The sequence below is a fragment of the Streptococcus sp. SI1 genome (genome assembly GCF_030439945.1).
Taxonomy (GTDB): Bacteria; Bacillota; Bacilli; order Lactobacillales; family Streptococcaceae; genus Streptococcus; species Streptococcus intermedius.
Map to the genome: position 1 here is coordinate 114,699 of NZ_JAQFJE010000004.1, position 57,671 is coordinate 172,369.

Annotated in this window: 56 protein-coding genes and 3 tRNA genes (2 of these 59 cut by a window edge); 18 read left to right on the forward strand and 41 right to left on the reverse strand. The window is 35.1% G+C overall.

Annotation, left to right across the window (positions count from 1 at the left end; genetic code table 11):
- Positions 1–415, forward strand: the 3' portion of a protein-coding gene (locus tag PCY10_RS06490; RefSeq protein ID WP_003075389.1) for a DeoR/GlpR family DNA-binding transcription regulator. The gene continues 332 nt to the left of window position 1, outside the view; only the last 415 of its 747 coding nucleotides appear in the window; the start codon falls outside the window, past its left edge; its stop codon occupies positions 413–415.
- A gap of 18 nt (positions 416–433) precedes the next feature.
- Positions 434–1,261 (forward strand): Cof-type HAD-IIB family hydrolase, encoded by an 828-nt coding sequence (locus PCY10_RS06495; RefSeq protein WP_003077361.1) that lies wholly within the window; start codon positions 434–436, stop codon positions 1,259–1,261.
- A 240-nt stretch (positions 1,262–1,501) separates the two neighbouring features.
- Here the strand turns inward: PCY10_RS06495 and PCY10_RS06500 are convergent, their stop codons facing one another.
- From PCY10_RS06500 to PCY10_RS06525, 6 genes are read right to left on the reverse strand one after another with little or no spacing between them, the layout of a single operon-like run.
- Positions 1,502–1,993: a GNAT family N-acetyltransferase gene (locus PCY10_RS06500; RefSeq protein ID WP_003075393.1), complete on the reverse strand. Its 492-nt coding sequence runs from the start codon at positions 1,991–1,993 to the stop codon at positions 1,502–1,504.
- 52 nt (positions 1,994–2,045) lie between these two features.
- Entirely contained in the window at positions 2,046–3,314 is a 1,269-nt protein-coding gene (gene dltD / locus PCY10_RS06505; RefSeq protein ID WP_021003343.1) for a D-alanyl-lipoteichoic acid biosynthesis protein DltD, read from the reverse strand.
- Entirely contained in the window at positions 3,307–3,546 is a 240-nt protein-coding gene (gene dltC, locus PCY10_RS06510) for a D-alanine--poly(phosphoribitol) ligase subunit DltC (protein ID WP_003075397.1), read from the reverse strand. Before dltC ends, dltD begins: the two co-directional genes overlap by 8 nt.
- A gap of 14 nt (positions 3,547–3,560) precedes the next feature.
- A complete protein-coding gene (dltB, locus tag PCY10_RS06515) occupies positions 3,561–4,805 on the reverse strand; it encodes a D-alanyl-lipoteichoic acid biosynthesis protein DltB (protein ID WP_021003344.1) in 1,245 nt (414 codons plus the stop codon).
- Positions 4,802–6,352, reverse strand: a complete 1,551-nt coding sequence (gene dltA / locus PCY10_RS06520) for a D-alanine--poly(phosphoribitol) ligase subunit DltA (protein ID WP_021003345.1) — start codon at positions 6,350–6,352, stop codon at positions 4,802–4,804. The genes dltB and dltA overlap by 4 nt, the downstream gene beginning before the upstream one ends.
- Positions 6,353–6,361: 9 nt before the next feature.
- Positions 6,362–6,493, reverse strand: coding sequence for a teichoic acid D-Ala incorporation-associated protein DltX (locus PCY10_RS06525; RefSeq protein ID WP_003026731.1), 132 nt, complete (start codon positions 6,491–6,493; stop codon positions 6,362–6,364).
- Between the two features lie 303 nt (positions 6,494–6,796).
- Here PCY10_RS06525 and PCY10_RS06530 point away from each other — a divergent pair, with 303 nt between their 5' ends.
- The 3 genes from PCY10_RS06530 to PCY10_RS06540 are packed head-to-tail and all read left to right on the forward strand — an operon-like array spanning position 6,797 to position 8,741.
- Positions 6,797–7,123 carry a PadR family transcriptional regulator gene (locus PCY10_RS06530; RefSeq protein ID WP_003075404.1) on the forward strand — a complete coding sequence of 109 codons (327 nt, stop codon included), beginning with the start codon at positions 6,797–6,799 and terminating at the stop codon, positions 7,121–7,123.
- On the forward strand, positions 7,110–8,111 hold the full coding sequence (locus tag PCY10_RS06535) for a DUF4097 family beta strand repeat-containing protein (RefSeq protein ID WP_021003346.1): 1,002 nt from the start codon (positions 7,110–7,112) through the stop codon (positions 8,109–8,111). Before PCY10_RS06530 ends, PCY10_RS06535 begins: the two co-directional genes overlap by 14 nt.
- A gap of 9 nt (positions 8,112–8,120) precedes the next feature.
- Positions 8,121–8,741 (forward strand): HAD family hydrolase, encoded by a 621-nt coding sequence (locus tag PCY10_RS06540; RefSeq protein ID WP_009569692.1) that lies wholly within the window; start codon positions 8,121–8,123, stop codon positions 8,739–8,741.
- Between the two features lie 227 nt (positions 8,742–8,968).
- Here the strand turns inward: PCY10_RS06540 and PCY10_RS06545 are convergent, their stop codons facing one another.
- From PCY10_RS06545 to PCY10_RS06565, 5 genes are all read right to left on the reverse strand, one after another.
- Positions 8,969–10,423: a carbohydrate-binding domain-containing protein gene (locus PCY10_RS06545; RefSeq protein ID WP_021003347.1), complete on the reverse strand. Its 1,455-nt coding sequence runs from the start codon at positions 10,421–10,423 to the stop codon at positions 8,969–8,971.
- A gap of 13 nt (positions 10,424–10,436) precedes the next feature.
- A complete protein-coding gene (locus PCY10_RS06550) occupies positions 10,437–11,117 on the reverse strand; it encodes a DUF4956 domain-containing protein (RefSeq protein WP_021003348.1) in 681 nt (226 codons plus the stop codon).
- Positions 11,098–11,832: a polyphosphate polymerase domain-containing protein gene (locus tag PCY10_RS06555; protein ID WP_021003349.1), complete on the reverse strand. Its 735-nt coding sequence runs from the start codon at positions 11,830–11,832 to the stop codon at positions 11,098–11,100. Before PCY10_RS06555 ends, PCY10_RS06550 begins: the two co-directional genes overlap by 20 nt.
- Positions 11,833–12,750: 918 nt before the next feature.
- Positions 12,751–13,269: a co-chaperone YbbN gene (locus PCY10_RS06560; protein WP_021003350.1), complete on the reverse strand. Its 519-nt coding sequence runs from the start codon at positions 13,267–13,269 to the stop codon at positions 12,751–12,753.
- A gap of 241 nt (positions 13,270–13,510) precedes the next feature.
- On the reverse strand, positions 13,511–13,846 hold the full coding sequence (locus tag PCY10_RS06565; protein ID WP_003077206.1) for a hypothetical protein: 336 nt from the start codon (positions 13,844–13,846) through the stop codon (positions 13,511–13,513).
- 300 nt (positions 13,847–14,146) lie between these two features.
- On the opposite strand from PCY10_RS06565, the gene PCY10_RS06570 reads away from it, so the two are divergent.
- Positions 14,147–15,049: a helix-turn-helix domain-containing protein gene (locus PCY10_RS06570; protein ID WP_021003351.1), complete on the forward strand. Its 903-nt coding sequence runs from the start codon at positions 14,147–14,149 to the stop codon at positions 15,047–15,049.
- Entirely contained in the window at positions 15,050–15,823 is a 774-nt protein-coding gene (locus PCY10_RS06575) for a Cof-type HAD-IIB family hydrolase (protein WP_301558946.1), read from the forward strand.
- A 39-nt stretch (positions 15,824–15,862) separates the two neighbouring features.
- Here PCY10_RS06575 and PCY10_RS06580 read toward each other — a convergent pair whose 3' ends face one another.
- On the reverse strand, positions 15,863–18,535 hold the full coding sequence (locus tag PCY10_RS06580; RefSeq protein ID WP_021003353.1) for a YhgE/Pip domain-containing protein: 2,673 nt from the start codon (positions 18,533–18,535) through the stop codon (positions 15,863–15,865).
- 174 nt (positions 18,536–18,709) lie between these two features.
- Here PCY10_RS06580 and PCY10_RS06585 point away from each other — a divergent pair, with 174 nt between their 5' ends.
- Entirely contained in the window at positions 18,710–19,243 is a 534-nt protein-coding gene (locus PCY10_RS06585; protein ID WP_021003354.1) for a TetR/AcrR family transcriptional regulator C-terminal domain-containing protein, read from the forward strand.
- A gap of 188 nt (positions 19,244–19,431) precedes the next feature.
- Here the strand turns inward: PCY10_RS06585 and rpsD are convergent, their stop codons facing one another.
- From rpsD to PCY10_RS06630, 9 genes are all read right to left on the reverse strand, one after another.
- Entirely contained in the window at positions 19,432–20,043 is a 612-nt protein-coding gene (rpsD, locus tag PCY10_RS06590; RefSeq protein WP_003071599.1) for a 30S ribosomal protein S4, read from the reverse strand.
- A 203-nt stretch (positions 20,044–20,246) separates the two neighbouring features.
- Positions 20,247–20,879: an HAD family phosphatase gene (locus tag PCY10_RS06595; RefSeq protein WP_021003355.1), complete on the reverse strand. Its 633-nt coding sequence runs from the start codon at positions 20,877–20,879 to the stop codon at positions 20,247–20,249.
- 38 nt (positions 20,880–20,917) lie between these two features.
- Positions 20,918–21,190 (reverse strand): Veg family protein, encoded by a 273-nt coding sequence (locus PCY10_RS06600; RefSeq protein ID WP_003071603.1) that lies wholly within the window; start codon positions 21,188–21,190, stop codon positions 20,918–20,920.
- A gap of 3 nt (positions 21,191–21,193) precedes the next feature.
- On the reverse strand, positions 21,194–22,546 hold the full coding sequence (gene dnaB, locus PCY10_RS06605; protein WP_003075435.1) for a replicative DNA helicase: 1,353 nt from the start codon (positions 22,544–22,546) through the stop codon (positions 21,194–21,196).
- Positions 22,547–22,578: 32 nt separating this feature from the next.
- Complete coding sequence (gene rplI, locus PCY10_RS06610; protein WP_009569707.1) at positions 22,579–23,031, reverse strand: 50S ribosomal protein L9; 453 nt, start codon at positions 23,029–23,031, stop codon at positions 22,579–22,581.
- Positions 23,028–25,004 (reverse strand): DHH family phosphoesterase, encoded by a 1,977-nt coding sequence (locus PCY10_RS06615; RefSeq protein ID WP_021003356.1) that lies wholly within the window; start codon positions 25,002–25,004, stop codon positions 23,028–23,030. The genes rplI and PCY10_RS06615 overlap by 4 nt, the downstream gene beginning before the upstream one ends.
- Before the next feature lie 248 nt (positions 25,005–25,252).
- A complete protein-coding gene (mnmG, locus tag PCY10_RS06620) occupies positions 25,253–27,169 on the reverse strand; it encodes a tRNA uridine-5-carboxymethylaminomethyl(34) synthesis enzyme MnmG (protein WP_021003357.1) in 1,917 nt (638 codons plus the stop codon).
- 132 nt (positions 27,170–27,301) lie between these two features.
- Positions 27,302–28,447 (reverse strand): tRNA 2-thiouridine(34) synthase MnmA, encoded by a 1,146-nt coding sequence (mnmA, locus tag PCY10_RS06625; protein WP_327083049.1) that lies wholly within the window; start codon positions 28,445–28,447, stop codon positions 27,302–27,304.
- Positions 28,448–28,782: 335 nt separating this feature from the next.
- On the reverse strand, positions 28,783–29,289 hold the full coding sequence (locus PCY10_RS06630; RefSeq protein WP_021003359.1) for a LysM peptidoglycan-binding domain-containing protein: 507 nt from the start codon (positions 29,287–29,289) through the stop codon (positions 28,783–28,785).
- 257 nt (positions 29,290–29,546) lie between these two features.
- Between PCY10_RS06630 and sdaAB the strand changes: the two genes are divergently transcribed.
- The 3 genes from sdaAB (at position 29,547) to PCY10_RS06645 (ending at position 31,971) form a co-directional block, all read left to right on the forward strand.
- Positions 29,547–30,218 carry an L-serine ammonia-lyase, iron-sulfur-dependent subunit beta gene (gene sdaAB, locus PCY10_RS06635; protein ID WP_021003360.1) on the forward strand — a complete coding sequence of 224 codons (672 nt, stop codon included), beginning with the start codon at positions 29,547–29,549 and terminating at the stop codon, positions 30,216–30,218.
- A gap of 8 nt (positions 30,219–30,226) precedes the next feature.
- Positions 30,227–31,099 carry an L-serine ammonia-lyase, iron-sulfur-dependent, subunit alpha gene (gene sdaAA, locus PCY10_RS06640; RefSeq protein WP_003075451.1) on the forward strand — a complete coding sequence of 291 codons (873 nt, stop codon included), beginning with the start codon at positions 30,227–30,229 and terminating at the stop codon, positions 31,097–31,099.
- Between the two features lie 227 nt (positions 31,100–31,326).
- A complete protein-coding gene (locus tag PCY10_RS06645; protein ID WP_009569712.1) occupies positions 31,327–31,971 on the forward strand; it encodes an HAD hydrolase-like protein in 645 nt (214 codons plus the stop codon).
- 167 nt (positions 31,972–32,138) lie between these two features.
- Here PCY10_RS06645 and PCY10_RS06650 read toward each other — a convergent pair whose 3' ends face one another.
- The 8 genes from PCY10_RS06650 to PCY10_RS06685 all read right to left on the reverse strand — a co-directional run bounded on the left by PCY10_RS06650 (position 32,139) and on the right by PCY10_RS06685 (position 39,294).
- Positions 32,139–32,735: a LysM peptidoglycan-binding domain-containing protein gene (locus PCY10_RS06650; RefSeq protein WP_021003361.1), complete on the reverse strand. Its 597-nt coding sequence runs from the start codon at positions 32,733–32,735 to the stop codon at positions 32,139–32,141.
- A 155-nt stretch (positions 32,736–32,890) separates the two neighbouring features.
- Entirely contained in the window at positions 32,891–33,685 is a 795-nt protein-coding gene (locus tag PCY10_RS06655; protein WP_021003362.1) for an energy-coupling factor transporter transmembrane protein EcfT, read from the reverse strand.
- Positions 33,678–34,517: an energy-coupling factor ABC transporter ATP-binding protein gene (locus PCY10_RS06660; RefSeq protein WP_021003363.1), complete on the reverse strand. Its 840-nt coding sequence runs from the start codon at positions 34,515–34,517 to the stop codon at positions 33,678–33,680. Before PCY10_RS06660 ends, PCY10_RS06655 begins: the two co-directional genes overlap by 8 nt.
- Positions 34,502–35,329, reverse strand: coding sequence for an energy-coupling factor ABC transporter ATP-binding protein (locus PCY10_RS06665; RefSeq protein WP_009569716.1), 828 nt, complete (start codon positions 35,327–35,329; stop codon positions 34,502–34,504). The genes PCY10_RS06660 and PCY10_RS06665 overlap by 16 nt, the downstream gene beginning before the upstream one ends.
- 1 nt (position 35,330) lies before the next feature.
- Positions 35,331–35,870 (reverse strand): CDP-diacylglycerol--glycerol-3-phosphate 3-phosphatidyltransferase, encoded by a 540-nt coding sequence (pgsA, locus tag PCY10_RS06670; protein WP_003077406.1) that lies wholly within the window; start codon positions 35,868–35,870, stop codon positions 35,331–35,333.
- A gap of 10 nt (positions 35,871–35,880) precedes the next feature.
- Positions 35,881–36,693 carry a cytoskeleton protein RodZ gene (rodZ, locus tag PCY10_RS06675; RefSeq protein WP_021003365.1) on the reverse strand — a complete coding sequence of 271 codons (813 nt, stop codon included), beginning with the start codon at positions 36,691–36,693 and terminating at the stop codon, positions 35,881–35,883.
- A 58-nt stretch (positions 36,694–36,751) separates the two neighbouring features.
- Entirely contained in the window at positions 36,752–38,047 is a 1,296-nt protein-coding gene (locus PCY10_RS06680; protein ID WP_021003366.1) for a pitrilysin family protein, read from the reverse strand.
- Entirely contained in the window at positions 38,047–39,294 is a 1,248-nt protein-coding gene (locus PCY10_RS06685) for a pitrilysin family protein (protein WP_021003367.1), read from the reverse strand. Before PCY10_RS06685 ends, PCY10_RS06680 begins: the two co-directional genes overlap by 1 nt.
- Before the next feature lie 175 nt (positions 39,295–39,469).
- Between PCY10_RS06685 and yaaA the strand changes: the two genes are divergently transcribed.
- On the forward strand, positions 39,470–39,850 hold the full coding sequence (gene yaaA, locus PCY10_RS06690; protein WP_021003368.1) for a S4 domain-containing protein YaaA: 381 nt from the start codon (positions 39,470–39,472) through the stop codon (positions 39,848–39,850).
- Position 39,851: 1 nt separating this feature from the next.
- The gene (gene recF / locus PCY10_RS06695; protein ID WP_021003369.1) at positions 39,852–40,949 is read left to right on the forward strand and encodes a DNA replication/repair protein RecF; all 1,098 of its coding nucleotides are present in this window, start codon (positions 39,852–39,854) and stop codon (positions 40,947–40,949) included.
- Between the two features lie 841 nt (positions 40,950–41,790).
- Here recF and guaB read toward each other — a convergent pair.
- The 5 genes from guaB to PCY10_RS06720 form a co-directional block, all read right to left on the reverse strand.
- Positions 41,791–43,272 carry an IMP dehydrogenase gene (guaB, locus tag PCY10_RS06700; protein ID WP_021003370.1) on the reverse strand — a complete coding sequence of 494 codons (1,482 nt, stop codon included), beginning with the start codon at positions 43,270–43,272 and terminating at the stop codon, positions 41,791–41,793.
- Between the two features lie 137 nt (positions 43,273–43,409).
- Positions 43,410–44,435 (reverse strand): tryptophan--tRNA ligase, encoded by a 1,026-nt coding sequence (gene trpS / locus PCY10_RS06705; protein WP_021003371.1) that lies wholly within the window; start codon positions 44,433–44,435, stop codon positions 43,410–43,412.
- An 81-nt stretch (positions 44,436–44,516) separates the two neighbouring features.
- Entirely contained in the window at positions 44,517–45,512 is a 996-nt protein-coding gene (galE, locus tag PCY10_RS06710; RefSeq protein WP_021003372.1) for a UDP-glucose 4-epimerase GalE, read from the reverse strand.
- Positions 45,513–45,529: 17 nt separating this feature from the next.
- Positions 45,530–46,219, reverse strand: coding sequence for a triose-phosphate isomerase (locus tag PCY10_RS06715; RefSeq protein ID WP_021003373.1), 690 nt, complete (start codon positions 46,217–46,219; stop codon positions 45,530–45,532).
- A 12-nt stretch (positions 46,220–46,231) separates the two neighbouring features.
- Complete coding sequence (locus tag PCY10_RS06720) at positions 46,232–46,771, reverse strand: NAD(P)H-dependent oxidoreductase (RefSeq protein ID WP_003077208.1); 540 nt, start codon at positions 46,769–46,771, stop codon at positions 46,232–46,234.
- A 154-nt stretch (positions 46,772–46,925) separates the two neighbouring features.
- Between PCY10_RS06720 and PCY10_RS06725 the strand changes: the two genes are divergently transcribed.
- Both PCY10_RS06725 and PCY10_RS06730 read left to right on the forward strand, forming a co-directional pair.
- The gene (locus PCY10_RS06725; protein ID WP_021003374.1) at positions 46,926–48,548 is read left to right on the forward strand and encodes an ATP-binding cassette domain-containing protein; all 1,623 of its coding nucleotides are present in this window, start codon (positions 46,926–46,928) and stop codon (positions 48,546–48,548) included.
- 73 nt (positions 48,549–48,621) lie between these two features.
- Positions 48,622–51,198, forward strand: coding sequence for a YfhO family protein (locus PCY10_RS06730; protein WP_021003375.1), 2,577 nt, complete (start codon positions 48,622–48,624; stop codon positions 51,196–51,198).
- Between the two features lie 87 nt (positions 51,199–51,285).
- Here PCY10_RS06730 and PCY10_RS06735 read toward each other — a convergent pair.
- From PCY10_RS06735 to rlmH, 7 genes are all read right to left on the reverse strand, one after another.
- Positions 51,286–51,359 (reverse strand) — tRNA-Asn (locus PCY10_RS06735).
- Positions 51,360–51,364: 5 nt separating this feature from the next.
- A tRNA-Glu gene (locus PCY10_RS06740) sits at positions 51,365–51,436 on the reverse strand.
- 85 nt (positions 51,437–51,521) lie between these two features.
- On the reverse strand, positions 51,522–52,271 hold the full coding sequence (comE, locus tag PCY10_RS06745) for a competence system response regulator transcription factor ComE (protein WP_003075488.1): 750 nt from the start codon (positions 52,269–52,271) through the stop codon (positions 51,522–51,524).
- Positions 52,271–53,596: a GHKL domain-containing protein gene (locus PCY10_RS06750; protein WP_003075490.1), complete on the reverse strand. Its 1,326-nt coding sequence runs from the start codon at positions 53,594–53,596 to the stop codon at positions 52,271–52,273. The genes comE and PCY10_RS06750 overlap by 1 nt, the downstream gene beginning before the upstream one ends.
- Before the next feature lie 16 nt (positions 53,597–53,612).
- Positions 53,613–53,759, reverse strand: a complete 147-nt coding sequence (locus tag PCY10_RS06755) for a bacteriocin (RefSeq protein ID WP_003075491.1) — start codon at positions 53,757–53,759, stop codon at positions 53,613–53,615.
- 160 nt (positions 53,760–53,919) lie between these two features.
- A tRNA-Arg gene (locus PCY10_RS06760) sits at positions 53,920–53,993 on the reverse strand.
- 42 nt (positions 53,994–54,035) lie between these two features.
- Positions 54,036–54,515, reverse strand: a complete 480-nt coding sequence (gene rlmH, locus PCY10_RS06765) for a 23S rRNA (pseudouridine(1915)-N(3))-methyltransferase RlmH (RefSeq protein WP_003075603.1) — start codon at positions 54,513–54,515, stop codon at positions 54,036–54,038.
- Between the two features lie 203 nt (positions 54,516–54,718).
- Between rlmH and PCY10_RS06770 the strand changes: the two genes are divergently transcribed.
- The 3 genes from PCY10_RS06770 to dnaA all read left to right on the forward strand — a co-directional run.
- Entirely contained in the window at positions 54,719–55,909 is a 1,191-nt protein-coding gene (locus PCY10_RS06770; RefSeq protein WP_020999302.1) for a trypsin-like peptidase domain-containing protein, read from the forward strand.
- Positions 55,910–55,963: 54 nt separating this feature from the next.
- Positions 55,964–56,731, forward strand: a complete 768-nt coding sequence (locus PCY10_RS06775; protein WP_021003376.1) for a ParB/RepB/Spo0J family partition protein — start codon at positions 55,964–55,966, stop codon at positions 56,729–56,731.
- A gap of 225 nt (positions 56,732–56,956) precedes the next feature.
- On the forward strand, positions 56,957–57,671 hold the 5' portion of the coding sequence (gene dnaA, locus PCY10_RS06780) for a chromosomal replication initiator protein DnaA (RefSeq protein WP_021002255.1). The gene runs 629 nt beyond the window's last position; 715 of the gene's 1,344 nt are visible here — the first part of the coding sequence; its start codon is at positions 56,957–56,959; its stop codon lies beyond the right edge, outside the window.

A 57,671-nucleotide genomic window follows, 5' to 3' on the forward strand; every position in this document is an offset into this window, starting at 1 on the left:
GAATCAAAAAAACACTATTTATTCACATTCTTTGGACAATGCTATCATGATCAGCGGGCATGAACAAGTTGATTTTCATCTGTTGGGGGGTAAATTCTATCCCAAAAACCGCTTCTATTATTCCTTAAATGAAGCTGAATTATTAGAACATCTTCAATTCGACATTGCTTTCTTTGGAGCAGCAAGTTTGAAAAATGGACAAGTTAGCTATGAGGATGCTGAAGATGCCTATATTAAAAAACTAGTCATGCAACATAGCCAAACGAAAGTATTGCTAGCCGAGCAGGAGAAATGGCAAAAAAATTCCAATTATATTTTAAGCGATATCAGTTCATTCGACTATTGGATTACAGACCAAAAGCCAACTACAGAAATCAAGGCACTCCTATCTGACACTTTAAAAATTCTCTACTAAATTTACAGAGGTACAACTATGAAGAAACAAAAGATTCATTTGATTGTCAGTGATATTGATGGAACTATTTTAAACGATCAACATCAGGTTGACCAAAATCTGAAAGATCAAATCCCACTTTTAAAGAAGAAAAATATCCCCTTTGTCTTGGCATCTGCTCGCTCTCCGCTTGGCATGGAGCCAATTGCACACGAATTAGGGCTTGGTGGTAATCCTTTAGCTTGCTACAATGGCGCTCTCGTTATTAAAGGTAATCCGCAACATTATGAAACTATCATTGAACACCCTTTGGATAAAAAAGAAATTCGGACTTTCATTGAATTAATTAAGCAAGAATTTCCAACAGTTTCTATCAATCTCTACTCTGGAAAGAACTGGCTAGCCGACCGTTTTGATAAGTGGATCCAGATTGAAGCTGGCATCACTGGAGAAGTCCCCACAATTCAAAATCTACTCATTCCTGTCTTAGATGTACTTGTCCCAATTCACAAACTTCTCTTAATTGATGAACCTACAATGATTCAACAACTTTACAGGTATCTCCAAACCCTTGATTTTCCTAATACAGCTTTCTATCTTTCAAAAGATAATTACTTAGAGGTCACTGCTAAGAATGTCTCCAAAGAAAATGCCCTTCAAGAAATCGCTCAACACTATCAGGTTCCGCTTCCTCAAGTCATGGCAATCGGAGACAATTTCAATGATCTTCCGATGATAAAGTTAGCTGGTTTTGGAGTCGCTATGGGAAACGCCCCTGAACCTGTGAAAGTTCAAGCCACCGCTATTACTCAAACCAATAATCAGCACGGTGTTGCCAAAGCCATTGAAGATTTTATCTTTATTTAATGTAACTAAAGTTGTTAAAAAACTGAAGCAAACATCCCAGACTTTCAAATTTTCATGACTGGCTCAAAGTATGGTTTAAGGTAAGCAATAAAGGCTCTGTAAGAATAACAAACTAATTACTAAGCTTTTATTACCCCTGCAGCTTATCACTGTTGCGAGAACCGAACAGCATAATTAGACTCTACAAGTTCCCAGTTTTAAATCTATTATCTTTACACCTTTTTATAGCTAAATTTCAGTCTATCCTACAACATGATAATAATCAAAAGCAAGGCGTGAACTCCCATCTGCTACATAAATCACACCACACTCTTGAAATCCAAATTTTCGAATAGCCGCCTGCATAGGTCGATTATCCTTATGAGTATCAATTCGCAAATAAGAGACTTTTCGGCTGCAAAACTCAAAACATTGCTTGGCCAAACCCTTTGCTTGACCATTTGAAGCAAGACGGTGAATTGTCCCATAAGGTTGATTCAAGTGCCAGTCTCCCTTTTCAATAAATTGATACGTCTCATCCTCTCCGATTATTAAAGTAAAGACACCAACAATTTGTCCCATTTTTTCAAAGACATAGCATGTTTCATGCTCAATATCCTCTATCACTAATTTTCGGCTAGGATAAGTCGTACCCCACTGAGTTGGATTGCCCTGCTGGGACATAAACTTTCTAGCATAAGAAAAAATTGACAAAATCGCTGGTAAATCTCCTCTTTTTGCAAGTCGTATCATAACACTTCCCCTATTCTAAAAAGCTGAGAGACTCTCAGCTTTGATACAATCATTATTTAAAATCTTTGACATCACCATCATAATTCGCCCATTCTTGGCTAAAGAATCGATTATCAATTTGATAAGTAGGAGCGGGTTTTGGATTTGAAATAAAAGGATTCACAGCCTTATCAAAGGCTAGCCATCCAAGCCATCCCATATGAATCGTATCCTGCATAAAATAAGGTTTTCCACCATCATTTGAAAAGTCTGCAATATTGGTAAAACCTTGGCTTTCTAATTGATAACGAATTTTTTTCACAGCTTGTTGGTATTTTTCCTGACTCAAACCTGTGTAAGCCATCCACTTAGCATTGACAGGGGGGATGACAAAGATTGGATTCGTTTTTGACTTTGCAAACTGATTCAAGACAAGTTGTAAATCATTATACTCAGGAGATTTGATATACGAAAACTTTGCTTGCGTTCCTTTCAATTTTTTTATGTGTTTCCGCAAGCGATGTCTATAAAACTTATTAGCAATCCCTAAGTTATTATTAGTGGTATTTCTCTGAGCATCTTTTGTTGCAAATTTTTCCAAATCTTGATAAGAAAATTTATCTGGTAGTCGCTTGACCTGAGGCTGTACTAATTTTTCATAATTCTCATTATGTTCGGCAAAAAGGGAGCTAAAAAGAGCGTCTTCGCGCTTATTCAAGCGGCTTATAAGGCGAATGTACTGTTTATCGAAATTTGAAGGTTTCTGATTATTAGCTACTTTTTTTACATTATCCTTCATAGCAACTGTCGGATATAGTTGCAAGAGACGCTTCGCCGCATATTGAGCAGCAATGTCTCCTTCTTGTTGGTGCAAGAAACTAGTTAATTGATCACTATTAAAATATTGTTGAAAAGCTGCAGGGCTGTAGCCTTTTTTTGTAAACCATTGAGGAGAAATCACATAAACAGCTGTTTTGTTTTCTATTTGGGGAAGCATTTGTTGCATCCCAAAATATTGTGTGAGAGATGCCGCTCCACGTTGTCCCAAAAAATATGGACGATAATTCCGCTTGTATTTTTCAGACAAAACAGCCGGGTGCATACTATCAAATCGCAACCATTCACTAGAACCGAAATAAGGAACAAAACGATGTTTTTTATCTGTCAGAGCACGTACCTTTTGTGCTCTTCCCTTAAAACTCCCTGCCGTTAGAGTAACTGCTGAGCGCTTTTCAGATTGATAATCATGTTGCTGCTTCGTTGGATAGAAAAACAGTAAAGCCACGACCATCAAAAAGGCACAAAAAACTGGACCTAAAATGAGCCACAATCGTTTAAGCATTGCGAAGCTCCATCACACCTTCGACAATTTTATTAGCGGTATTCCAATCGTCACGACCAAATTCTGAGACTGGAACATGAATATCAAAATGATTTTCCAATTCAACAATCAATTCAACTGTACCCATGCTATCTAGAACTCCTGCATCAAACAAATCTTCATCCATCATGTCAGATACGTCTTCCATAAACAAATCTTCAATAATTTCTAATACTTCTGCTTTTACGTCCATTAGAGAACTCCTTTTTATTTTTTAAACCATAAATCATTCAAAAATCCTGAGAAGATTAAGAATGAAAACATTACAACGTTAAAAGTGATAAAGATTCCCACTGCTTGCGTCCATTTATTATCCGGCAATAGCGGTAAATTCTTCTTTTTCCGTTCTTTATTGACTGTCTTCTTCTTCCGTAGCCAAGCATCATTCACAACGAGACCTAGACCATGGAAAAGTCCATAAGCAATATAATACCAAGTAACACCATGCCAAAAACCCATGACCAGCATATTGATGATGTAAGCAACACTTGAAGTCGTGTTGCGATTTTTAAAAACTTTATTTCGTATGAGCACTGTAACCAAACGCATGAAAACAAAATCACGGAACCAGAATGATAAACTCATATGCCAACGATTCCAAAATTCTTTCAAATCACGCGAAACAAATGGTTTGTTAAAGTTAATCGGACTTTTGATTCCCATTAAGTTAGAAACTGCAAGTGCAAACATGGAATAGCCTGCAAAATCAAAAAACAAATCTAGACCAAATACATACATCACTCCTAGAGTTGGAAGGTTGAAGATCCCCCCCATTTGAAGAGCATACTGCTTCAAAGGTGGTAAAATCATGGAACCAAAGATATGCGCTAAAATAAACTTATATAGGAAACCCAACATGATATATTGAACGGATGTTTCTAGCATATCCAACAATTCATCACGTTCTGGAATAGTCTCATAGTCTTTGTTAAATCGCTTAAAGCGATCAATTGGTCCACTTGAAAAAGTTGGCATAAAGAGCATGAAACGTAGAAATTCCCATAAATTAAATTCTTTTAGCACTCCATCTCGAAGCTCAATAATCATTCCTACTGAACGGAAAGTTAAGTAGGAAATTCCTAAAAAGCCCAAGAGTGATTGATGACCATAAATAGCTGGCGTTACCTTTACAAAGAAAAGCGGTAGGATAGACAAAGCAATGTGCAAATAGAAAATCCATTTGCTATCTCCCGTTTTTCGATAAATTTTATAAGTCCAAACCCAAAGCATTTGCCAAAGAACATAAAACAGTAGAGCATAGATTTGTGTTAATTTAGGTCCAATTAACATAAATATAATGAAAGCTAAACTAACTAAGGCCTCATAAACGGGAAATCTCTTTTTGAAGAACAAACCAACAAATATAGGCAAAACAGCTAAAATGATATAAACAAAATATTGTGGATCCCCGTACGGTTCCAAATGAGGAATCTGTCTTATGAAATCCATCATCGATTGTTAACCTCACTAATCAAACCTTTAATATCAATCTTCCCATTCGGTGTTAGTGGTAAAGATTCACGATAAAGGAATTTTGAAGGCATCATATAAGACATCATAATATCTTGTAAGTCATCCTTGATAGCTTTTGTGATGTCGATCTCACGCTCAAATTGTTCTTTCACTCCGTCTTTCAAGATAACATAGGCTAAAAGATTTTGTACTTTATGATCTTTGTTATATCGCGGTACAGCCACAGCCGAATCGACATATTTGGATTTGTTCAGATTTTGTGAGACATCTTCCAGCTCAATGCGGAAACCATTAAACTTAATTTGGAAGTCCATGCGACCACCGTAAAGAAGTAAACCTTCGTCAGTCATGGTGCCAACATCTCCTGTATGATAGGCTGGTAGCCCTTCAAATTCAAAGAATGCTTCAGCTGTTTTTTCTGGATTGTTCATATAGCCTTTTGACACAGCGGGTCCAGAAACGATAATTTCACCTTGCTCACCGTTTGGTAACTTGTTTCCATCTTCGTCAATAACAAAGGTTGGTGAATCTAGTTTGGTATAACCAATCGGCAAGCGTTTCATGTTTGCTAGCATATCATCTGTTATGGCAACGGCAGATAAAGCCACCGTTGCTTCTGTCGGACCGTAAGCATTGATAATACGCGCATTTGGGAAACGGTCACGCAATTTTTGTGCTGTTTTAACCGTCAATTCTTCCCCGTCAAAGTAGAAATGCGTAATGCTTGGCATTTTTTCAGCGTTGAAATCTTCCGATAACATCGCCATATCTGCAAAAGACGGTGTTGATGTCCAAATGGCAATCGGCAAATTCAAGATAGTTTCAAATAACTGCTTGAAATCTTGCGTAATGGCAGACGGAACCGCAAAAAGTGTGCCTCCAAGTGCTAAGGTTGGCGCCCAATACATAACCGATAAATCAAAAGAATACGGTGGCTGTGCCAGCATTTGTGGCTGCTCTGGAGTCGCAAATTCCTTATCTGTAATCATCCAGTTAGTGAAACTGAGCAAATTATCGTGCGAGATTTGCACACCCTTTGGCTTTCCAGTCGTTCCTGAAGTGAAGATGATATAGTAATTATCATCCCCTTTAACAGAATGTGTAAGCTGGTAAGACCTTTTTTCTGCAAAAGCTGCTTGAACTGTTGCTAAATCAAGAATTGGTATCGATTTATCTTTCAGTGGAAATTCATTGATCGCAATGATGAGACTAGGTTGTGCCACTTCCACAATTGCTGTCACACGTTCAAGGGCGGAATGACTATCAATCGGGATATAGGCATGACCTGACTTCGTTAAGGCTACAAAAGTCGCCAACATGTCGTATTCTTGCCCACCAAAAACTACTACTGGTGATTTCTCAGGAAGCGCAAGGCTATCAATCTTTGCAGCAAGGGAATCTGAGTCCACTTTCAAATCATGATAAGTATGAACTTCTCCGAGGACATTGTAAACTGGAAAATCTGGTTGAGACTGAGCAAAATACTCAATCGTTTCAATCATATCATTAATTACTGAATTGGTCACAATCTGCTCCTAAAATTCATTGTAGATAAAACCACCTTGACCTTGGCCAAGATAATTAAAGAAATAAAGCAAGGCTAAAAATATCACAAAATAAAGTAGCGTCTGCCCAAAAAATTTAAAAATTATTTTATGTTTTTTCATTATATTCATCACTTTTGTCTTACTTCTAAGATAGACTTAGTATATTTTACCATTTTCTAGCGCAATTTTTCAATACAAAACATTCTTTAATTAATGAATTAAGCTAGAATTAAGGTTTATTTACAACAAACCTAGGGAAATCACAGATGTGCTATCTCAAAAAACTAGAAAAGAAAATGGTTTTAGACTTACATTTTAAAAATATATAAAAATTTTATATATTTTCTTGACTTTGAAAGTGAAAAGCACTATACTATGTATAGAAAAATTATATATAAAAATATTATACATAGGAGGTGACTCATGTATTTTCCAACATCTTCTACCCTGATTGAATTTCTCATTCTAGCGATTTTGGAAAGTGAAGATTCCTATGGCTATGAGATTAGCCAAACGATTAAATTGATTGCCAATATCAAGGAATCAACCTTATATCCTATTTTAAAAAAGTTAGAAAAGAATCGTTACTTAACAACTTATTCTCAAGAATATCAAGGTCGAAAACGAAAGTATTACTCTCTTACTCCAAATGGACGAGAGCAATTAAGTACCCTTAAGGAGGAGTGGAAAGTGTATACAGCAACAGTCAACGGCATTATAGAAGGGAGCGTTCGTCATGACAAGAACTGATTATTTAGCCGCATTAGAGAAATCCTTAAAAATATTACCTGAGGCAGACTATAAAGAAGCGATGGATTATTTTACGGAATACTTTGAAGACGCTGGATCTGAAAATGAAGCACTAGTTATTAAAGAGTTAGGAGATCCTAGAGACGCAGCAGAAGAGATTATTCGCTCGCTTTCAGCACATTTGACAGAAGAGATAAATTCTGATAGTCTAGCAAAACAACCATCTCCGAATATTCATCCTTCACAATATGCTAGCGACACTTATATCTTTGAAGATTACTCAACCGTCTCTGAATTGCATATTGATGTGAGTACTAAAGATATTCAAATTGAGCCTTCACCTGATGCTTTCTTTCATATCAAATACTACAACGGAAAGAGCAGCAACCAGTTAAGCTCGATTGTTCGTGACAAAAAATGGTATATTACAGAAAAAGGAGCAGCAAACTCTAGTGGTTTGAACTGGATTATTCATGTTATGAAAAATGGTCTGGATCGGCATCCAGTTTGCATTCAAATCCCAAGTGGAACTCTTCTCCAATCTTTCTCATGCCAATCTTCTTCGGGAGACGTCAATATCTCTCAACTGCAAACGCAAGAAGGAACGATTGAACTTGCAAGTGGTGATCTATCCATGCGGCATTGTCAATTACAACAGACCGATGTGACCCTTACTAGTGGCGATATCCATCTGGCACATGCCAAATTAACAGATTGTAAAATTACTCTTGTATCAGGTGATCTCGACACGCATTCTTTAAAAATTGCTGGCAAAACCTCTATTCAAACAACAAGCGGAGATGTTACGCTTCATTTGTTGCACCATGATTTTAGCTATGATATTGAAACGGTACATGGAGATATTTCTATTTCTGAGCAGCTCCAGCCAAGCCACCAAATTGTTGGCAACACAATCCGTCATAAAGTATCAACTTCTACAGATTCTCTTGCTATCCAAGCTGTCAGCGGAGACATCAATCTTTATTAGAGGTTTAGCATGAAACAGATTGATTGGTTATTCTTTGATGTTGGCTCAACTTTGGTAAATGAAGAGAAAGCCTATCAAGATCGGATTAAACAGGCTCTTGCTGATACTAATATTTCTTATGCAGCATTTTATCAAACTATGATCCACTATTTTATGGAAAATAAAAAAGGCGATGTAGAAGCTCTGAAATATTATGGTCTGAAACTTCCAGCTTGGAATTCGGATTTAGAGGTGCTTTATCCTGATTGTAAGAATGTGCTGAAAACTCTTCACTCACACTACAAGATTGGTATCCTTGCTAATCAATTACCGAATCTACTGGCAAGATTGAGAAACTTTGGTATTGATTCTTACATAGATCTCATTATTTCTTCTGCCGATGTTGGTCTGGCAAAACCTAATCTAGCCATTTTTAAGCTGGCTCTCCAACAAGCAAACTGCTTGGCTGAACATGCTGTGATGATTGGCGACCGTTTAGACAATGATATTCTTCCAGCTAAACAACTTGGTATGCGAACTATTTGGATCCGGCAGGGTTTTAGTCGCTTGACTCACATAACTAACCCAGCAGAAACTCCAGATTGGACTGTTGATAATTTGGCAGAAATAGGAGATATTTTGAAGAATTAGTAACATAAAAAGCTAGAGCAAGAAACTCTAGTTTTTTAATGTCATTAATTTTATTATAGCATATATTTTCCTTCAAAAATAGAATTGTTTTTTGCTATTGTGCTATATTGAAGCCCAAGGAAGGGGAATTGTTTAAGCAGTTCCTTAGTGTTATTCTTAAATTGTATGATTAGTTTTATTGTGAAGGTCAAACGAAAGAGGTTGGGGCTCCCCAGCCTCTTTTCATGCTATTTCCGACCTCCGCCCATCCCATTTGCATTTTGAGTAGTTAGGCTAGCTGTTGCAGTCGTGGATTGTCCATTGACTGTAATGGTGTAGCTTTTACCGTCTTTAATAGCAGCTGAGCTCGCCAGAACAGATTGGAAATTCTTAGCAGCGGTGTAACTGAGGATTTCTTTTCCTGACGAATCAGAAATCGTCACCTTAGCACCAGCATTCCCAGATACATTCGTAAGGATAGAGGCCTGTTTAGAGTTTGAGCCAAAGCCCATTGCCATGCCATTGCTACCGACCATTACAACGGTGCCACCAGTAATGGTGCCATTGCCATCATAGTCAAGAGCACCATTGCCACCATTTGTGGGACCGTCCACATAAACTTCCCCACCTGAAATGGTCAAATCCCCATTAGAATCCAAACCGTCACCTTGTGCATTAATCTTTATCTTACCACCAGTGATTGTCAGGCTGACACCAGCAGTAGCTTGTCCCGGAGTCTTTTTACTACTATTGCCGTCTGCAGCATTGATACCATCATTATTAGCTGTCAAATCCAAATTCCCACCATTAATGGTCACAGTCTTGCCTTCAAGTGCTTCCTCACTCTTTTCTACCTTAATCGTACCACCGTCAACAAGAGCAATGTTAGAAGCATGAATACCATCATCTCCAGCGTGAATGGTTATCTTGCCAGAATGGATATAGAAATTCCCCAGAGACGTATTTTTATCATTGTCTGCATGAATTGCATCATAAGTAGCAGTCAAATTCATTGTTGCGTCTTTGATATTGATTGCGTCATTAGCTGAAAGGGCGTTTTTATAACCTTTAATCGTATAAGTTCCGCCTGAAATACGCAAATCATCATTAGACTCAATAGCATTCCCATAATTGCCTTCTACCGTCAAACTGCCAGAACCATTGAAAGTGAGATCATCTTTACTGTAAATTGCAGCATCATACTTTGTATTCTTGTGATGGGCAGAATCCGAAATCGTATTCTTACTACCTTTTGCAAGGGTGATAAAAGTCTTATCTGCATTTTCTACGACAATTGCAGCATCTGTTCCAGTCATCCTGACACCATTCAGAACTAGCTGAACCTTATCTTTTTTCTTAGCTTTCACAATGATTTGAACGTTTTCACTTGAACCCGACAAGATATATGTCCCAGCTTTAGTAATTGTCACCGTAGATCCCGACACTTCTGCACCAGAACCAGAAGCCTTAGCAGATGACCCGCTCAGACTAATCTTAGTTGCTTTTGATTCATCATAAGAAGCATCTTGGTCACGCTTGGTAAAATAATTGGACAGTTTAACGGTCGTTACCTTACTGGTGCTAGAGGAATTGGTACTGGTTGAACTACCGTTTTTCGCACCACATGCTCCTAAAGCAACTGTCAATAGAACAAGCGGAATCAAACGTTTGAACTGTTTTCGTTTTGAGGTTGATCTTCTCATGGCTATCCTCCTTTTATAGTTCATTTTCTTTTGTGACATAGCGGCTAATGGCAATCTCTAAATTCCCATTTCGCGTGCGCAAAGCATCCATTAACTCTTTCTCTGTCATTGTACCATTTAATTGGACAATATACTTAATTTTAAACAAACTTCCCATATCAGACGTTTTGACATTTGCTAATTCGATATAATTGGTTGCTTTTTGAAAGATGTCATCAAAGACAGTTTCATAATCCAAACTTTCTGGAATGACAACAGTCACTTGGCGCATAGAATGCTTCATCTGCCCAAAATTCACCGTTTCCAGCAACAACATAACCACCGACATAATGATTGTAAAGACGCTAGCAAAAATAAGATAGCCCATGCCGACAGCAATCCCAATCGTCATAGCAAGGAAAATTGCGAGCAATTCCTTAGCACCACCTGGTGCTGAACGAAAGCGAATCAAGCTGAAAGCTCCCATTACCGCAACCCCTGCTCCCAGACTACCATTGACTAAAAAAATGACAATAGCAATCAAAGTCGGCAGCATAACCAAAGTCATCATAAAGGACTTGCTGTAAATGGTTTTGTACTGATAAACCTTAGCTAATATCAGTCCCAGCACAAGGGCGATACCAATCGCACCAAACATACTGGCTGGATTGATTGTTGTTCCTGTAAAAACGTCATTAAATAACTGATCGAACATGTCTGATTACTCCTTTATAGTCTGTTGTTTTCTTATAGGCGACTCCATATTTTGAGAAAGATTTTGGAAAAACGTGGTAGCAGTCCAGAATCTCTGCCAGCCAGAGTGGATACGCCCCAGGTACTTTAATTTCCATGATAACATGGTTGTCAGGTAGCAGGTTCTTGCCATCTTTTCCTGCTAACAAACTTAATTCTTTCGTTCGATAAGCGACATCATAATCGATGGTAATCCGTACATTTGAATCTTCTAAACCTTTTAAAGAGTAGCGGTTGTAGTAAATATACATCATGGGCTGCACACCTCCATACCGCTTACAGAGCCATTCGATTTCTTTCTTAATCTGTGAATCCTCAAGCTGGCATTCCCCTGCGAGATACTGCTCTGCCGCCAGTAAATCAGTCGAAAGCCGACGTTTATACACAACCTTACGCACTTTTTTCTTGATTTCCAAAAAGGCTTGACTATCAGCCTGAGGGCTAGCGTCATAAGTGCGCACGCGCAATTTTTCCTTGAAATAAGGCTTCTCCAAAGACTCCCGAATCATCTGATAGGTCGGCGTATCATAGTAGAGGTTGCCAATCGTTGAATAGGCATGCTCGTCTTCTGCCATATACGCTTCAAACTCCTTTAGCAAATCTGCCAACGTTTCCTTTGAGATGACATACTTGGTTTCTATCCGTTGAAATTTATCTTTAAATGTTTTTTTAGCCATGAGATTGCTCTCCTTTGTCGTTCTTTATCTACGTAGTTTACGGGCAAATCCTTAAAAGAAAGCTAAAGAAAACTTAAAGAAAACAAAACACTCCCATTTTCTGGAGGTGTTTAATAGATGTCTGTAGAATGAAATAGAAAATAGAAGTTATCACATCTTATTCTTCACTCTTCTCTGCTTTTTCTCTTTTGATAAGAAAAGTACAAATAACGAGAATATCTGCTATCAGCAAAATCCAGTACCACACGGTATCACCGCTTATTGGACCAGAAGAGAAAGTACGTAAAAAATAAAACATCATATACAAGGAAATATCATTATAAAATTCCCAGTTAAAATGATAGCTGCCTACGGGATAAGATCGTTTATGAGAACACTCTGGCACAAAGATCTGTAAGAACAAAAATATTCCCAGTACAGTAAAATAAATCACATTGAATACGTCCCATTTCGCATAAGGATCGACCGAGGAAAAGAATATCATCATGCTCAACAGATAAAACCGCCACCGAAACCAAAATTCGTTATTAAAATGAAATCTTATCATCCCATCACACTTTCTAATCCTCTGCTCTTCCTCTTCTTCGTCTTTAACCTACCGCTCTGACAGAAAAACTTCAAGTAAGATGAAGGAGAAATGTTAGTTGATTTCTGCTACTTTTCCTGCTTATGCTTTAGGCTCTTTGCCCTTGCGACGGGCAAGGATATCCGCATAGTGTTTGCGGCTGTTATTGAGTACGGAAAGGAAGATCGCATAAAAGCTATCGTCTTTGACTTGGTGCAAAATCACCACATAATCCGCCAACTGTTGGTAAGGCGTCCGACCCTCGGACGAATGAAAAATCATCTCATTTAGTATAACATGAATGGGAAATTATAGGAAATTTTCTGGAAAAGAGGAGTGTTTTTTGAAAAAGTTCAATATTTCATTATTATATTAAACCATTCTGGTAAAGTCGTCCGCTCTTCATTCAAGACTTCAAAACCATTGTCTTTTTTTAAATAAATCAGCGTAGGTACACCAGTCACATTATATTTTTCCATAGCTTTCTTTATTTGAGAATTCTTATGAGAATCTTCTGTATTTAAGTAATAAATTTTAAAAGGCGTATGATACAAGTCTGATGTTTCTTTCAAGACCGGAAGAAATTCTCTACAAAACGGGCACGTCTCACGACCAAAATAGAGCAAATTTCCCTTTGTTAATTTATCGTTTAAAACATTTTCTGCATTCGTCTCTTGAAAGCTCTTTACAATTTCTTTGTATAATTTTGTCAATTTTAAATCGTGTTCTACCTCATTTTCACTTGTTGAAATCTGAGAAACACTTGAAACTGTAGAGCTTTCAGAAGCTTGTGATGAAGAGGTGCATGCAGAGAGGAAAAAGAGAGTTGTGCAAATAATAATGAAGTATAGACTCATGCGAATACATTTCATAAAAATTCTCCTTAATCTTTTGGGATTTTTTTTATTATTGTCGTTAAAAGCAGAATTATATATGCTCCCAAAAATAGAATATCACCTATCACATCATCATGTGAGAAATATAAAAAGTACAGTATCAATACAATTGTATAAAAATAGAAATGATATTTCTTATAAAAGTATTTGTCAAAAGAATATTTTTTCTTCATTATTTTCACTCCTTTTTTAACACAGAAATAATAAGTCTATTTCGCTATGCCTTTAAGCATTGATATACTACTGGTCCATACGCCATAAGCAGAGAATACCATGTGGTTGAAAAGCTAAATACACCAAGCCCTAAAGCCCATAAACAATCTCTTTGCGCTGGTGTAAGAGTAGCCGAAGCACTCCCATCTTTCAAACAATATCTTTTGTAAGCATAGCTATTCTTGTTCATATCTCCACATACACCTCGATCCCGGAAAGGAACTACTTCTTCATATTTCATACTATTCGCATAAATAACAGAAGTTGAGGACGGTATAACTGTTGCACCAATCATAAAAGCTGCTGCAATCGTAAGGAAAATTTTATATAATTTTTTCATAGTATATACTTTTTTCTTTATAAAGACAAATATTTTTTAAAAAACAATACTAATTACATCAACACTTATAGTACATTGGTTTCACCTCTATTCTTTTCACAAATATAAATATCCTTACATTAACTAGGTCGGAAGCCATGGAGCTAAAGATACAGCTACCATTATTGCAAAGAACAAATAAAAAAGATATTTTTTCTTCATCACTTTTTCTCCTTTCATCTATATGATATAATATGATGAAAAGGCATTCACAAAATGCCCAGTATTTTCACATTTCATATTTAACACAAGGAGTCGCCTATGCGTTGGGATATTGGCACAGTTTACAAGACGATTCGAAAAGCAAAGGGAATCACCCAGCAAGAGATTTGCGGAGATTGGATTTCTCGCTCCAATCTTTCCAAGTTTGAAAGCAACCAATCCGTTCCCAGCTATGAAACCATGGAATTTCTGCTCCACCAGATTGACATGAGTTTTGGGGAATTTGAATATATTTGTGATTATTATAAACCGCGGACAAGACAAGTGATTATCAATCAAATGTCAAACCACTTATCTATTGTTAATAATACAGAACTTAAAAAAATTGCTCATCTATGCGAAGAACATCTTAAAAAAGTCAAACATGATTTGCCAATCCAAAATATTCTCTCCACAATCAATATTATTATGGAAGTACGAGAGCATAACTTTAGCGATAAAGCAAAACAATTGGCAGAGCAAATTTGGACCGTCTTAGAAAAGCGAGATGTCTGGTACGAAAGTGACTTTCGTCTGTTAGGTGTTATTCTCTTCTTCTTTCCAATTGAAACCATTCAGGAGATTACCGAAAAAATTCTCACCAATCTTGAAAAATATAATGATTATAAAAACATCAAAGGAACTCAAGCCTCTATTTTATTCAATCTTTCCACCGTTTATTTTCTCAATAACCGCCTTGACGATTGCCAGCGTATCACCGAGATGATCTTACCGCTCGCCAAGCAAACAAAACGATACGACAAACTCGGCTTTGCTCAGGTTCGCCTGGGTATTTGCCAAGGAGACGACGTCCTTATCCAGAAGGGGCTCCAGTTGCTTGAGCTGACAGAAGAAACGACCTTGCTCGAAAACTTGAAAGAAGAAGTCAAACAGCATCGTACTTCCCATTTCTCTCATGTTTCACGTGGAACTTCAGCACCTTCAATAGAAACGGAGAAGTAAATGACTTACAACGGATTTGTATTTTTTGATATTGATGGTACTTTAGTAAATAGTCAGGGACAAGTTCCGATAGAAAATAAAAGAGCCATTGCTCAACTACGAGCCAATGGCTTTCTTCCCATTGTCTGTACCGGACGTGGCCGCGGAGAAATGGGAACGGTTCTGGAAGACGCTGGGATTCATTCTGCCATTTTGCTAAACGGAATGGAAATTCTTCATGAGAAGCAATTCCTGTTTGAAGGACGGATTGCACAAACCAGCATTCTCAAACTCCTGCAATTGGCAAAAGAAAATAAGCACGGCATCGGTTTTTATTCACAAGGAGAAATGCGTGTGACAGCACTCAGTTCAACTGTTCAGCAGAATTTCCGTTATTTCCATCAAGACCTGCCCCGAGTTGGACCGACCATTTACCAAAACCAGCCTTGTCAGATGTTGCTCATTTTTAGTGAAGAGCCAGAAAAAGACACCCAGTATCAAACTGAAGTCCCTGAACTGCACTTTTTCCGTAACAGCCCTTACTCAATAGACATCACGCCGCACGGTTGTAATAAAGGCTCTGGGATTCAGCACCTACTGACCTTATTAGCAGACGAAGCACCAACTTACGCATTCGGAGACGGGCTCAATGACCTATCAATGTTTGAAAGAGTGGATTATTCAATTGCAATGGGCAATAGCCAAGCAACCGTCAAAGAAGCAGCCACTTTCATCACGCGCTCTAATGATGAAAATGGCATTCCATACGCCCTTGCTCACTTTGGTTTAATTTAAAAAAGAAGCTCCTGTATTCAAGATACAAGAGCTTTTAGATTAAACTAATTCTTTTTTATTCGGATTGTAGACTAAGAAACCAAGACCGACAAAGAGCAGCAGAACAACTGTCATGAAGGCAACTTGCCCACCGACTTGCCCTGTTATCGAAATTGTTTGACGCAAAGCCGAAACAGAGTAACTCATTGGCAACCAAGGATTGATATTTTGGAAAATCTTGTCCGTCAACGGAAGTGGGTAAGTCCCTGCACTAGAGGCTAGTTGCAACAATAATAAAATCAAGGAAGTGAAAGCACCAAGCTTAGTGTCCCACGTTACCAGAGCCGTCACCACTGCCATGAAGCACATGCTCGTTAAAAGAATGATCCCAAGCGTCGCCCATTCATGATTGGCAGTCAAGCCAATCATGTGCACTGCACCATACACCAATAAACCTGCCAAGAGAGAAATAACGCCATTGACCTGAATACGTGCTTTCAGCCATTCCATACGTGTCTCAGGTTTCTTACCAGAAGGCAACGTGTTAAAAATGATATTGGTTGAAATCGCTGCTACAAAAAGTGCCACAGAAATCATGTATGGAGCCATACCGATACCATTTTTACCAACATGGTCTTTATCTATTTTCTTCGTTGTCAATGGATTTGCGAGAGCTTTAGCATTGGCGTTATTGGTTTTCACCATAGATAATTGATTTTTGGCATCTATCAAACCTGCTGTCAAGGTGTCCACACCCGACACAAGCCTTCCCAAATTAGACGTTATCATTGAACTACCATCCGCCAGCTTCGTAGAACCATCTGCTATTTTACTAGCACCATCAGACAACTTACCTACTCCTGACACTAGTGCCGCAGAATTGCTAACTAATTGATTGGCTCCGTCTGCCAATTTTGCCAAACCCGCATCAATTTGACCATTATTACCAGCTAATTGATTGGCTCCAGAAGCAACCTTTGCCATTCCAGATGTCAATTGACTGTTTTTACTAGCTAAAACCTTAGAACCTGAACTAATTTTTGCCATGCTAGATGTTAGTTGCTCGTTATGACTAGATAAGGTGTTAGCTCCTACCGCGATCTGAGCGACTCCATTAGTATAGTCTGTCACACCTTTCGCAAATCGACTAGCGCCTGTTGCCAAGCTCGTTTGCAATTGGTCAACTCCTGCTGCCACTTGACTAGCACCCGTAGTCGATTGTTGTAATGCCGCAAGAATGCTTTCTTGAGATTCTTGTGCATTCGTTTGGAGACTTGAAAGTGCACCTTTGGCTTGCTCGATGACAGCGATGCCTTGTTGATTGAAGGATTGATTTGGCAAGTTTGTTACTTGTGTCTTAAGCGCTTGAATCGTTGTCAACATATTTGTCGCAGTCGTAGCAGTTTGACTTGGAGCTTGTGAAATAGCGGCATTGATTTCTGCTTGTTCACTAGCACTTAATTTTTGATAAGCTGCTGTAGCAGCTACGTTATTTGTAATCGTAGCCTTATCTGTCGTCGCACTATTAGCAAGTGTATTCGCAGCTGTCTCCATATCATTCAAAGCTGTCATCATGGCCGTTTTCGCCATTGACAGATCAACTCCATTTGAAAGAGTCTTTTGAACGGTTGTTAAAGCTGTTTGCAAAGCTTGTAGTTTTTGAACTTGTTCAGCTGTCATACCAGATTGTTTAACAGTCGCCATCAAAGTGTTCAGACCCGTAGCTAATTGATGCGCACCGCTTGATAATTTTTGAATTTCTTCATTAGAGGCAGTTAATTGATTGACTCCTGCCAATAAGTTTTGTGATTGATCATTTAATTGATTGGCACCACCTGCAAGATTTGCCACACCATTAGTATAGTCGCTAAAGCCATCTGACAATTGTTCTGAACCGTCCGCCAACTGACCAACAGCATTTGTATAGTCTGTCAATCCTTTTGATAATGTAGTTGAACCAGAAGCTAATTGACCGACGCCTGACGTATAGGAAGAAAGTTTTGTAGATAGCGTGCCAATCCCATCTGAAAGCTGACGCACACCAAGTATATAACTTCCCAAGCCTGTCGTTAACGTATTAGCACCATCTGCAAATGTCATGCTAGAGTTAGACAAGGTTTGCAAATTATCTGTCAATGTTTGACTACCGTCTTTTAATTGTTGACTACCAGAAGTGAGACGACTGCTGCCAGAAGCTGCTGCTCCCATGCCTTTCCTTAAATTATTCATATTCTTAAAGAGAGAAGTCGTATACGTATTGGTCACATTGTTAGCGATAGTTTGTTGAAGCCGAGTCATAGCCGAATCACTCATCTTGCTGGCAATAAAGCTACGTCCGCTAGATGTTTGATAATCAATCTGCATCTTTTGTGGCTTATTATCCAGAATACTAGCTGCCTTTTGGGATAAATCACTTGGAAGCGTGATAATCATATAATAATCACCCTTCTCCAAACCTTTCTTTGCCTTTGCTTCAGATACAAAATGAAAATCTAACGCATCATTCTTTTTAAGGCTTTTCACCATATCATCCCCAACAGACAATGTGTTACTGTTAAATCTTGCATGTTGATCTTTATTCACCACCGCTACTGATAATTCCGATACTTTTCCATAAGGATTCCACATTGAACTCAAAAAGATAACATTATAAAGAGCAGGAATCAAGGAAACACCAATCATGACAACAATAAAGATTGGTTTTTTGAAAATTTCTTTCCATTCTCTGAACATTTTTTCTCCTCTATCTTAGACACTCTATATAAAAATTTTAATTTTTGAAATATTTTTATACACATTGTCTAAATATTTGATATAATAGATTATACAGTTTCTACATTTTTTCACAAGAGAAAAAAATCAATTTTAGACACATTGTATAAATTTGTTCAAAAGAGGAAAACTAATATGGCAGAAAGTAACAAGCGCCAAAAAACAAAAATGATTATTGAAAATGCGATGGTCGATCTGCTTAAACACGAATCATTCGATCAGATTAGCACTGTCAAGTTGACAAAAACGGCTGGTATCAGTCGCAGCAGTTTTTATACACACTACAAAGATAAATATGATATGATTGAGCATTATCAACAGAAACTTTTCCATAAGTTAGAATACATTTTTGAGAAGTATGCTCAAGACAAGCGTAGCGCGATTCTAGAAGTTTTTGATTTTCTCACACGCGAATCCCTCCTTTCTGTTTTGTTAACAGAAAACGGAACAAAAGAAATTCAAACATTTTTACGCCATAAATTCCAAATCATGCTGGCTGAAGACCTACAAGAGCGTTTTAGTAGTAAACTACTAAGTCAAGTGGAGAAAGAATACAGCCATGTTTACCTGACAAACGCCTTTTTTGGAGTTTGCCAAATGTGGATTGCTAGAGGGAAAAAAGAAAGCCCTGAACAAATGGCAGATTTTCTTTTAAAAATGTTGGATTAGAAAATAATTCTATTTTGCTACTCGAATAAAGTCATTCAGTGTTAAAATGTGAAAAACTTTAAGACAAAAATGCTCATCACTTTTAAAACTAGAAAAGAGAAAACAAAATTCGTTTTCTCTTTTTTGATCTTTTCAATGAGTCATAAAAAAGAAGTTGGGAAGATTCCCAACTTCGGATAAGTCTTAGCTTAAAGTTGTTTGTTGTAGTATTCAACGACAAGCGCTTCATTGATTTCTGGATTGATTTCGTCGCGTTCTGGCAAGCGAGTCAATGAACCTTCCAATTTTTCAGCGTCGAATGATACGAATGCTGGACGTCCAAGAGTAGCTTCTACTGCTTCAAGAATTGCAGGTACTTTTAATGATTTTTCACGAACTGAAATCACTTGACCTGGAGTTACGCGGTATGATGGGATATCAACGCGTTTTCCATCAACAAGGATATGACCGTGGTTTACGAATTGACGAGCTTGACGACGAGTAGTTGCAAGACCAAGACGGTAAACAACGTTATCCAAGCGACGTTCCAAAAGAAGCATGAAGTTGAAACCAAGGATTCCTTCTTTAATTTTAGTAGCTTGTACGAACAAGTTACGGAATTGTTTTTCACCTACACCATAAGTGAAACGAAGTTTTTGTTTCTCAGCCAATTGCAAACCGTATTCTGACAATTTGCTACGGTTGTTTGGTCCATGTTGACCAGGTACATAGTTACGGCGAGCCAATTCTTTACCTGTACCAGTAAGAGAAAGACCCAAACGACGAGCTTGTTTCCAAGATGGTCCTGTATAACGTGACATATAAATGTCCTCCTATAAAAATAATAATTTGAGGAAATAGTCACTTAGAAAGCCCTGATTCGTGCAGAACATTTTCGCCTAAACAGCCAAGGCTACTTTTATAGCTATGTTCTGTTGACGAGCTTCATGCTCTCCTGCTGCTATTTCACACAAAAGCCATTATATCAAAAAAAATCCTATCTGTAAAGACGGATTTTGTCAGATTATTTCTTTCTATGGAAAGAACCTTTCTTTTTCAATAATTCCTCTATCGCAATTATATTTTGCTGTTCAGATGTTGCTAAAATAGTTTCAAACCCCAGACTTTTAGCAGTGTCTAGATTAACCTGTAGATCATCTATAAACACACATTGACTAGCTTGCAATGTATACTGGGTCAGTAATTTTTGATAGATACTTTTATCTGGTTTTGCACATCCTACTTCGTAAGAAAGGATTTTCCCCGTCAATACTTTTGTCATTGGTAATAAGCCGGCATTTTCAACCGTATAAAAGATCTCACTGGTAGTAGATAAAATATAAATACTATACCCCATCTGAACCCATTCAAAAATTTTCTCTTGTAGCTGATAATAGCTATCTATTACCTCATACCAACGAGTAAAAACAGCTTCAACAGTAGGAGCATACGAACCGTCTAGCAATTTTTGAGCTTTCCGAATGGCTTGTTTCAAGCTTAATTCTCCAATATCCGTCTGAGCCCAAATTCCCGAGTCAAAAACAGCCGTTTTGACATGCTTACGATCTTCTTCATCCTCTACGAAAGCAGCTAAAATCTTAGCAGGGTTCCATTCAATTAAAACATTGCCAAAATCAAAAATTAGATTTTTAATCATTTCTTACTCCAGCCACATTACATTAAAATAAATTTATCTTAATCTAAATACCGAATCAAGTTTTTCTCTGTTAAAATATCCGAATAAGTATAGGATTCGACGTAAGTATTTTCAATCTCACCTGGATTACTACTATTGTTGGTATATTCAACAATAAACAAAGAAGGATAGACTTCAATTAAACGACCTTGCTTATTTTTTTGACGTTTACGACCGTTTTCAAGAGTCATTTCCACCATTTTTCCTTCATGAGCCTTGATTTCTTCTTTAATTTTTCTCATTTTTGCAACATCTGTAAATGCATCACTCATTATCTATTCCTCTCTCTTAGAAATACTTGAAAACTTATTGTACTCTTTTTGGAAAATCAATTCTACCGTACCACGTGCGCCGCTACGATTCTTTTCAATAATTACTTCAACCTTGTTATTTGGAAGTCCTTCAGCTTCTTCACCACCACGTTCATAGTAATCATCTCGATATAAAAATGCAACAATATCTGCATCCTGCTCAATTGAACCAGACTCACGAATATCTGATAAAACAGGCCGTTTGTCTTGGCGTTGCTCCACGCTTCGTGATAATTGGCTCAATGCAATAACCGGCACTTTCAGCTCTTTTGCTAAAATCTTTAATTGACGAGAAATTTCCGAAACCTCTTGCTGGCGATTTTCCCGACCAGTTCCTGTAATCAACTGCAAGTAGTCAATTAAAATCAAACCAAGATTTCCCGTTTCTTGTGCTAATTTTCGAGCACGTGAACGAATCTCTGTGATTCGAATTCCTGGAGTATCGTCAATGTAAATACTAGCTTCTGCTAGATTCCCTTGCGCAATCGCATACTTTCCCCATTCCTCATCCGTTAATTGTCCTGTTCGGATTGAATGCGACTCAATCAAGCCCTCTGCTGCCAACATTCGATCCACCAAGCTCTCAGCCCCCATTTCCAAAGAAAAAATAGCAACTGTCTTATCTAGCTTAGTTCCAATATTTTGTGCAATATTAAGGGCAAAAGCAGTCTTACCAACTGCAGGCCGAGCTGCCACAATGATTAACTCTTCTTCATGTAAGCCCGTAGTCATGTGATCCAAATCTTGGTAACCTGTTGCAATCCCTGTAATATCAGACGTCTGCTGAGATCGCATTTCCAAGCTGCCAAAATTTAGATTCAAAATCTCTTTAATATTTTTAAAACCACTTCGACTAGCATTTTCACTAACATCAATTAACGCTTTTTCCGCGCCAGCAATGATTTCATCTGCAGGACTAGCACCATCATAAGCTAGGTTGATAGAGTCTGTCAAACGTGAAATTAACCGCCGCAAGACAGCCTTTTCTGCTACAATTTTAGCATAATACTCAGCATTGGCAGAAGTCGGCACTGAATTTACCACTTCAACCAAGTAAGACAAACCACCAATGTTTTGCAAATCACCCTGACTGTCTAAAATATTACGAACAGTCGTTGCATCAATGGCATCACCTCGATCTGCCAAATCAATCATCGCTTTAAAAATTAAGCGATTAGCATATTTAAAGAAGTCGCTTGGCTCGATATATTCACGAACAAAAACTAGCTTACTCTCATCAATAAAAATCGCACCTAAAACAGATTGTTCTGCCAAAATATCTTGTGGCTGCGCTCGTAATTCATCAATATCTGCCATAAGACCTCCTCTCTTAAAAAATCATTTTTTCATTAGCCTTCTTTTACACGTAAATTGATAACGCTAGTCACATCTTGATAAATTTTCACTGGCACATCAATCAAGCCAACAGAACGAATAGGATTCTTGACTTGAATCAATCGTTTATCAATCTTAATTCCAAATTGCTTTTGTAATTCTTCAGCAATTTTTTTACTGGTAATAGAACCAAAAGTACGTCCATCTGGCCCTACTTTTTCAGTAAATTCAACAATTGTACTTTCTGCTTCCAGCTTTTCTTTAATGGCTTGTGCTTCAGCTAACATTTCTGCATGCGCTTTTTCTTCTGATTTTTGTTTACCACGAAGTTCACCAATAGCTGCTGCAGTCGCCTCCTTTGCAAGATTTTTTTTAAGCAAAAAGTTCTGTGCATAACCCGTTGGCATCTCTTTAATTTCGCCTTTTTTCCCTTTACCTTTAACATCTGCTAAAAAAATTACTCTCATTCCTTTAACTCCTTATCTTTTAGTACTTCATGCACAATAATTTCATTTAAGTGTTGTACGACTTGTGCAATTGTCTGGTCAGAGATTTGCGCTGCTGCCAAATTAAAATGACCGCCTCCACCCAATTCTTCCATAATCCGCTGTACATTGATTTTACTACGACTGCGAGCAGATATCGATATATTATTTTGTTTGTTTTTGCCGACAACAAAACTAGCTTCAATCCCTGACATTGCTAGCATAGCATCTGCAGCTTTACTAATAACAACTGTATCATGACATTTTTCTTCTGTCCCAGTAGCAACGAGAACATTTGGTAAAATTTTCTTACCGTTTAAAATCAGCTCATTCACTTCACGATATTCATCAAAATCTGTTGCTGAAATATCTTGAATAGCCACACTGTCACTTCCGCGTGTGCGTAGATAACTCGCCACATCAAACGTACGACTAGTTACACGAGAAGAGAATCTTTTCGTATCCAGCATAATCCCAGCCATCAATACACTAGACTGCATTTTGCTCAAGCGTTTTGACTTAGAATTTTGGAATTGAATCAATTCTGTTACCAATTCACAAGCACTGCTTGCTCCACTTTCAATGTAGCTAATAATGGCATTTTCTGGAAAATCCTGGTCTCTTCTATGGTGATCAATGACAATCATTTGATTAAATAAATCATAAAAGTCTTTTGATAAAGTTAATGCTGTTTTTGAATGATCCACCATGATTAGCAAAGAACGATTGGTTACCATTGTCATTGCATCAGCGACTGAAAGAAGATTGGTCTCGCCTTCATCCTGCAACCTATGGACTGCTCGTTCAATGTCTGCCGCCATTTGATGGGGATCATAGACTGCATAGGTTTGTTCAATAATATTGCTAGAAAACACTTGCATTCCCACAGCAGAACCAAGCGCATCCATGTCTAGATTTTTGTGTCCAACTACAAAAACTTGGTCCACACTTTTAATCTTATCTGAAATAGCTGTCATCATAGCTCGTGTGCGAGTACGTGTCCGCTTTACAGATGCAGCTGAGCCACCACCAAAGTAAACAGGATTTTTTAATTCATCATTCTCTTTTACAACAGCTTGATCACCACCACGAACTTCAGCCAGGTTCAAGTTTAACAGAGCTACTTTACCAATCTGTTCATGATTGCTATCTCCATATGAAAATCCCATACTCAAAGTAAGAGGAATTTCCCGCTTTTTCGCCTCTTCCCTAAACTGATCAATCACTGTGAACTTATCTTGCATTAACTGATCCAAAACTGTGTAATCTGTAAAAATATAAAAACGATCCATCCCCACACGACGAGAAAACATAGCGTATTTTTCGGCAAATTCAGCAACAAACTTTGCGATGAAACTATTAATATGACTAATATCTGAATCTGAGACAACATCCTCCAGATCATCATAATTATCAACTGAAACAATGCCGATAACTGGTCTTGTCGTCACGAGTTCTGTAGTTGCTTCATATTCACTAGATGCATCAAAAAAATAAAATACACTTGAAGCATGATCTAAATACACTGAATATTTAGTATCTCCAATCGTTGCATACGAGCCTCCACCTTCCAAAGGTGTTTTAGTTATTTTTTGCAGCAAATCCACATCAAATTCACCGTCTTCATTCGTTAGAATTAGCTCTGCATAAGGATTAAACCATTCCACATTTCCAGATGCTGGATCAACTTTCACAACACCAACTGGCATCCTTTCAAGTAATGATGCCAAACTATTTTCTGCTTGATCGTTTACATACTGGATTTGTTCCACTTCGTTAATTTCATAACTCTTTTGTTGGAAAATCAATAGAAAACTCAAAACAGCTAGCACCAAAAAAAGAGCCAATAACATCAAGATGCTACTACCAAGAACTCGTAACAAAATGGCTAAAATTCCAAAAGAAACAATGCCCATGATTATAAAATGTATTGGAGTAAAACGAAATTTTTTCATCATAAACCTCTTAACCGCCATTTTACCACAAAAGCTCTAAAAAAGCGAGCTTTCCCTAAATAAAACCACACCAATTATATCGTTAAGCATCTAAAATACAAAATCTTTCTACTCCCCTAAGTAAACTTGACAATAAAAATAAGTTATATCCCCTTTATATCAGCTTAAATAACCTATTGCTTTACAATGCTGTCAACTTCAATTTATAAAAAATACTTGCTCAACAGTATGAACAAGTATCTTCATCATTATTTTTTTGTTTTTTCCTGGTTTTTCGAAATACTTCGTGATTTTCCTTCCAAATAGACCATCAGAATTGAAATATCTGCAGGATTGACACCAGAAATCCGACTAGCCTGACCAATAGTTTCTGGATTTATTTTCTTAAACTTTTGACGAGCTTCTGTAGCAATAGAATCAATATCATCCCAATCTATAGTTGCTGGAATGCGTTTTTCTTCCATGCGCTTCATTTTTTCAACCTGATCCAATGCTTTAGAAATATAGCCTTCATATTTAACTTCAGTTTCAATCAATTCAATAATCTTTTCATCTAAAACTTCAGCTGCTGGACCAATAAAATTGATAACATCTTCATACGAAACTTCTGGACGACGCAAAAATTCTTTCGCTGTAACTGCGTCTGTCAATGGTTTAAAGCCTAATTTTTCAACCATTTCATTCGTTTCTTTAATTGGCTTTAATTTAATAGAATTCAAACGCTTCATTTCAGTTTCATATTGATGTTTCTTAATTTCAAAACGCAGCCAGCGCTCATCATCAACCAATCCTACTTTACGTCCAATTTCAGTCAATCGCATATCCGCATTGTCATGACGTAAAATGAGACGATATTCGGCTCGACTAGTCAAAAGACGATACGGCTCTACTGTTCCCTTAGTGACCAAGTCATCAATCATGACCCCAATATAACCATCACTGCGTTTCAAAATCAGTTCCGGTTTTTCTTGAACTTTTAGAGCTGCATTGATCCCTGCAACAATGCCTTGCCCCGCTGCTTCCTCATAACCAGATGTCCCATTTGTTTGCCCAGCTGTAAATAAACCTGAGATTTTCTTAGTTTCTAGAGTAGCACGAAGCTGATGTGGCATAATCATATCATATTCAATCGCATAGCCAGTTCGCATTAATTCAGCATTTTCAAGTCCCTTAATAGAATGCACTAAGTCTTTTTGAACATCCTCTGGCAAGCTCGTTGAAAGCCCCTGAATATAAACTTCTTCTGTATCTCGTCCTTCCGGTTCCAAGAAAAGTTGGTGGCGTTCTTTGTCCGCAAAACGAACAATTTTGTCTTCAATTGACGGGCAGTACCGTGGACCAACCCCCTTCACCATACCTGAAAACATTGGTGCACGATAAAGATTGTTTTGAATAATTTCGTGGCTCATCTCATTAGTATAAGTTAACCAACAAGGAATCTGATCTTTAAGGTAGTCCTCATCACGAGAAATATAAGAAAAATGATTCGCTTTTTCATCTCCAGGCTGAATATCCGTTTCCTCATAATTGATAGAAGAGGCTTTAATACGCGGAGGTGTACCTGTTTTAAAACGTCCAATTTCAAATCCTAAGTCACGTAAGTTATCTGCTAGGCTAATTGCGGCTAAGCTATGATTCGGGCCAGAAGAATACTTCAAATCCCCAATAATAATTTCTCCACGCAGGGCTGTACCAGTTGTTACAACAACTGCCTTTGCAGCAAACTCTTGATGCGTAGCTGTTTTCACACCAATGACTTTCCCATTCTCGACTAGAATCTCATCTATAACGGTTTGACGCAAAGTCAGATTTTCTTGGTGTTGAACCGTCTTACGCATTTCTCTGGAATAGAGTTCTTTATCTGCTTGAGCACGAAGAGCACGAACAGCAGGCCCTTTCCCAGTATTAAGCATCTTCATCTGAATATAAGTTTTATCTATATTCTTAGCCATCTCTCCGCCTAGAGCATCCACTTCCCGTACAACAATTCCCTTAGCAGAACCTCCAATAGAAGGGTTACAAGGCATAAAGGCTAACATTTCAATATTGATTGTCGCAAGTAAAACTTTACAGCCCATCCGGCTGGCAGCCAGAGAAGCTTCAACTCCTGCATGCCCAGCACCAATCACGACAATATCATAACTTTCAGTAAAATTGTGTGTCATCTTTTTTCCTTATTCTTCACCAAAAAAGTCAAACCTCTAGAAGTGCAGGACAAAAGTCCTACAACATCCATGAGCTTTGACCATCATAGTTATTGCTATATCTATTTTAGCAGATTGTTTCAAGATGTCAATTTAAATATACTGTTGAAGCTTTCCATTTTTATAAGCGTTGTCAATTAGGCCTCCACCAAGACACTCTTCTCCATCATAAAATACAACAGCTTGTCCAGGTGTAATAGCACGTTGCAATTCTGCAAAATTGACAGTTGCCTTGTCACCCTTTACAGTAACTGTCACCTTAGAATCTGGCTGACGATAGCGAAACTTAGCAGTACATTCCATAGTAAATTCTTCTGGCATTTCTTTTGTGAAATGAACCTGACTAGCGTCAAGGCTGGTTGACATTAAGTTGTCATGATAAAAACCTTGACCAACATAAAGAATATTTTGACTGAGATCTTTTCCAACAACGAACCAAGGTTCATTATCACCACCATTCTGACCGCCAATTCCAAGACCACCTCGCTGGCCAATAGTATAATACATTAAGCCTGCATGCTGGCCCATATCTCGACCTTCAAAGGTCATCATGCGACCAGGTTGGGCAGGTAAGTATTGGCTCAGAAATTCTTTAAAATTCTTTTCGCCAATGAAGCAAATACCAGTTGAGTCTTTTTTCTTAGCAGTGGCTAAACCTGCTTTTTCAGCAATTGCTCGAACTTCTGGCTTTTCTAGATGCCCCAGAGGAAACATGGTCTTCTGAAGTTGTTCCTGAGACAGTTGACTTAGGAAGTAAGTCTGATCCTTGTTATTGTCCTTACCTCTCAGCATGTGGACTAGGCCATCTTCATCTCTCTTTACCTGAGCATAATGACCAGTTGCAACATAATCTGCTCCCAGTGTCAAGGCATAGTCAAGGAAGGCTTTAAACTTGATTTCCTTGTTACACATGACATCTGGGTTTGGAGTCCTACCAGCTCGGTATTCTGCCAAGAAATATTCAAAAACGCGATCCCAGTACTCCTTTTCAAAGTTGACAGAGTAGTAAGGAATGCCAATTTGATCTGCAACAGCTGCTACATCCTTGTAGTCTTCTGTGGCTGTGCAAACACCAAATTCATCTGTATCGTCCCAGTTTTTCATGAAGATGCCAATCACATCATAACCTTGCTCTTTCAAGAGCAAAGCAGTCACTGATGAATCAACACCTCCGCTCATACCAACAACGACACGAATTTTAGAGTTATCACGCATTGTATTCTCCCATCTTTTCGTTATTTCACGATTGAAGGTCGTGCTGTGCTTTCAACGATTGAAGGTCGCTTGAGCAAGATTTATTATAACATGAAATAAGTTTAAGAACAAATTTCAACAGCCAAATAGTTCTACCTTTACACCGCTGTAAACTAAAAATGTGATAGACAAATTATTGAGATAGTGATTGAAAGATGGAAATTCCTTCAAAAGAGTTTTTCAAAACTTGATATACTAGGTTTCTAGCTTGTCGCTAAAAATGATGGTCCTTTTTGCAATCAACTACTACATTAAAAGCTTACACCTAGAAAAAACAGGCTGAGACATTTTGTCCCAACCTCAATCACTTTTTATATGTATCAATACCAGCCATTTGCTAGCCAGAAAGCTTTAGCAGCTGACCAAGAACCATAACGACCTGATACATAAGTATCTGCTACTTTTTCTTGATTTTCTGCTGATAAGTCACCATTTAAGTAAGACAAGCTCAATTGATATCGGCCATAATATTGGCCATTTCGCGCTGTGTAACTACCACCTGATTCTTTTTGTGCAATCCATTCTTTTGCTGATGCATCTTCAGCACTCAAACCAGATGATGCGGCAGTGGTAGTCATTGCAACTGAATCATTCAACTCTAAGACCTGCCCAACACTAATCAGATGGATATTACTAATCTTATTTTTCTGAGCAATGTGATCAACTGTTGTATTATGTGATGTAGCAATAGCTGAAAGGGTATCTCCAGATTTCACTGTATAGCTATCCGCATTTGCAAATGTAGGAAGAAAAAAGATTGCTGTTACAGCTAAGGTCATTAAACCCACTTTTGTTCGTTTGCTCGTATTATTTAAATTCAATATCATTTAAATTCTCCTTTCCTGTGATAGAACTATCATATACCTTAATTATTACTATTCTTTTTGTTTTCCATTAAAAATATTACAAAGAAATTGAGGAAAGGCTAAAATTCGCCCTCTATTTCTTTGCTTTAAGCTTCTTATAAGAAAACTGGCCTCAAAGCAAGTCTAAATTTAATCCAATTTCCCTTTATCACCTAAAAAGGCAGAAAAATATACTGAACTTTGATATAATGAAGATAATGAATCTATAAGGAGTTATGATGAACTCACTAAAATTTCAATCTGTTTTTGATATTATTGGACCTGTGATGATAGGTCCATCTAGTAGCCATACAGCAGGTGCTGTTCGTATTGGAAAAATTGTTTCATCCATTTTTGATGATAAGCCGACTGAAGTCGAATTTCAACTATTTAATTCTTTTGCAAAAACCTATCGAGGGCATGGTACAGACTTGGCTTTGGTAGCGGGAATTCTGGGAATGAATACAGATGATCCTGAAATTCCAAACAGCCTTGAGATTGCTCATCAGCGAGGCATTAAAATTATCTGGACGATTCAAAAAGATAGTAATGCTCCACATCCAAATACAGCTAAAATCACCATTAAAAATGATCGTAAAACGATTAGTGTTACGGGTATTTCTATTGGTGGCGGGAATATTCAAGTGACTGAGTTAAATGGTTTCTCTGTTTCACTCAGCATGAACACTCCCACAATTATTATCGTTCATCAGGACATCCCTGGAATGATTGCTCATGTTACGGAAGCACTCTCTCGTTACCACATCAATATTGCACAAATGAATGTCACAAGAGAAAAAGCTGGTGAAAAGGCAATTATGATTATCGAGGTGGATAGCCGTAGTTGTGACCAAGCAGTAGAAGAAATCCGCAAAATACCCCACCTCCACAATGTCAATTTCTTCAAGTAGGAGAACTCATGTTTTATTCAATCAAAGAATTAGTAGAACAAGCTGATTTAGACTTTCAAGGTAGTGTAGCCGAACTTATGATTGCTACTGAATACGAGCTGACAGGGCGTAAACGTGACGAAGTTTTACGGTTAATGACCAGAAATCTAGACGTTATGAAAGGTTCTGTCATTATGGGATTGGACGAAAGTAAATCTCGGAGCGGATTGACAGGTGGCGATGCAGCCAAACTTCACAAATATATTCAATCAGGAAAGGCGCTTTCGGATTATACGGTCTTAACAGCAGCCAAAAATGCTATTGCTGTCAATGAATACAATGCGAAAATGGGGCTAGTTTGTGCAACACCAACAGCTGGAAGTGCTGGTTGTTTACCTGCCGTTCTCACATCAGCTATTGAAAAATTAGAACTTACTGAAAAACAACAACTAGACTTTCTATTAACTGCTGGAGCTTTTGGTCTAGTTATCGCTAATAATGCGTCCATTTCAGGAGCTGAAGGTGGTTGTCAAGCTGAAGTTGGCTCAGCAGCAGCCATGAGTGCAGCAGCACTTGTTCTAGCAGCAGGTGGTACAGCATTTCAAGCTAGCCAAGCAATTTGCTTTGTTATTAAAAATATGCTTGGCTTAATCTGTGACCCTGTTGCAGGTTTAGTCGAAGTCCCTTGTGTTAAGCGAAATGCTATGGGAGCCAGTTATGCTTTCATTGCTGCTGATATGGCTTTAGCAGGTATTGAATCTAAAATTCCTGTTGACGAAGTGATTGATGCAATGTATCAAGTTGGGACAAGTATGCCAACTGCCTTTCGCGAGACTGCTGAAGGAGGTTTGGCAGCTACACCTACTGGTCGTAAATTATCCAAAGAAATTTTTGGTGAATAACTTCTTTTACACAAAATATTGGTGTACTAGTTCCCAATTTCAAAATAAACGGAGCTAATTATACTTGAAACACTGCTTTGAGGCTATAGATAGGATAGGGCTTGTCAAGGAAGTTCTATCACTATTCACTTTTTAAACCCAGAAAAGTATTTTCAACAAAAACTCTACTTCCTCCATTCACTATCTTTATCGTTCTCACGAACTACCTCATCTCTTATATATAGACTATGCAAAATTTTAAATATATTTTTTTCGATTTAGATGGAACTCTTGTTGATAGCTCAATAGGAATCAAAAACGCTTTCCATTATGCATTCACTTCATTACATATAAAAACTCCAGAAAGCAAAAAACTAGATACCTTCATTGGACCACCTTTAGAAGTAAGCTTTGCTTCTACTGTCCCAGAAACTGATCTTAATCAAGCTATTTCTTATTTTAGAGAATACTATAAAGATAAAGGTGTGTTTGAAGCTCAACTTTACTATGGTATAAAAGAACTTTTAATAGAATTAGAAAAGTCAGATTACCACATCTACATCACTACTAGTAAAAATGAGTCAATGGCTAATAAAATGGCACAATATCTAAAAATTGATAAGTATTTCAATGGTATTTTTGGTTCACTTCCAAATTCTTACTATAAGGCAGATGTTTTAGCACGCGCTTTAAATCATTCTCACGCCACTCTGGAACAGTCTGTTATTGTTGGAGATACAAAGTTCGATATGATAGGTGGGAAATCTGTTGGCATTAATACTCTAGGAGTTTTATGGGGATTTGGAAAGCAAGATGAATTAACTATCAATGGAGCAGATTTTATCTCAGATTCACCTCAGAATCTTTTAACAACATTGATAAATAAGGCTTGACACAATTTGTAAACTACGTTTACAACGTTACGTACCTGCGTTTATTTGTCTCACACCTTACACCTAACAGAGCGAGATAGACTGAAAGTCACACAAATCCAAAAAAGATGAGTAAATCAAGTACAGATTTACTCATCTTTTAATTAACTCATTTATTGTTATTCCGCTTAATAATTCCAAGCAGATAATCCTTGTGCCTTATATGCACGATAAGCAGCTTGAATTTGGTCATTTACTGTAGCTGTTGAACCCCAACCTGGCATTGTTTGAAAAAGACCACGAGCTCCTGATGGATTGTAAGCATTTACTTGCCCATTTGATTCACGAGCAATGATATGTTCCCAAGTTGATGCTGGAACACCTGTCAATTCTGCCATACGAGCAGCTGCATAAGCTCCTGTAGTACCAGCAGTGTTTCCATTAGGAAGAACCACATTTGAAGAACGGTTTGCTGTAGCTGGTTGTGAATAAGTAGTTGTCGTAGCAGGTGCATTATATGTCGCAGTTTTGTAAGTTGTAGTTGTTGAAACTTTCGAACGCTTTTCTTTATCAAGTTCTAAAATTTGTCCAACTTTAATGAAGTCAGGATTTTCAATTTTATTAAGTTCAACTAGCTTTTCAACTGATGTATTTTTTTCTTTAGCAATTTCTGATAAAGTATCACCCGATTTAACAGTATAAGATTCAGCACTTGCAATAGTTCCTGTTGCAAAAAAAGCAACTGCAGTAAAAATTCCTGATAGCGTTAATTTCATTGTTTTCATGTATATATTAATTTCTCCTTTTTTCGTATAATACTATATTACACGTAAAATATTTCTGTAATCTTAGAATTGTATTACAAAGATTACAGAAATATTGATTTTATACGCAAAAAACGCTTTAAAAGGCGTTTTTTTTGCTAACAATAATATAACTTTTAACTTTTCAAGAAAAATAACATCAGAGCTAAAACAAATATAGTAAAAATAGAGAATGTATCTTCTTTTTTCCACCTCAACTGTCGATAACGACTTCTTCCCAAACCGCCTTGGTAACCTCTTGCCTCCATGGCAGTCGCCAAAGCATCCGCACGTTTAAAACTAGAAGCAAATAACGGAATTAAAATAGGAATGGTTGATTTTACCTTTTGCACAATACTCCCTTCACCAAAATCAACACCACGTGCTCTTTGAGCATTCATAATTCGTGTTGTATCATCCATCAAAGTAGGCACGAAACGTAAACTCATTGATAACATCAAACCTATTTCATGAACAGGTATCTTTAATGCCGCTAAAGGTTGCAATAATGATTCAACTGCATCTGCCAAACTAAGTGGCATTGTTGTTAAAGTCAGGAGAGTAGAAAAAATAATAATTAAAAGAAAGCGGCTAAAAATGATGCCTGACTGAGCTAAACCTACCTCTGTGATTCTTATAAAGCCAAATTGAAATAACACCGAGCCACCAGATGTAAAAATTAGTTGGAATAAAGTCGTAAAAGCAATCAAAAAGACCATAGATTTTAATCCTTTAAGAAAAAATCCTAAAGGAATTTTGGAAAGTCTAACCAATAACATTGTAAAGACAAATAATAGGCTATTCGTTACAATATTATTTGCCAAAAAGATAATTAAAATAAAGAGAAACATTGACAAAAGTTTGCTGCGAGGATCTAATCGATGAATAATTGAGTTCCCAGAAATATATCGTCCTAAAATCATGCTATCCATGTAGTAACTCCTTAAATTCTTTTAATGTAATAGGTAGATATGGAAGAGTTAGCCCTCTATTTTTTAATTCTTGTGCAAACTTTGTAATTTTGGGGACTCCCAGTTGAATACTTTCCATAAACACTACATCTTGAAAGACTTGCCGAGGATCTCCACTTTTTACTACTCTTCCTTTTTCCATTACATAGACAGTATCTGCAAAATTAGCAACATCATCCATCAAATGTGTCACTAAAACAATGGTCATCCCTGCTTTATGTAATTGCTTAAAGAGATTCATCAGTTCTTTACGTCCAGCAGGATCCAAACCTGCTGTTGGCTCATCTAACACAAGAACATCTGGTTCCATTGCTAGAATGCCAGCTATAGCTACTCGCCGCATCTGTCCCCCAGACAATTCAAACGGACTACGTTCAAATAATTCTTCTGATATTCCAACAAGAGCTAAATTTTTACGTGCTAAACGTTCCGCCTCCTCTTTTGATACACCAAAATTTTGTGGTCCAAAAGCAACATCTTTTAAAACAGTCTCATCAAAAATCTGACTTTCGGCAAACTGAAACACCAATCCCACTTTTTTACGTACTTGCTTAATATCTTTGTTTACAGACGTAGAAGTAATTTTGAGTTCATCAATCACTACACTTCCTTCAGTTGGGACTAAAAGCCCATTCAACAATTGTAAAATAGTTGATTTTCCACTACCTGTATGACCAATCAAAGCAGTATATGAGCCATCTTTTATTTCTAAATTGACTTCAAAAAGGGCAGGACCCTCAAAGGGAGTGCCTGCTTGATAAGCATAACTTACATTTTCTAAAGTAATTCCCATAAATTATCCTGCAATTCTTTTTCCGTTAAATAGTGCTCTGGCAATTGAAAACCTAATTTAAACAAAGTTGATTTTACTTGGTTTGTAAAAGGTTCATCTAAACCTAAGTCTTCTAAATCTGTTCGTGAGAAAAGTTCACTCGGTGTACTAGTTGATTCTACCTGTCCTTCTTTCATCACCAAAACTCGATCACTAAGGGCTACTTCATCCAAATCATGTGTAATAGAAATAACAGTCATACCATGCTGATCTTTAATCTTTTTAACTGTCTGAATCAACTCTAAACGCCCTTCTGGATCCAACATACTAGTTGCTTCATCTAAAATAATAATATCTGGGCGCAAAGCAACCACACCAGCAATGGCTACGCGCTGCTTTTGACCACCAGAAAGTCTTGCTGGTTCACGTTCTTTAAAATCTTGCATTCCAACAATGCTTAATGCTTCATGAACTCTATCAAACATCGTTTGGTAATCAACCCCTTGATTTTCCAAACCAAAAGCAACATCATCCTCAACAGTTGCCCCCACAAATTGATTATCTGGATTTTGAAAAACCATTCCAATATGCTGACGCTTCTCCCAAACATTTTCAAGAGTTAATTTATCTCCATCAATGAATATCTCACCGCTTTCTGCTTCCAATAAACCATCTATTAAACGAACTGTTGTAGACTTACCACTGCCATTGTGCCCAACAATAGATAGCCATTCTCCTTGTTTCACGTGAAACGTAACATCTTTAAGAATATAATTATTTGCATGATTATCGTATTTGTACTTTAAATGCTGAACTTCAATGATATTTTTCATATTATCTAAATGTATCTTTAAAAAGATAGGCACTTCCTTTGAAATAGTCATAACCGGAATAAATCGTAAAAATTAATGCAATATATAGTAAAATTTGCCCTAGCCATGTCCAATGCAGTAACAGAAAAATAATGGAAAACATCTGTGTAAATGTTTTAATTTTTCCCGGCATAGCTGCAGCTAAGACTGTCCCCCCCGTTTCAACCAATAATAATCGCAAACCTGTAACAGCTAACTCTCGGCAAATGATAACTGCAACAACCCAAGCAGGTGCCATATTCATTTCAATCAACATAATAAAAGCCGACATTACTAATAACTTATCTGCCATTGGATCAGCAAATTTCCCGAAGTTCGTTACAACATTCCATTTACGAGCTAAATAGCCATCCAAGTAATCTGTAATACTAGCTACTGCAAAAATAACTGCTGCAAAAACATGCATTCTAATAGAATGACCTAAGGACAATACTAAAATAAAAATCGGAATCAAAGCAATCCGTAACAAAGTCAAAGCATTGGGAATATTTTCTTTTTTCATTTTTATTTCCTTAATATTTTACTATAAGTGTAATCGTACCAGTCAAGCTTGTCAAGCCTGATGTATCAATTTGTTGATTATCAATTGTAATGGTTACACCTTTCACCACACCAAGAGTAATTGTTGAAGTGGTTCCAGGAGAAATGACAGTTGATACGGTTTCTTTTTCGGGGCTTAATGTAACCCCCCCTTCCAAGTCTGTACCTGTAACACTTATCCAACTGCTTGTACCACTAACAGATAATTTTAAGTTGACAGTATTTGTAACACCTGTCAACGTCGCTGTCAATTTATCACCATTTCCAGATACAATCAAATTTGTTTTTGAACTACTAGATGATTCACTAGAAGTAGACGAACTAGAAGAATTAGTTGTCTGTTTATTTACAATACTATAACTTGACGAAGGGGTTGTTTGTAATGAATTGTGTTGAACATATTTCCAAACATAATAACTAACAAACGATAGAATAGCTAGTGCTAAAATAGTCAAATAGAACAATGGTAAAAAGGAAGTTCGCTGTTTTCTTGTTCTTCGACTTCTAAAATTCTCTTCCTCATCAACATCTACTTCATCATAAGCAATCATACTCCCTTCTTCATAAGCATCAAGAATAATCCGTTCATCTAAATCAACAGCCCAAGCATATTTTCTTAGAAAAGAACGAGCATAAAAAGGACTAGGGAGACGATCAAAATCATCAGCTTCCATAGCTTCCAGTAGCTCTAACTGAATATCTGTTTTCTTTTGTAAATCTTCTAAGTTCATCCCTTGATTGATACGAGCTAATCTTAGGACTTCACCAATTGTTTTTTTTCTCATACGCTCTAGCCTTCTTTCTATTAAACACTATTTTACCAAATTTCGCTAAAACATGAAATCATTTTGGAAAAATAGTAAAGTCAACCATTTCACAAGAATCAATAAAATGATGCCCTATTTCTACTATGTCGACTAAACTGATTGTCTGTAATATTTTGGGTAAATCAAATAAATTCTCACCCTCTACAAAAGTTTCATATTGAGTTGCAATATATTCTAATGAATTAAGCCCATGCAAAAAATCACCAAACATTTCACTTTTTATGGTATCAAGATGTTCTTCTGTCACATCAGGATCGTTTTCAAAATTCCAAATTACCGAACGAAATTGGTGAGAGAGAGCAACTGGTTCACTAGTATCCATCGTCAGCATCACAAAGTGAAAATCTTTTTCAACCTCAACTTCTAATGATAGTGAGTTATCGATTTTTCCAAGTTCATAAAGTGATTGAAATCTTTTAGATGTCCAACCAAACATCATTGCAAACAGCAGCTTTAGGCTAATCTTATAACGAAATAAATTAATTCCTACTAAGGATTGATTCCCACGTAATCCAATTGCGAGTTTAGAACTCGCCACTTCCATTCGCACACTTCCTGTAGAAATAACGGGATTTAATGTAAGTGGAAAGCGTTGAATAAAATCTTGTTTAGCAAAAGACTCTAAACATTCCTGCTGCTCTTGAATAACAGTAATGGTCTTTTCTAATTCAAAATCGCCAATCAACAGTAAGCTCATATTAGATGGACAATAAAAACTTTCAAAATTTTTATCCAAATCTTCAACTGTTATTTCTGTAACTGATTCAATGCTTCCTGCAATATCTTCTGCCAACGGAGTATCTGGATAAAGGTTTGCTAAAGTGTGAAAGTACAAACAATAATCTGGATTATCCTTATACATATCAATTTCTTGCTGAATAATTTCTTGTTCACGTTGAACAGATTCTTCTGTAAAATACGCATTTCCTAGTAAACTTTGCAACAAACTCACACTTTCTAACACATTGTCTGTCGCTGAAAAAAGATAGCTAGTCTTAGTAAAACTTGTAAAAGCGTTGCTCTCTGCACCTAATTCAACAAATTGTTGTAAAATATCTTGACCATGTTCATCTTCAAATAATTTATGTTCTAAAAAATGAGCAACTCCTGCAGGATATTGAACAACTTGATTAGCGCCATGCGGAATAAAACGAGTATCAATTGACCCAAAATTTACAGTCATAATCCCATAGACTTCATTAAATTCTTGTTTAGGTAAAAAAAATACTCTTAGACCATTTTGTAAAGTAGATTGATAGACTACTTCTCCAACTGCAGGATAATCCTTCCTCTCTATTTTTAAAGGTTGCATTAGTTTCCTTCCATAAAATAAACTGCCTGTAAACTAAGTTGTCTTGCAACAACAATAATATCTTCTCGACTAACTGCATCTAAAGTATTTAACAAAATATCAATTGGCATAAATTTTGTCTGAAAAACAGATGCCATATAAGCTCGTTCCATCAATGTATTTTGCTTATCTAAGGAACAAAGAATAGTATTTCGTAGCATTTTTTTAGTCTGATTTAAATCTTCATCTGTAAAGCGACCCTTTTTTAAATCTCCAATTTGTCTATAAATGAGACTTACTGTTTTGGTTCGATTTTTTTTATCAATTCCAGCATAGATACGCATCATACCTGAAAAAATATCAATAGTGCTAGAAATTGTATAAGCTAAGCTTTCTTTTTCGCGAACATTAACAAATAATTTTGAATGAGCAAAACCACCTAAAAGTCCATTCAATACAATCAGAGGGATATGATATTTATCTCCATATTGAATTGAAAAATGATAGCCTAATTCAATTATGGATTGATGAGCATCATTTTGTTCCAAACCTTCTTTTAAAATACTAGAAAATTCTTGATGATATTGTGGTTGTAAAATAAGTTGACGAGGTTGTAAAGCAAAACTTTTCAAATGCTCACAGACTTCAATCTCATTAAATTCACCTATAAAAAATATATCAATCTTGTCATTTTGAAGCATTTTTTGAAAAATGGCAAAACTACTTTCTGACGTTTCTTTTTTTACAAGATCTAATGTAGCAAAAGAAGGAATCTGCATCTCCGGTTTTGTATAAAATAATTTATTCAATTTTTGATGGGCATAATAAAAGTGATCTTCAATTTCAGCCCTTAAATCATTGAGTACATTCTTCTTTTCAACTTCAAAAATAACCTGATTAAAAGATTCTCCATCTACTAAAGGTTTTAACAAGCTATCTTTCAAAAAATCAAGTATCTCTCCTGTTAATGTATTTTTACGACTTAAAAATGTGTCACTAATAAAAGAGATATCTAAGTCTACATAATGAGTTAACCCTCTTCGTGATAACCTTGTTGAAAAGTTTGCACCATAAAGATTTGCTAATCGCTCACGAAAAATTTGTGGCGTGGGATAAATTTCATTAGCTGTTTCAAGCATATTTGCCAACAGTACACGCCCTGCAATCATATTCATAGACATTGGAGCTGAAAATCTCATCTTTATTCGATTGGTTTTAAATTTTTTGGATGGTATAAAATGGAAATCCACTCCAGAAACTAGCTCCATAGCGTTCCTCATATTCTTTTAATACTGACTTCTATTATATCACGAAACAGTGGCCAATTTCTCATTCAAACATTACTCTTTTTAACTTAAAACGTTTTCTTCAAAATATAATTTAATTATTTTGATATCATCTTTTCTTTCAATTATGATATAATGACAAAGATTGAGGTAAATTATGAAATACAAATTATTTGATGAGTATATTACTCTACAAGCGTTACTAAAAGAAGTTGGAATCATTCAAAGTGGTGGTGCTATTAAAAGTTTTCTTCAAAAAAATAAAGTTTATTTTAATGGAGAACTAGAAACACGACGCGGAAAAAAAATTCATATTGGTGACATCATTACTCTTCCAAATCAAAAATTAGAAATACTTCTGACTGTACCAAATCAAGAAGAACGAGCTGAACACGATAAGGAGCTTTTAGAAAAAAAGCGAGTTGCCTCTCTTGTAAAAGAAATGAACAAAGATATCAAAAAAGCCAAGTCAACAACAGCCAATCTAAAAGCCAATAAATATGAGAAAAAAGCTCTAATTCGCTTTCCAGGTCTTTAATATGTGGTTAAAAAACTTACAAATTCAATATTTTCGCAATTATAAATTAACTGAAATAGATTTTCACCCTGGTCTCAATATTTTTTTAGGGGAAAACGCTCAAGGAAAAACAAATATTTTAGAAGCTATCTATTTTCTTGCGTTGACACGAAGTCATCGAACTCGTTCAGATAAAGATTTAATTTATTTTTCTAACGATTCTTTAAAAATTTCTGGACAACTTGCCAAAGAAACTGGGAATATCTCTTTAGAAATTGACTTGACCCCTAAAGGAAGAACTACAAAGGTTAATCATTTAAAACAAAGTAAATTATCCGATTATGTTGGAAATATGAATGTTGTTCTATTTGCTCCAGAAGATTTACAACTGATTAAAGGGACACCAGCTCTTAGACGGAAATTTATCGACATAGAATTAGGGCAAATTAAACCAATCTATTTATCTGATTTATCACAATATCATCATGTTTTAAAACAACGAAATGCTTATCTAAAGGCAGCCAAAAAAATAGATGAGACTTTTTTAACTGTCTTGGATGATCAGCTAGTAGAGTTTGGTTGCCGTGTTATGCAACATCGAACAGAGTTTCTCAAAAAACTAGAACACTTTGGTCAACAAAAACATTTAGAGCTTTCAAGTAATTTAGAAAACTTAACCATTAAGTATTGCTCTTCTATTCCACTTTCAGATCCCAATAAATTGAAAGAATCTTTCCAAATTGCATTAAGACAAAGCCGTAGTAGAGATTTATTTAAAAAAAATACTGGAATTGGTCCTCATCGAGATGATATCGCTTTTTATATTAATAACATGAATGCCACTTTTGGCAGTCAAGGACAACATCGAAGTATGGTCCTATCTCTTAAGTTGGCAGAGATTGAACTTATGGAAACTGTGACCAAAGAAAAACCAATTCTTCTACTTGACGATGTTATGAGCGAACTTGACAACAATCGTCAATTGAATTTGCTTGAAACTATCTCTCAAAATATACAAACATTTATCACAACAACAACTTTAGAACATCTGAAACATTTGCCTTCTGATATTAAAATTTTCTCAATTCATGATGGACATTTTATGGAAAATCAAGTGTAAAGTAACTGTTGTTATAGTTTACAAGGATGTCAATCTCGTTATAAAAACTCTGTACTCTGTATAGTTTGACAAATAATTATTGGAAGGGTTTAGCTCTGTTGTGGATAGGACTAAGTCCTTTTCTACCATTTGTTAATACCAATATTTTCAATAAAAATTATTTTTGAAACAATGGTAAATCTAGAGCCCTTGTCTTTTTTCTTACTATGATAGACCCAAAGCACACACAAAAACAACACCTTATTCATGAATAAGGTGTTAGAATGAACATACATAAGATTTTGTATCAAATCGTAATCGTAAAACTTATTCTGCGTAATATGTCATACTGCTAAAACGATACATGGAAATGATTGTATGTAGTCGTGTTGAAGTGCCTGGTAACTATCTTTTTCAGTTCTTATGGAAATCTGCGATATGACAGAGATTGCTATAACTAGCAGAAACAGTGTTATAAATGCACTTAAATCCTTCTAACAGTATTTCGCAATGCGTTCCTTGACCATCAAATCTCCAGATTCATAATGTCGTAAGTCAATATTGATAAAAGCCTTATTTTGATCAGCAGATTAAACACAACAAATGTCGCCTTATCTCCCCCCAATAATAGATATAGCAGTTGTTTCACTGATACCAGTAATTGAGATATGCAAGCAAAGGTTGCACAACTTGTATCATATATTTCAGGTTAGAGAGCTCCACATAGTATCACTGACTATGTGAAATTTTGTCTTATTTCAGTTTATAAATCCATCTTTTAGCAGCATCAATTAATTTTATAAGAAAACACCCCAATTCTTAGATGTTGTATCCAACTTTTGGAGTGCAGTTTTCTTATAATTTATTGTACAGAATAGTTTGGAGCTTCATTTGTAATTTGTACATCATGTGGGTGACTTTCTTTCAAACCAGCTCCACTCATTTCAATAAATTGCGCCTTATCATGTAATTCTTGGATATTAGCTGCTCCACAGTAACCCATACCAGAACGAATCCCACCAATCATTTGGAAGACAATATCTGCCGCTGCACCTTTATAAGCTACACGACCTTCAATACCTTCTGGAACTAGCTTGTTCGCCTCATTGACAGAACCCTGGAAATAACGATCGCTGGATCCTTTCTTCATAGCAGCAATGGACCCCATCCCACGATATGTTTTAAACTTACGGCCTTGGAAAATTTCTGTTTCACCTGGTGCCTCATCTGTACCAGCAAACATTGAACCAAGCATCACTGCATTTCCTCCTGCAGCAAGTGCTTTCACGATATCTCCGGAATACTGAATCCCACCATCTGCAATAATTGTTTTCCTGTATTCACGCGCCACTTGTGCCGCATCATAAATTGCAGTCACTTGAGGTACACCAACTCCAGCAATGACGCGAGTTGTACAAATTGAACCTGGACCAATCCCGACTTTTACAACATCAACTCCGGCATCATATAATGCACGTGCACCTTCTGCTGTAGCAATATTTCCTGCAATCAATGTTCGTTCCGGAAAATGTGTACGAATCTCAGCAATCTTCCGAAGGACGCCTGCTGAATGTCCATGTGCTGTATCAATGACAATAGCATCTGCACCTGCTTCAAATAAAGCTTCTGCACGCTCAAATGTATCAGAAGTAACACCTACAGCACCTGCAACTAAAAGGCGACCATACTCATCTTTAGCTGCATTTGGAAATTCAATCACTTTTTCAATATCTTTAATTGTAATTAAACCAGACAAACGACCATACTCATCTACTAATGGTAATTTTTCAATACGATGTTCATGAAGTATCTGTTCTGCTGTTTCTAAATCTGTCCCAACAGGAGAAGTAACTAAATTTTTACTCGTCATATGTGCTGAAATAGGTTGAGTATAATCCGTAATAAATCGCATATCACGATTCGTAATAATCCCAACTAATTTACGGTTTTCAAGCGTTTCAACAACAGGAACTCCACTGATACGATAACGCTCCATCAATTCTTCTGCATCTGATACTGTATGAGTAGGTGTCAAGAAGAATGGATCGATAATAACCCCATTTTCTGATCGCTTGACTTTCCGAACTTCATCTGCTTGTTGCTCAATAGACATATTTTTGTGAATAACACCAAGACCTCCAGCACGAGCAATAGCAATGGCCATTTTACTCTCTGTAACAGTATCCATTGCTGCAGTGATAATTGGAATATTGAGTGTCAAATTTTGAGCCAATTTTGTTTGTAAATTAGCATCATTTGGCAAAACATGACTCTCAGCAGGGATGAGTAATACATCATCAAAAGTAAAACCTTTTTTCAAAAATTTAGCGTCCCAGTTAGACATCCACAAATTCCTCTTTTCTTTATTTATTGAGCATAGCTCGTATTTATTGTTAATATGATACCATTCTATCTGTATTTGTCAATCTCTATTTTATAAAAAGTAAAAACCATCACGTTAGGTGATAGTTTTGCTTATTTTTATTGAAAATAGTTAATCCCCATAGCAGACTTTACCTCAAAAAGTGTTTGACTAGCCACTTGCCGTGCTCTATCACTACCTTTTTGTAACATGGTATAGACTTCTCCCATATCTTTTGAAAATTCAACACGACGTTCACGAATTGGACCTAATTCACGCTCTAAAATTTCTAATAAATAGCGTTTTGTTTTCACGTCTCCCAGTCCACCTTGTTGATAGTGTTCTTTCATTATTGTAATTTCTCGCATATCTTCTGGACGACCAAATACATCTAAATAATGAAAAACCATATTACCGTCAATTTTACCAGGATCTTCAATCTTGATATGGTCAGGATCCGTATACATGCTCATCACTTTCTTTTGTAGAGTATCCATATCATCAGATAAATAAATACCATTATTTAAAGATTTCGACATTTTTGCATTGCCGTCAAGCCCTGGCAAACGCCCTGCTGCTTCATTTTGAGGATAAAGTCCCTGAGGTTCTACCAAGACATCACAATCATAAGTATGATTAAAAGAACGGACAATTTCACGAGTCTGTTCAATCATTGGTTTTTGATCATTACCTACTGGAACATAATTCGCTTTAAAAGCAGTGATATCTGCTGCTTGTGCAATTGGATAAACTAAAAAACCAGTCGGAATACTTTCACCAAATGCTTTTTGAGCAATCTCTGACTTGACAGTTGGGTTACGTTCTAAACGAGCTAGTGATACCAGATTCATATAATACATTGACAGTTCTGACAACTCTGGGATTTGACTTTGAATAAAAATAGTTGTCTTTTCAGGATCTAAGCCAACAGCTAAATAGTCTAATGCCACATTCCCAATTGACTCTACAATTGTCTTAGGATCCTTAGCGTGATCCGTCAAAGCTTGTTGATCAGCTAAAAATACAAATAATTCATATTCCCCTTTATCTTGTAATAAAACACGATTTCGCAAACTTCCTACATAATGACCAATATGTAACTTTCCTGTTGGGCGATCTCCTGTTAAAATAATAGGTTTTGACATCACATTCTCCTTGAATTTTCTTGATAATATTATACCATTTTCAAGAAAAAAGTGTAGGGGCTATTTTGTCACTTCTTAAAATTAGTCGACAAGTGAATTTCCTGCCTTCATACGCCAATTATAATCAGATAAAATAATATCTTTCAAAGAATAAAATGCTTGCCAATTTAGAAATTCTTTTGCTTTGGAGGCGTTTGCTAATACACTTGCTGGGTCTCCAGCACGACGTGCTACAATTTCATAAGGGATTTTTTGATGTAAAATTTGTTCTGCAGTATTGTATATCTCCTTGACAGTGTAACCATGTTCAGTTCCTAGATTGAAAATCTGTGAAGTTGACGAATCTGTAAACAAATAATCAAATCCCTTTACATGTGCTTGTGCTAAATCTAAAACATGAATATAGTCTCGAACACATGAACCATCTTGTGTTTCATAATCATCTCCAAAAATTTTTAAACTATCATTTTGTCCAAGAGCTGTTTTATTAATGTTAGGGATAATATGTGTCGGATTTTTAACTCTTAAACCATTTGAAGCATCCATAGCAGCACCTGCAACATTAAAATACCGAAAAATGACATATTTCCAATTATAGCGATTGGCCATCCAATAAATCATGCGTTCTCCCATCAATTTTGTCTCAGCATAAGGATTTATCGGATTTAATAATGTATCTTCATTTGCGGGTTTATCTATACAATTGTTACCATAAACTGAAGCTGTAGAAGAAAATATAATTTTATCAATCCCTACTTCTGATAATACTTTTAACACATGATTCATTCCTGCCACATTTGCAGCAAAATATTTACTTGGATTCTCAACACTTTCGCTAACAACAATTTCACCTGCACAATGTAAAACAGCATCTATTGGGTGATTTTCTAAATAATCTTTTAAAGCAACTTCATCATAAACATCAAGTTGTTTAAAATGTGCTCTTTTATCTACAGCCTCTCTTGAACCTGTTACTAAATTATCTAAAACATGCACATCGTAATCAACATCTAAAAGTGCTTTGACAGTGTGTGAGCCAATATATCCAGCTCCTCCTGTCACTAAAATTGATTTCATTATTTTCTCCTCGATTTTTATGTCAATGCAAAACTATCTTTTACTAAATATTGATATGTTTCAACTAAACTACCAATTCTATCTCCAATAAGAATACCATCAAATCCAATAGTTAAAATCTGTTCAACATCTTCACAATTTACACCACCACCAAAAATCAACTGATATGTAAATCTAAACTTTACACTTAAATTATCCAAATAGTTTTTTAAATCTTGAAAATTTTCTTCGACTTTTGTAAATGAATAATCCTTTTCTCCTTTTAATGTTGCACTTAACATTTCATAAGCTATGATAATATGATTATCTTGAAGGTTTAAACCGTCTAAATATGTTGCACATTCAAAAATAGGATTTTCATGATTTCCTACACAAATAATAGGAGTAATCTCTGTCTGTAAAGCATTGTCAATCTTTGAACGAATAATTCTTACTGTCTCATTTAAATATTTTTGCCTTTCTAGATGACCTACAAAAGCATAATTTATGTTGTAATGTTTTAAATGTTGAGGTGATAAATCTCCTACACTCTTTCCCTTCATTGACAAATTTTGAACTGCAATATCAAAATGATATTTATCATAATCTGGTATAATAGGAGCTATAATCAATTGATACTGCTTGCTTATTGGTTTATTGAACTTCTCTAATAATTCTAACTGTTGTTCAATAGACATCTGATTTTTTAAATTAAACACAACTAACACTTTATTATTCCTTTACAATTCTTTTGAAATATAATCTTCCACTGTCTGTTTGTAAAGTTCAAATTGAGGATTTTTTACAACATTATGAAAAGATAGTGTTTTTCTTTTCTTTAAGCCACAAAATTCCATAGTTTTATGAAACGAAATCAAAATATCATCCACATCTTTCCCATTAAAAAATGCAGTTGAATTGTTAAATGCTTCTTCTGGTGCATTCCAAGTTGTGGATAAGATATACTCCTTCTCTTTCATCAAACCACCTTGACCATAAATATCTGCAAACGAATAAAATTGACCATATTCAAAAACTTTATCCATATATAATTTTAACTTCCCTGGTACATTAAACCAATAAATAGGAAATTGAAAAATAATCAAATCTGCCCACAAAAATTTATTTCTTTCGTCTATTACATTGTAGTCCTCAACTGACGATAATTGAACATCATGTTTGTGTCGTAAATTTTCCAACATAATGTTATACAAACTAAAATTTAATTCTCCTTTACAGAAATCATGTTTTTGATAACCATTTATTAGTAAAATTCTCATTTTTTCCTCCTAAAAACTTTATAAATTTATTATACATGAATTTATTTTTCATACTTCACTCTATTCTAAAATGTAATATTTTATCCCTGAATCATTTGAAAAAAGTCAAATTTTCTAGTAAAATGAAACTAATTACAGAATTAGGAGAAAAACATTGCTTACAGTATCAGATGTCTCACTACGATTTAGTGATCGAAAATTATTTGATGATGTCAATATCAAATTTACAAAAGGAAATACCTATGGTTTAATTGGTGCTAATGGTGCCGGAAAATCAACGTTTTTAAAAATCCTGGCTGGGGATATCGAACCAACTACTGGAAGCATCTCACTCGGGCCTGATGAACGTCTTTCAGTCCTTCGACAAAATCACTTTGACTATGAAGAAAATCGAGTGATTGACGTAGTTATCATGGGAAACGAGCATCTTTATAATATTATGAAAGAAAAAGATACCATTTATATGAAACCTGATTTTTCTGATGAAGATGGTGTCCGAGCAGCTGAGTTAGAAGGTGAATTTGCTGAATTAGGCGGCTGGGAAGCTGAAACCGAAGCTTCTCAATTGCTACAAAATCTTCATATTCCTGAAACCCTCCACTACCAAAATATGAACGAATTATCAAATGGAGATAAAGTAAAAGTTCTCCTTGCTAAAGCTCTATTTGGTAAACCAGATGTTCTATTACTAGATGAACCAACAAATGGCCTTGACATTCAATCCATCTCTTGGTTAGAAGATTTTTTGATTGATTTTGAAAATACTGTTATTGTTGTATCTCACGATCGTCACTTTCTTAATAAAGTATGTACCCATATGGCTGATTTAGACTTCGGTAAAATCAAACTTTATGTTGGTAATTATGACTTCTGGAAAGAATCTAGTGAATTAGCTGCTAAACTCTTAGCAGACCGAAATGCTAAAGCTGAAGAAAAAATAAAGCAACTACAAGAATTCGTTGCTCGCTTCTCTGCTAATGCTTCCAAATCAAAGCAAGCAACTTCTCGTAAAAAAATGCTGGACAAAATTGAATTGGAAGAAATTGTCCCATCCAGCCGCAAATATCCATTTATTAATTTCAAAGCAGAACGTGAAATTGGAAATGACCTCTTAACAGTCGAAAACCTTTCTGTCAAGATTGATGGTGATATTATTCTTGATAATATCAACTTCATTCTGCGTCCTGGAGATAAGACAGCCTTGATTGGACAAAACGACCTTCAAACAACTGCTTTGATTCGAGCTATTATGGGAGATATTGACTATGAAGGAACTGTAAAATGGGGTGTTACAACTAGTCAATCTTATCTACCAAAAGACACTAGCAAAGACTTTGCTAGTGGGGAATCTATTCTTGACTGGCTCCGTCAATTTGCAAGTAAAGAAGAAGATGACAATACTTTCCTTCGAGGGTTCTTAGGGCGTATGCTTTTCTCTGGTGATGAAGTTAACAAATCTGTCAATGTTTTATCAGGTGGGGAAAAGGTTCGTGTCATGTTATCAAAACTCATGCTTCTCAAATCAAACGTTTTGATATTAGATGATCCAACCAATCACTTAGACTTAGAATCTATTTCTAGCCTAAATGATGGTCTGAAAAATTTTAAAGAATCTATTATTTTTGCTAGTCATGATCATGAATTTATCCAAACACTTGCTAATCACATTATTGTTCTTTCTAAAAAGGGTGTCATTGACCGAATTGATGAAACCTATGATGAATTTTTAGAAAATCAAGAAGTACAAGAAAAAGTCAAGAACCTTTGGAAAAATTAAACCTTTTCGACAGTAGGAGCTGATAAAAGATTCAGTTCCTTAATTTTTAGCATTTTATTATTTATCATAACCTATGAAAAAAATCAAAAAACTTCTTAAACCTTATTATCTATTTGCATTTTTTATCCCATTTTTTATCCTGTTTTTAACTTACTTTATAAATGGAATTTATTGGAAAAGTGACACTTCTCCACTTTTGGGAGATGGTTTTCATCAGTATGTCATTTTCGATGTTACTTTAAGAAATATTTTGCATGGTACAGACAGTATTTTTTATACATTTACAAGTGGACTTGGATTAAATTTTTATACTTTATCTAGCTATTATCTTGGAAGTTTTTTATCACCTTTAGTTTACTTTTTCAATTTAAAAAATATGCCAGATGCAGTATATTTATTTACTCTGATAAAGTTTGGTTCGATGGGATTGACTTGTTTCATAAGCATTAAAAATATATTCAAAAAAATTTGTCCTTATTATATTTTAATACTGTCAACATCCTATTCTTTAATGAGTTTTGCAGTTAGTCAACTTGAAATAAAAACTTGGTTAGATATTTTCATTATTATTCCACTAATTTTACTTGGTTTACACCAATTGATTGTTCAAAAAAAACGTATTCTTTACTTTACATCTTTGTCAATCCTTTTTATTCAAAATTATTATTTTGGATACATGATGGTCATTTTTCTAACTCTATGGTATTTTGTTCAAATTTCATGGGATTTTAAAACTAGAATTAAATCTTTTCTAGATTTTACAGTTGTATCAATCCTATCTGGAATAACAAGTCTCATCATGATTTTACCAACCTTTTTAGATTTAAAAACGCATGGTGAAAAATTGACAAAGGTGACAACTTTACTAACTGAAAAAAGCTGGTACTTAAATATTTTTGCTAAAAATTTTATTGGTTCGTTTGACACCACTAAATATGGATCTATTCCAATGATATATGTTGGCCTCATTCCATTATTGTTAGCAGTTCTATTTTTTACATTACAATCTATTAAGTTTCACGTGAAACTTGCTTACTTTATTTTAATTACGATTTTAGTATCTAGTTTTTATTTACAACCATTAGATTTATTTTGGCAAGGAATGCATGCTCCAAATATGTTTCTACATCGTTATTCTTGGACATTTTCCATTGTTATTATCTTCTTAGCTGCAGAAAGTTTAGAACGTCTAAAGGAATTTAAACTAACAAATATTCTAGTTAGTTTTTCTATCTTAGGATTTGGGTTTATTTCTACTTTTATTTTTAAGAAACATTACAAATTTTTAGGTTCTGTTAATTTTATCTTAACATTAGAATTTTTAGTCGTTTATCTTTTAATTTTTTGGGCTTATACAAAAAAATATATCCCTTCTAAAATATTTACAGTTTCTACTTTATTATTTGTTTGTTTTGAACTCAGTTTAAATAGCTTTTATCAAATTGAAGGAATTGCAAAGGAATGGATCTTTGCAAGTAGGAATGCTTATGAACAAGATTTAACATCTATTGATTCGCTTGTTAAATATAGTAAAAAGAAAAACTTAAATTTCTTTAGAACTGAAAAATTGGCTATTCAAACTGGAAATGATAGCATGAAGTACAATTATAATGGTATCTCTCAATTTTCTTCTGTTCGTAATACTGTGGCTAGTTCTATTCTTGATAAACTCGGTTTTAAATCATCTGGAACAAATTTAAATTTACGTTATCAAAATAATAGTATTATTATGGATAGCTTATTAGGAGTAAAATATAATATTTCAACAAATAATCCTCAGAAATATGGTTTTTCGTCTATTAAGACTAAAGATAATTTAACGCTCTATGAAAATAGAAATGCTAATTCATTAGCATTTCTAACAAATTCAATTTACAAAGATGTAAAGTTTAACCATTTAACGTTAGATAATCAAACTCATTTTCTCAATCAACTGTCTGGATTAAATTTAAAATACTATCATAGATTGTTTTCTCTAAAGACTCATAATGTCAAACAAGTTGGAAATAGAATAGTTGCAGAAGTAGATAAAAATGGTCATGATTCTTTTGCCAGTGTTACTTATACTTTAGAAGTTCCAGCAAATAGTCAAGTTTATTTAACTTTACCAAACTTAACTTTCTCAAATGACAACCAAAAATCAGTTGACATAACTGTAAACAACAATCAAAAAATGCATTATGGTACTAATAATGTCTTTCCTTTTTTTAATCTTGGATACTTTAATCAAAAGCAAACCATAACTGTAAAAGTAACTTTTCCATATAATTCAAAAGTTTCGTTTGATAGTCCTGAATTTTATACTCTTGACACAAATCGTTTTCAACAAGCAATAAACAAGATTCAACAACAAAAAGTATCAGTAACAACAAAACATAATACAATAACAGCATATTATCAAGCTCAACGAAATAGTTCTTTATTCTTCACCATTCCTTATGATAAAGGTTGGTCTGCAACGCAAAATGGGAAAACAATCAAAATTTCAAGAGCGCAGAATGGCTTTATGAAGGTTAATGTAAAAAAAGGAGAGGGAAAAATTAAATTGACATTTATCCCGAATGGTCTAAAAGAAGGTAGTATAGCATTTTTATCTGGAATCTCATTCTTTATTACTTATAATAAGATACGAAAGAAAAAATTGTTATAATTAAAAACCCAAACTGAACAAAAAGACAGTTTGGGTTTTATTATATATTACTAATATAAAAAAGCATTCTTTATGAATGCTTCGTAGCTCCGGCAGTAGGACTCGAACCTACGACATCATGATTAACAGTCATGCGCTACTACCAACTGAGCTATGCCGGATAATATAGTCCGTACGGGATTCGAACCCGTGTTACCGCCGTGAAAAGGCGGTGTCTTAACCCCTTGACCAACGGACCATATATGCTCTTTCACAGAACATATACTATTATACCAGTTTGGAAAACTTTGTCAATAGTTTTTATTTAAAAATTTAGTTTTTATTCATCCTTTTGACTCCTCTAAAATAGTTTTCAACTTTCCAATTTTCATTCGAGTAATTGGGCAACGGTGATCTTCATAAAAAATAATTTCTTTCATTTTTTTGTCATAACTCTTAATATTTCCAATATTAACTAAATAAGATTTATGAGGTGAAAAGAAACGCTGTGTCTCCTTGTCTTTTTCTTGAATATCTGCAATAGTACCATAAAATTCTTTAAAAAAGTTTTTACCTACAATTCTTAATTTATGAGAAGAACCTGTCGTTTCAATATATAAAATATCATTAAATGGCATTCTAACTTCTCCACCACGAAAACTATATTCAAAATAATCAACCATATCTTTATTTTCAATCAACGTTGCTTTTGTATACTCGATACTATCTTTTATATGTTTTTTAAAAGCAACATCATTCAAATTTTTATCAACAAAATCTAGTGCAGAAACTTTATATTTAAAAGTCATAGTAGCAAATTCTGATTTCGTTGTAACAAAAACAATAATAGCATACGGATTATGATGACGTATAAATTTTGCTATTTCTAAACCTTTTGTCTCTTCCCCTTTAATATCAATATCTAAAAAGTATAATTGATTTACTTCATCATTCTCAATATATTCTTTAAATTCTCTTATTTTTCCAGTTACTTTAACTTTGATAGAAATTCCCATTTCTTTTGCAATCTCTGCCAAAGTTGTTTCCATTCTTACTTGATGTGAAATTTCATCTTCTAATACTAATACTTTCATTATAAACCTTCTTTCCTTACTCTCATTGCTTGTATAAAATATTCATCTTCGATTTTAGTATCCAGAATAATTCCTTCATAGTTATTAATAATTTCTTTAATATTACTTAAACCTAAACCGCGTCCCACACCCTTTGTTGAAAAATCAGTTTGGTATATTTCTTCCAAATCTAGAGGTCTTTTCTTACGTGAATTTTGAATAACTAAGATCGTTTCTGTATCCAGATCTACTAAAGAAACATTCATCGTTTTTTGATAACTCTCTGCCGCTCCCTCTATTGCATTATTTAAAAGGACACTTGTCATTCTAACCAAATCTAACAATTTAATTGGCAAAGGTTTAACAAAATCTTTTACTTCAAATGTTAATTCTATATTGTAATCTCGTGCCTTAAACAATGTTTGCGTCATAACACTTCTAAGTGCTGAATCTCCAACATTATTTAAATCAAAATACGTATATTTATCAGAACGAAGCTGTAAATTAGCATTTACGAGAACCTCCTGATAGATTCGCTCCACTTCTTTTATATCACCTGTATGAATAGCTGATTGAAAACTTGCCAACATCCCACCATAATCATGACGAAAACCTCGAATTTCATTATACAGATTAACAATTTCATCTGTATATTTTTGTAATTGCAGTTGTTCCTGTTCTTTTTGCTTAATTTGTTCTTCTTTTTCATATTTTTCGCGAATAGATTGTAAGTAGAACAAAATTGACATAAACATTAAAAAGCAAATTGTAGCAATCATACTAGAAAAACTATTTAAATTTTTCATGTTACTAAGCCAATGCGATATATTTAATAAAAGATGAATAAATAATAGATAAAAATTTAATTGTACAATATTTTCTTTAAAATCTATCTTTTTAAAATATTTAAAATTAAACTTAAAATAATCAATTGCTTTTAAAATGAAAACTAAAGAAATAATATTAATAAAAATATAGAACAATCCCCAATATCTATCAACAAACTTATCACCTGTAACAGAAGAAATAATAACTGAAAAGAAGGTTTCAGAACCTGATACAGCTAAAGATAAAAATAGTGCTAAAAATAAAGACGAATGTTTTTTAACTTTTTTTACTTTAACAAAGTATAAATAAAAAAATAATGGTTGAATAAAAAACATTATATATCTAACCGAATAATGTATTATTGTAGTAAAATCAGTCAAAAATACAATTCCTAAACATAATAAAGTAAAGTGAATATTCACTTTATTCACTCTACTTATCTTCTTATAACAATATACAACAGAAATAGCTTCTATAATGGAGAATATAACCCAATATATAAATTCTATTTTCACCATACTTACTCCTGAACATTTATTTACCAAAAAGTTTAGAAAAATCAAATCCCATTCTGATTCGACTATCCCCACCAATAACTTTATCTAACTGTTCATCATTTAACTCTTTAAATTTCACAACTTCCTTTTTTACTACCTCTTTTTTAGCAAACAACTTTTTCATAATTTCTCCTTAATATTTTTTGTAAGAAACCTTACAAGAAAATTATACAAAATCTTGATAACTAAATTAAAAAAATCTCTAAACGATACATTTTTACATCTCAAAAGACTTTTTGCACAGATAAGAAAAAGGCACGCCTCTTTCGTGCCTAAAACTTATATGATCCCAGCAGGATTCGAACCTGCGACCGTTCGCTTAGAAGGCGAATGCTCTATCCAGCTGAGCTATGAGACCAATGCTCTATCATTTTAACAAAAAAAGCCTATAACGTCAAGATTACTTGTGATAAGGACTTCCTTGTTGAATCATAAACGCTCGATAAATTTGTTCTACTAAAACCAATCGCATTAATTGATGAGGAAGAGTCAATTTTCCAAAACTCATTAATAAATTAGCTCTTTTTTTAACAGCAGTAGATAAACCAAGGCTTCCTCCAATTACAAAAGTAATATCTGAGATTCCACGAATAGTTATATCACTTAATATCTTACTAAATTTTTCTGATGGAAATTGTTGACCTTCAATAGCTAAAACAATCACAAATTCTTTATCAGCTAGTTTTGATAAAATACGAGCTCCTTCTTTATCAAGAATTTGTTGATTTTCTAAGTGGCTTGCTTTATCTGGTGTTTTTTCATCTGGAAGTTCAATTATATCAAACTTAGTAAAGCGGTTCAGCCGTTTAGTATACTCTGAAATTCCATCTTTAAGGTATTTTTCTTTTAGTTTTCCAACAGTTACAAGTTTTATTTTCATATTTTTATTTTACCATATCCACAATTATTTCACATCTTATTCACATAATAACAAATTAAATATTCTTTCAAAAACCTTATAAATCACTAAGAAACTCACAGTTTTTAAAAGTTTTCCACAATTTGTGGAAAAACTTAATATTTAAGTTATAATTAAGATAAATTATTTATACTTTCAGTAATTGAAATAACTAGGAGGAAAATATGAAAAACTCTTCAAATTTCACAAAAAAATTCTTATGGCTTTTCATGGTCTTAGCTATAGGTTTTATTGGTGGTTTATTAGGAAATGTAACTTCTTCAAAATTAAATAAAAACAACACAACTACCACTAAGGTTAACCATGTTACTACATCTTATAAAAATACCAATTCTACAACACAGGCGGTCAATAAAGTAAAGGATGCTGTTGTTTCTGTTATTACCTATGCTAATAATAAATCTCAAAATAGCATTTTTGGAAATGATGACTTTAATAGTAACAATAATAACTCACAAAGAGTAGCAAGCGAAGGTTCAGGGGTTATTTATAAAAAAGACAGTAAGTATGCCTATCTTGTAACTAATACTCATGTTATTAATGGTGCTAGTAAAGTGGATATTCGTTTAGCGGATGGTAACAAAGTTCCAGGAGAAATCGTAGGCTCAGATACTTACTCAGATATTTCTGTCGTCCGTATTAGTGCAAGCAAAGTCAAGTCAGTTGCTGAATTTGGTGATTCTAGTAAATTAACTGTTGGAGAAACTGCTATTGCTATTGGTAGCCCACTTGGATCAAATTATGCAAATACTGTTACTCAAGGAATTATTTCTAGCTTAAATCGTAATGTGTCTTTAAAATCTGAAGATGGTCAAACTATCTCTACTCAGGCTATTCAAACAGATACAGCGATTAATCCTGGGAATTCTGGTGGTCCACTTGTAAATATCCAAGGGCAAGTTATTGGTATTACTTCAAGTAAAATTGCTAGTAATCGTGGAACATCTGTAGAGGGATTAGGTTTTGCTATTCCATCTAATGATGTCACCAACATCATCAGCCAATTGGAATCAAACGGAGCAGTTACGCGACCAGCTTTAGGAATTCAAATGATTGATATTAGTAATCTATCTAGTTCTGATTTATCACGTTTGAAACTTCCAGCAAAAGTGACTGCAGGAGTTGTTGTTCGTTCAGCTCAGTCTGGAATGCCTGCAGCAGGAAAACTTCAAAAATATGATGTTATTACAAAGATAGATGGAAAAGACATTTCCTCAGCAAATGATTTACAATCTGCTTTATACAAACATTCAATTGGTGATGATATAAAAATTACATTTTATCGTAATGGAAAAGAAACAACCACCACCATTAAACTTACAAAATCTACAAAAGATTTAAATTCAAATAATTGATACTTTAATAACACACCTTTACAGAATTGTAAAGGTGTGTTATTCTATAGGAACATGGAAAAATATCAATACATTACACTTAATGACATACAAACCAATCCTTATCAACCAAGAAAAGAATTTTCAGAAGACAAAATTACTGAACTTGCTAATTCTATAAAAGAACATGGAATTATTCAGCCCATCATTGTACGAAAATCTCCAATAATTGGTTATGAATTACTAGCTGGTGAAAGACGTTTTAGAGCTGCTAAATTAGCAGGTTTAACTAATATACCAGCTATTATAAAAGAATTAACAGATGATGAAATGATAACGCAAGCTATCATTGAAAATTTACAAAGAGAAGACCTCAATCCTATAGAAGAAGCACAATCTTATCAATATTTAATTGACAAGGGATTGACACACAAAGAAATCGCTCTAACAATAGGAAAATCTCGCCCTTACATTACAAATTCTGTTCGTTTATTAAATTTACCATCCAATATCATTGAAGCAGTAAAAGAAGGAAATATCTCTCAAGGACATGCTCGCCTGCTTATCAATCTCTCAGAAAAAGAGCAAAATCACTGGTTTGAAAAAATTCTATCTCAAGAACTTTCAGTTAGAAAACTAGAAAAACAATTGCACCCAAAACGAACAAAAACTGTAACAAAAAATAAAAATCAACTTTTTATCAAAGAAGAAGAAGAAAGGTTAAAAAGGATATTTGGTACAGATATTTCACTCCGATTTTCCAAGCAGTCTCAATCTGGAAAAATCTGTATTCACTTTTCAAATCAAGAAGAATATCAAAGAATTATTGACAGCTTTACATAAAGCTGTTATTTTTATTTTTAAAATTCACAGAATTATCCACTATATTCTTATAAGAAAACCTTGGTAAATCACAAAAGAATCGTTTTATCAACAATCTGTGGAAAACTCAGAAAAACATTGTGAATTTATTTCCACAGATTGTGGAAAACTTTGGTGTTTTATGGTAAACTATTTTCTATAGACTACTAAATAAGACTTAAAAATAATTGGTAAAGGAGGTTTTTTATGACACAAGAATCTCGTTTTTGGGCGCGTGTTTTAGAATTAGCTCAAAAACAAATTAAAAAAAATACATATGACTATTTTGTTTCAGGAGCTCAGTTAATTAAAATTGAAAATTTTCAAGCTACCATACTTCTTGATAGTCCAGTCAAACAATTATTTTGGGATCAAAACTTAGCAGACGTCATCATTACTGCAGGTTTTGAAATTTTCAATAATCAAATTACAGTCCAGTATATCTTTCAAGAAGAAAGTAACGAAGTTACTCAGTCAACAAATACAAACCAGTCAGAGGTTAAAATAAGTCTTCCTCCTATTGAAACTGGATTAAAAGCAAAATATACATTTGATAATTTTGTCCAAGGTGATGGGAACGTTTGGGCTCTATCAGCTGCACTAGCTGTTTCTGAAAATTTGGCAACAACTTATAATCCATTATTTATCTATGGTGGACCAGGATTAGGAAAAACTCACCTACTAAATGCAATTGGAAATCAAATTTTAGAAAACATTCCAGATGCCAGAGTGAAATATATCCCTGCTGAGACCTTTATCAATGACTTTTTGGAACATCTTCGGTTGGGAGAAATGGAAAGCTTTAAGAGAACTTATCGAAGCCTTGACCTCTTATTGATTGATGATATTCAGTCTTTGGGAGGAAAGAAAGTTTCCACTCAAGAAGAATTTTTTAATACTTTTAATGCTTTGCATGGGGAAA

Excerpts from the sequence above, each read along its gene's own strand:
- PCY10_RS06495 (WP_003077361.1), top strand. The coding sequence starts at position 434 with ATGAAGAAACAAAAGATTCATTTGATTGTCAGTGATATTGATGGAACT.
- PCY10_RS06500 (WP_003075393.1), bottom strand. The coding sequence starts at position 1,993 with ATGATACGACTTGCAAAAAGAGGAGATTTACCAGCGATTTTGTCAATT.
- dltD (WP_021003343.1), bottom strand. The coding sequence starts at position 3,314 with ATGCTTAAACGATTGTGGCTCATTTTAGGTCCAGTTTTTTGTGCCTTT.
- dltC (WP_003075397.1), bottom strand. The coding sequence starts at position 3,546 with ATGGACGTAAAAGCAGAAGTATTAGAAATTATTGAAGATTTGTTTATG.
- dltB (WP_021003344.1), bottom strand. The coding sequence starts at position 4,805 with ATGATGGATTTCATAAGACAGATTCCTCATTTGGAACCGTACGGGGAT.
- PCY10_RS06525 (WP_003026731.1), bottom strand. The coding sequence starts at position 6,493 with ATGAAAAAACATAAAATAATTTTTAAATTTTTTGGGCAGACGCTACTT.
- PCY10_RS06530 (WP_003075404.1), top strand. The coding sequence starts at position 6,797 with ATGTATTTTCCAACATCTTCTACCCTGATTGAATTTCTCATTCTAGCG.
- PCY10_RS06535 (WP_021003346.1), top strand. The coding sequence starts at position 7,110 with ATGACAAGAACTGATTATTTAGCCGCATTAGAGAAATCCTTAAAAATA.
- PCY10_RS06540 (WP_009569692.1), top strand. The coding sequence starts at position 8,121 with ATGAAACAGATTGATTGGTTATTCTTTGATGTTGGCTCAACTTTGGTA.
- PCY10_RS06545 (WP_021003347.1), bottom strand. The coding sequence starts at position 10,423 with ATGAGAAGATCAACCTCAAAACGAAAACAGTTCAAACGTTTGATTCCG.
- PCY10_RS06550 (WP_021003348.1), bottom strand. The coding sequence starts at position 11,117 with ATGTTCGATCAGTTATTTAATGACGTTTTTACAGGAACAACAATCAAT.
- PCY10_RS06555 (WP_021003349.1), bottom strand. The coding sequence starts at position 11,832 with ATGGCTAAAAAAACATTTAAAGATAAATTTCAACGGATAGAAACCAAG.
- PCY10_RS06560 (WP_021003350.1), bottom strand. The coding sequence starts at position 13,269 with ATGAAATGTATTCGCATGAGTCTATACTTCATTATTATTTGCACAACT.
- PCY10_RS06565 (WP_003077206.1), bottom strand. The coding sequence starts at position 13,846 with ATGAAAAAATTATATAAAATTTTCCTTACGATTGCAGCAGCTTTTATG.
- PCY10_RS06570 (WP_021003351.1), top strand. The coding sequence starts at position 14,147 with ATGCGTTGGGATATTGGCACAGTTTACAAGACGATTCGAAAAGCAAAG.
- PCY10_RS06575 (WP_301558946.1), top strand. The coding sequence starts at position 15,050 with ATGACTTACAACGGATTTGTATTTTTTGATATTGATGGTACTTTAGTA.
- PCY10_RS06580 (WP_021003353.1), bottom strand. The coding sequence starts at position 18,535 with ATGTTCAGAGAATGGAAAGAAATTTTCAAAAAACCAATCTTTATTGTT.
- PCY10_RS06585 (WP_021003354.1), top strand. The coding sequence starts at position 18,710 with ATGGCAGAAAGTAACAAGCGCCAAAAAACAAAAATGATTATTGAAAAT.
- rpsD (WP_003071599.1), bottom strand. The coding sequence starts at position 20,043 with ATGTCACGTTATACAGGACCATCTTGGAAACAAGCTCGTCGTTTGGGT.
- PCY10_RS06595 (WP_021003355.1), bottom strand. The coding sequence starts at position 20,879 with ATGATTAAAAATCTAATTTTTGATTTTGGCAATGTTTTAATTGAATGG.
- PCY10_RS06600 (WP_003071603.1), bottom strand. The coding sequence starts at position 21,190 with ATGAGTGATGCATTTACAGATGTTGCAAAAATGAGAAAAATTAAAGAA.
- dnaB (WP_003075435.1), bottom strand. The coding sequence starts at position 22,546 with ATGGCAGATATTGATGAATTACGAGCGCAGCCACAAGATATTTTGGCA.
- rplI (WP_009569707.1), bottom strand. The coding sequence starts at position 23,031 with ATGAGAGTAATTTTTTTAGCAGATGTTAAAGGTAAAGGGAAAAAAGGC.
- PCY10_RS06615 (WP_021003356.1), bottom strand. The coding sequence starts at position 25,004 with ATGAAAAAATTTCGTTTTACTCCAATACATTTTATAATCATGGGCATT.
- mnmG (WP_021003357.1), bottom strand. The coding sequence starts at position 27,169 with ATGACACACAATTTTACTGAAAGTTATGATATTGTCGTGATTGGTGCT.
- PCY10_RS06630 (WP_021003359.1), bottom strand. The coding sequence starts at position 29,289 with ATGATATTGAATTTAAATAATACGAGCAAACGAACAAAAGTGGGTTTA.
- sdaAB (WP_021003360.1), top strand. The coding sequence starts at position 29,547 with ATGAACTCACTAAAATTTCAATCTGTTTTTGATATTATTGGACCTGTG.
- sdaAA (WP_003075451.1), top strand. The coding sequence starts at position 30,227 with ATGTTTTATTCAATCAAAGAATTAGTAGAACAAGCTGATTTAGACTTT.
- PCY10_RS06645 (WP_009569712.1), top strand. The coding sequence starts at position 31,327 with ATGCAAAATTTTAAATATATTTTTTTCGATTTAGATGGAACTCTTGTT.
- PCY10_RS06650 (WP_021003361.1), bottom strand. The coding sequence starts at position 32,735 with ATGAAAACAATGAAATTAACGCTATCAGGAATTTTTACTGCAGTTGCT.
- PCY10_RS06655 (WP_021003362.1), bottom strand. The coding sequence starts at position 33,685 with ATGGATAGCATGATTTTAGGACGATATATTTCTGGGAACTCAATTATT.
- PCY10_RS06660 (WP_021003363.1), bottom strand. The coding sequence starts at position 34,517 with ATGGGAATTACTTTAGAAAATGTAAGTTATGCTTATCAAGCAGGCACT.
- PCY10_RS06665 (WP_009569716.1), bottom strand. The coding sequence starts at position 35,329 with ATGAAAAATATCATTGAAGTTCAGCATTTAAAGTACAAATACGATAAT.
- pgsA (WP_003077406.1), bottom strand. The coding sequence starts at position 35,870 with ATGAAAAAAGAAAATATTCCCAATGCTTTGACTTTGTTACGGATTGCT.
- rodZ (WP_021003365.1), bottom strand. The coding sequence starts at position 36,693 with ATGAGAAAAAAAACAATTGGTGAAGTCCTAAGATTAGCTCGTATCAAT.
- PCY10_RS06680 (WP_021003366.1), bottom strand. The coding sequence starts at position 38,047 with ATGCAACCTTTAAAAATAGAGAGGAAGGATTATCCTGCAGTTGGAGAA.
- PCY10_RS06685 (WP_021003367.1), bottom strand. The coding sequence starts at position 39,294 with ATGGAGCTAGTTTCTGGAGTGGATTTCCATTTTATACCATCCAAAAAA.
- yaaA (WP_021003368.1), top strand. The coding sequence starts at position 39,470 with ATGAAATACAAATTATTTGATGAGTATATTACTCTACAAGCGTTACTA.
- recF (WP_021003369.1), top strand. The coding sequence starts at position 39,852 with ATGTGGTTAAAAAACTTACAAATTCAATATTTTCGCAATTATAAATTA.
- guaB (WP_021003370.1), bottom strand. The coding sequence starts at position 43,272 with ATGTCTAACTGGGACGCTAAATTTTTGAAAAAAGGTTTTACTTTTGAT.
- trpS (WP_021003371.1), bottom strand. The coding sequence starts at position 44,435 with ATGTCAAAACCTATTATTTTAACAGGAGATCGCCCAACAGGAAAGTTA.
- galE (WP_021003372.1), bottom strand. The coding sequence starts at position 45,512 with ATGAAATCAATTTTAGTGACAGGAGGAGCTGGATATATTGGCTCACAC.
- PCY10_RS06720 (WP_003077208.1), bottom strand. The coding sequence starts at position 46,771 with ATGAGAATTTTACTAATAAATGGTTATCAAAAACATGATTTCTGTAAA.
- PCY10_RS06730 (WP_021003375.1), top strand. The coding sequence starts at position 48,622 with ATGAAAAAAATCAAAAAACTTCTTAAACCTTATTATCTATTTGCATTT.
- comE (WP_003075488.1), bottom strand. The coding sequence starts at position 52,271 with ATGAAAGTATTAGTATTAGAAGATGAAATTTCACATCAAGTAAGAATG.
- PCY10_RS06750 (WP_003075490.1), bottom strand. The coding sequence starts at position 53,596 with ATGGTGAAAATAGAATTTATATATTGGGTTATATTCTCCATTATAGAA.
- PCY10_RS06755 (WP_003075491.1), bottom strand. The coding sequence starts at position 53,759 with ATGAAAAAGTTGTTTGCTAAAAAAGAGGTAGTAAAAAAGGAAGTTGTG.
- rlmH (WP_003075603.1), bottom strand. The coding sequence starts at position 54,515 with ATGAAAATAAAACTTGTAACTGTTGGAAAACTAAAAGAAAAATACCTT.
- PCY10_RS06770 (WP_020999302.1), top strand. The coding sequence starts at position 54,719 with ATGAAAAACTCTTCAAATTTCACAAAAAAATTCTTATGGCTTTTCATG.
- PCY10_RS06775 (WP_021003376.1), top strand. The coding sequence starts at position 55,964 with ATGGAAAAATATCAATACATTACACTTAATGACATACAAACCAATCCT.